The 56,517-nt window shown below is 70.2% G+C and carries 49 protein-coding genes and 4 pseudogenes (1 of these 53 only partly in view); 24 read left to right on the top strand and 29 right to left on the bottom strand.

The window, feature by feature from the left end:
- Together ACX6XY_RS19660 and ACX6XY_RS19655 are read left to right on the top strand one after the other, a co-directional pair.
- Positions 1 to 246, top strand: partial view of a helix-turn-helix domain-containing protein gene (locus tag ACX6XY_RS19660; protein WP_460332309.1) — the 3' portion only. The gene continues 561 nt to the left of window position 1, outside the view; only the last 246 of its 807 coding nucleotides appear in the window; the start codon falls outside the window, past its left edge; the stop codon is at positions 244 to 246.
- 22 nt (positions 247 to 268) lie between these two features.
- On the top strand, positions 269 to 475 hold the full coding sequence (locus tag ACX6XY_RS19655; protein ID WP_460332307.1) for a DUF397 domain-containing protein: 207 nt from the start codon (positions 269 to 271) through the stop codon (positions 473 to 475).
- Positions 476 to 550: 75 nt separating this feature from the next.
- Here ACX6XY_RS19655 and ACX6XY_RS19650 read toward each other — a convergent pair whose 3' ends face one another.
- Complete coding sequence (locus ACX6XY_RS19650) at positions 551 to 2,224, bottom strand: fumarate hydratase (RefSeq protein WP_460332305.1); 1,674 nt, start codon at positions 2,222 to 2,224, stop codon at positions 551 to 553.
- A gap of 146 nt (positions 2,225 to 2,370) precedes the next feature.
- Here ACX6XY_RS19650 and ACX6XY_RS19645 point away from each other — a divergent pair, with 146 nt between their 5' ends.
- Together ACX6XY_RS19645 and ACX6XY_RS19640 are read left to right on the top strand one after the other, a co-directional pair.
- Complete coding sequence (locus ACX6XY_RS19645; RefSeq protein ID WP_460332303.1) at positions 2,371 to 3,135, top strand: DUF1707 SHOCT-like domain-containing protein; 765 nt, start codon at positions 2,371 to 2,373, stop codon at positions 3,133 to 3,135.
- A 160-nt stretch (positions 3,136 to 3,295) separates the two neighbouring features.
- Complete coding sequence (locus tag ACX6XY_RS19640) at positions 3,296 to 3,667, top strand: WhiB family transcriptional regulator (RefSeq protein ID WP_460332301.1); 372 nt, start codon at positions 3,296 to 3,298, stop codon at positions 3,665 to 3,667.
- Between the two features lie 155 nt (positions 3,668 to 3,822).
- Here the strand turns inward: ACX6XY_RS19640 and glpX are convergent, their stop codons facing one another.
- A complete protein-coding gene (gene glpX / locus ACX6XY_RS19635) occupies positions 3,823 to 4,854 on the bottom strand; it encodes a class II fructose-bisphosphatase (protein ID WP_460332299.1) in 1,032 nt (343 codons plus the stop codon).
- A gap of 169 nt (positions 4,855 to 5,023) precedes the next feature.
- Here glpX and ACX6XY_RS19630 point away from each other — a divergent pair, with 169 nt between their 5' ends.
- Positions 5,024 to 5,545: a DUF4245 domain-containing protein gene (locus tag ACX6XY_RS19630; protein WP_460332341.1), complete on the top strand. Its 522-nt coding sequence runs from the start codon at positions 5,024 to 5,026 to the stop codon at positions 5,543 to 5,545.
- A gap of 223 nt (positions 5,546 to 5,768) precedes the next feature.
- Here the strand turns inward: ACX6XY_RS19630 and ACX6XY_RS19625 are convergent, their stop codons facing one another.
- The 4 genes from ACX6XY_RS19625 to ACX6XY_RS19610 form a co-directional block, all read right to left on the bottom strand.
- Positions 5,769 to 6,359: a malonic semialdehyde reductase gene (locus ACX6XY_RS19625; protein WP_460332297.1), complete on the bottom strand. Its 591-nt coding sequence runs from the start codon at positions 6,357 to 6,359 to the stop codon at positions 5,769 to 5,771.
- Positions 6,360 to 6,458: 99 nt separating this feature from the next.
- On the bottom strand, positions 6,459 to 6,710 hold the full coding sequence (locus ACX6XY_RS19620; RefSeq protein WP_460332339.1) for an exodeoxyribonuclease VII small subunit: 252 nt from the start codon (positions 6,708 to 6,710) through the stop codon (positions 6,459 to 6,461).
- 165 nt (positions 6,711 to 6,875) lie between these two features.
- Positions 6,876 to 8,084: an exodeoxyribonuclease VII large subunit gene (gene xseA / locus ACX6XY_RS19615; protein ID WP_460332296.1), complete on the bottom strand. Its 1,209-nt coding sequence runs from the start codon at positions 8,082 to 8,084 to the stop codon at positions 6,876 to 6,878.
- Positions 8,085 to 8,259: 175 nt separating this feature from the next.
- The gene (locus tag ACX6XY_RS19610) at positions 8,260 to 9,729 is read right to left on the bottom strand and encodes an APC family permease (RefSeq protein ID WP_460332294.1); all 1,470 of its coding nucleotides are present in this window, start codon (positions 9,727 to 9,729) and stop codon (positions 8,260 to 8,262) included.
- A gap of 82 nt (positions 9,730 to 9,811) precedes the next feature.
- On the opposite strand from ACX6XY_RS19610, the gene ACX6XY_RS19605 reads away from it, so the two are divergent.
- Together ACX6XY_RS19605 and ppgK are read left to right on the top strand one after the other, a co-directional pair.
- A complete protein-coding gene (locus ACX6XY_RS19605) occupies positions 9,812 to 10,870 on the top strand; it encodes a 4-hydroxy-3-methylbut-2-enyl diphosphate reductase (protein ID WP_460332292.1) in 1,059 nt (352 codons plus the stop codon).
- A 30-nt stretch (positions 10,871 to 10,900) separates the two neighbouring features.
- Complete coding sequence (gene ppgK, locus ACX6XY_RS19600; RefSeq protein ID WP_460332290.1) at positions 10,901 to 11,659, top strand: polyphosphate--glucose phosphotransferase; 759 nt, start codon at positions 10,901 to 10,903, stop codon at positions 11,657 to 11,659.
- Here ppgK and ACX6XY_RS19595 read toward each other — a convergent pair.
- Positions 11,656 to 12,189: a DUF6542 domain-containing protein gene (locus ACX6XY_RS19595; protein ID WP_460332288.1), complete on the bottom strand. Its 534-nt coding sequence runs from the start codon at positions 12,187 to 12,189 to the stop codon at positions 11,656 to 11,658. The two genes, ppgK and ACX6XY_RS19595, sit on opposite strands and share 4 nt — an antisense overlap.
- Before the next feature lie 381 nt (positions 12,190 to 12,570).
- Here ACX6XY_RS19595 and ychF point away from each other — a divergent pair, with 381 nt between their 5' ends.
- On the top strand, positions 12,571 to 13,659 hold the full coding sequence (ychF, locus tag ACX6XY_RS19590; RefSeq protein ID WP_460332286.1) for a redox-regulated ATPase YchF: 1,089 nt from the start codon (positions 12,571 to 12,573) through the stop codon (positions 13,657 to 13,659).
- Between the two features lie 109 nt (positions 13,660 to 13,768).
- Here ychF and ACX6XY_RS19585 read toward each other — a convergent pair whose 3' ends face one another.
- The 4 genes and pseudogenes from ACX6XY_RS19585 to ACX6XY_RS19570 form a co-directional block, all read right to left on the bottom strand.
- A complete protein-coding gene (locus ACX6XY_RS19585; RefSeq protein WP_460332285.1) occupies positions 13,769 to 13,933 on the bottom strand; it encodes a hypothetical protein in 165 nt (54 codons plus the stop codon).
- A 350-nt stretch (positions 13,934 to 14,283) separates the two neighbouring features.
- Positions 14,284 to 15,003 (bottom strand): hypothetical protein, encoded by a 720-nt coding sequence (locus ACX6XY_RS19580; protein ID WP_460332283.1) that lies wholly within the window; start codon positions 15,001 to 15,003, stop codon positions 14,284 to 14,286.
- A gap of 218 nt (positions 15,004 to 15,221) precedes the next feature.
- Entirely contained in the window at positions 15,222 to 15,743 is a 522-nt protein-coding gene (locus tag ACX6XY_RS19575) for an ATP-binding protein (protein ID WP_460332281.1), read from the bottom strand.
- Between the two features lie 221 nt (positions 15,744 to 15,964).
- Positions 15,965 to 16,377, bottom strand: a pseudogene (locus tag ACX6XY_RS19570) (HAD domain-containing protein); the annotation flags it as partial.
- Positions 16,378 to 16,532: 155 nt separating this feature from the next.
- Here ACX6XY_RS19570 and ACX6XY_RS19565 point away from each other — a divergent pair.
- From ACX6XY_RS19565 to ACX6XY_RS19555, 3 genes are read left to right on the top strand one after another with little or no spacing between them, the layout of a single operon-like run.
- Entirely contained in the window at positions 16,533 to 17,123 is a 591-nt protein-coding gene (locus ACX6XY_RS19565; RefSeq protein ID WP_460332279.1) for a TetR/AcrR family transcriptional regulator, read from the top strand.
- Positions 17,120 to 17,977, top strand: a complete 858-nt coding sequence (locus ACX6XY_RS19560) for an oxidoreductase (protein WP_460332277.1) — start codon at positions 17,120 to 17,122, stop codon at positions 17,975 to 17,977. The genes ACX6XY_RS19565 and ACX6XY_RS19560 overlap by 4 nt, the downstream gene beginning before the upstream one ends.
- Positions 17,974 to 18,411: a glutaredoxin domain-containing protein gene (locus ACX6XY_RS19555; protein ID WP_460332276.1), complete on the top strand. Its 438-nt coding sequence runs from the start codon at positions 17,974 to 17,976 to the stop codon at positions 18,409 to 18,411. Before ACX6XY_RS19560 ends, ACX6XY_RS19555 begins: the two co-directional genes overlap by 4 nt.
- Positions 18,412 to 19,649: 1,238 nt before the next feature.
- On the opposite strand, the gene ACX6XY_RS19550 is transcribed toward ACX6XY_RS19555, so the two are convergent.
- From ACX6XY_RS19550 to ACX6XY_RS19540, 3 genes are all read right to left on the bottom strand, one after another.
- Positions 19,650 to 19,820, bottom strand: a complete 171-nt coding sequence (locus ACX6XY_RS19550; protein ID WP_460332274.1) for a hypothetical protein — start codon at positions 19,818 to 19,820, stop codon at positions 19,650 to 19,652.
- Positions 19,821 to 20,346: 526 nt separating this feature from the next.
- Positions 20,347 to 20,994 (bottom strand): response regulator, encoded by a 648-nt coding sequence (locus ACX6XY_RS19545; RefSeq protein WP_460332272.1) that lies wholly within the window; start codon positions 20,992 to 20,994, stop codon positions 20,347 to 20,349.
- Complete coding sequence (locus ACX6XY_RS19540; RefSeq protein WP_460332270.1) at positions 20,979 to 22,196, bottom strand: sensor histidine kinase; 1,218 nt, start codon at positions 22,194 to 22,196, stop codon at positions 20,979 to 20,981. The genes ACX6XY_RS19545 and ACX6XY_RS19540 overlap by 16 nt, the downstream gene beginning before the upstream one ends.
- Positions 22,197 to 22,343: 147 nt before the next feature.
- Here ACX6XY_RS19540 and ACX6XY_RS19535 point away from each other — a divergent pair, with 147 nt between their 5' ends.
- Together ACX6XY_RS19535 and ACX6XY_RS19530 are read left to right on the top strand one after the other, a co-directional pair.
- Positions 22,344 to 23,114 (top strand): ABC transporter ATP-binding protein, encoded by a 771-nt coding sequence (locus ACX6XY_RS19535; protein ID WP_460332268.1) that lies wholly within the window; start codon positions 22,344 to 22,346, stop codon positions 23,112 to 23,114.
- A gap of 5 nt (positions 23,115 to 23,119) precedes the next feature.
- A complete protein-coding gene (locus ACX6XY_RS19530) occupies positions 23,120 to 25,522 on the top strand; it encodes an ABC transporter permease (protein ID WP_460332266.1) in 2,403 nt (800 codons plus the stop codon).
- A 224-nt stretch (positions 25,523 to 25,746) separates the two neighbouring features.
- On the opposite strand, the pseudogene ACX6XY_RS19525 reads toward ACX6XY_RS19530, so the two are convergent.
- From ACX6XY_RS19525 to ACX6XY_RS19515, 3 genes and pseudogenes are all read right to left on the bottom strand, one after another.
- A pseudogene (locus ACX6XY_RS19525) lies at positions 25,747 to 25,938 on the bottom strand (CobW C-terminal domain-containing protein); the annotation flags it as partial.
- 56 nt (positions 25,939 to 25,994) lie between these two features.
- On the bottom strand, positions 25,995 to 26,165 hold the full coding sequence (rpmF, locus tag ACX6XY_RS19520) for a 50S ribosomal protein L32 (RefSeq protein WP_030793390.1): 171 nt from the start codon (positions 26,163 to 26,165) through the stop codon (positions 25,995 to 25,997).
- Positions 26,166 to 26,258: 93 nt separating this feature from the next.
- Positions 26,259 to 27,518: an MFS transporter gene (locus tag ACX6XY_RS19515; protein ID WP_460332264.1), complete on the bottom strand. Its 1,260-nt coding sequence runs from the start codon at positions 27,516 to 27,518 to the stop codon at positions 26,259 to 26,261.
- Between the two features lie 119 nt (positions 27,519 to 27,637).
- Between ACX6XY_RS19515 and ACX6XY_RS19510 the strand changes: the two genes are divergently transcribed.
- Positions 27,638 to 28,144, top strand: a complete 507-nt coding sequence (locus ACX6XY_RS19510; RefSeq protein WP_460332262.1) for a MarR family winged helix-turn-helix transcriptional regulator — start codon at positions 27,638 to 27,640, stop codon at positions 28,142 to 28,144.
- Between the two features lie 56 nt (positions 28,145 to 28,200).
- On the opposite strand, the gene ACX6XY_RS19505 is transcribed toward ACX6XY_RS19510, so the two are convergent.
- Positions 28,201 to 29,337, bottom strand: coding sequence for a pyridoxal-phosphate dependent enzyme (locus tag ACX6XY_RS19505; protein ID WP_460332260.1), 1,137 nt, complete (start codon positions 29,335 to 29,337; stop codon positions 28,201 to 28,203).
- A gap of 274 nt (positions 29,338 to 29,611) precedes the next feature.
- On the opposite strand from ACX6XY_RS19505, the gene ACX6XY_RS19500 reads away from it, so the two are divergent.
- On the top strand, positions 29,612 to 31,189 hold the full coding sequence (locus ACX6XY_RS19500) for a S8 family peptidase (protein ID WP_460332258.1): 1,578 nt from the start codon (positions 29,612 to 29,614) through the stop codon (positions 31,187 to 31,189).
- Positions 31,190 to 31,378: 189 nt separating this feature from the next.
- A complete protein-coding gene (locus tag ACX6XY_RS19495; RefSeq protein WP_460332256.1) occupies positions 31,379 to 32,209 on the top strand; it encodes a DUF4190 domain-containing protein in 831 nt (276 codons plus the stop codon).
- Positions 32,210 to 32,256: 47 nt separating this feature from the next.
- Here the strand turns inward: ACX6XY_RS19495 and ACX6XY_RS19490 are convergent, their stop codons facing one another.
- The 10 genes from ACX6XY_RS19490 to ACX6XY_RS19445 all read right to left on the bottom strand — a co-directional run bounded on the left by ACX6XY_RS19490 (position 32,257) and on the right by ACX6XY_RS19445 (position 42,920).
- The gene (locus ACX6XY_RS19490) at positions 32,257 to 34,791 is read right to left on the bottom strand and encodes a SpoIIE family protein phosphatase (protein ID WP_460332337.1); all 2,535 of its coding nucleotides are present in this window, start codon (positions 34,789 to 34,791) and stop codon (positions 32,257 to 32,259) included.
- 223 nt (positions 34,792 to 35,014) lie between these two features.
- Entirely contained in the window at positions 35,015 to 35,425 is a 411-nt protein-coding gene (locus tag ACX6XY_RS19485; RefSeq protein WP_460332254.1) for an ATP-binding protein, read from the bottom strand.
- A 156-nt stretch (positions 35,426 to 35,581) separates the two neighbouring features.
- Entirely contained in the window at positions 35,582 to 35,998 is a 417-nt protein-coding gene (locus tag ACX6XY_RS19480; protein ID WP_460332252.1) for a (deoxy)nucleoside triphosphate pyrophosphohydrolase, read from the bottom strand.
- 22 nt (positions 35,999 to 36,020) lie between these two features.
- Positions 36,021 to 36,200, bottom strand: coding sequence for an SPOR domain-containing protein (locus tag ACX6XY_RS19475; protein WP_460332250.1), 180 nt, complete (start codon positions 36,198 to 36,200; stop codon positions 36,021 to 36,023).
- Between the two features lie 188 nt (positions 36,201 to 36,388).
- On the bottom strand, positions 36,389 to 37,141 hold the full coding sequence (locus ACX6XY_RS19470) for a GntR family transcriptional regulator (protein WP_460332248.1): 753 nt from the start codon (positions 37,139 to 37,141) through the stop codon (positions 36,389 to 36,391).
- A 110-nt stretch (positions 37,142 to 37,251) separates the two neighbouring features.
- A complete protein-coding gene (locus ACX6XY_RS19465; protein ID WP_460332246.1) occupies positions 37,252 to 38,754 on the bottom strand; it encodes a TPM domain-containing protein in 1,503 nt (500 codons plus the stop codon).
- 92 nt (positions 38,755 to 38,846) lie between these two features.
- Positions 38,847 to 39,635 (bottom strand): succinate dehydrogenase/fumarate reductase iron-sulfur subunit, encoded by a 789-nt coding sequence (locus ACX6XY_RS19460; RefSeq protein ID WP_460332244.1) that lies wholly within the window; start codon positions 39,633 to 39,635, stop codon positions 38,847 to 38,849.
- Positions 39,632 to 41,644 carry a fumarate reductase/succinate dehydrogenase flavoprotein subunit gene (locus ACX6XY_RS19455; RefSeq protein ID WP_460332242.1) on the bottom strand — a complete coding sequence of 671 codons (2,013 nt, stop codon included), beginning with the start codon at positions 41,642 to 41,644 and terminating at the stop codon, positions 39,632 to 39,634. Before ACX6XY_RS19455 ends, ACX6XY_RS19460 begins: the two co-directional genes overlap by 4 nt.
- 73 nt (positions 41,645 to 41,717) lie before the next feature.
- Positions 41,718 to 42,530, bottom strand: coding sequence for a hypothetical protein (locus tag ACX6XY_RS19450; RefSeq protein ID WP_460332240.1), 813 nt, complete (start codon positions 42,528 to 42,530; stop codon positions 41,718 to 41,720).
- Between the two features lie 90 nt (positions 42,531 to 42,620).
- Positions 42,621 to 42,920 carry a hypothetical protein gene (locus ACX6XY_RS19445; protein ID WP_460332239.1) on the bottom strand — a complete coding sequence of 100 codons (300 nt, stop codon included), beginning with the start codon at positions 42,918 to 42,920 and terminating at the stop codon, positions 42,621 to 42,623.
- A 330-nt stretch (positions 42,921 to 43,250) separates the two neighbouring features.
- Between ACX6XY_RS19445 and ACX6XY_RS19440 the strand changes: the two genes are divergently transcribed.
- The 7 genes and pseudogenes from ACX6XY_RS19440 to ACX6XY_RS19410 all read left to right on the top strand — a co-directional run bounded on the left by ACX6XY_RS19440 (position 43,251) and on the right by ACX6XY_RS19410 (position 54,748).
- Entirely contained in the window at positions 43,251 to 45,521 is a 2,271-nt protein-coding gene (locus ACX6XY_RS19440; protein ID WP_460332237.1) for an ABC transporter family substrate-binding protein, read from the top strand.
- Between the two features lie 246 nt (positions 45,522 to 45,767).
- Complete coding sequence (typA, locus tag ACX6XY_RS19435) at positions 45,768 to 47,675, top strand: translational GTPase TypA (protein WP_460332235.1); 1,908 nt, start codon at positions 45,768 to 45,770, stop codon at positions 47,673 to 47,675.
- Positions 47,676 to 48,500: 825 nt separating this feature from the next.
- Positions 48,501 to 49,538 (top strand): annotated as a pseudogene (locus tag ACX6XY_RS19430) (ABC transporter permease).
- A gap of 97 nt (positions 49,539 to 49,635) precedes the next feature.
- Positions 49,636 to 51,441, top strand: coding sequence for an ABC transporter substrate-binding protein (locus ACX6XY_RS19425; protein ID WP_460332233.1), 1,806 nt, complete (start codon positions 49,636 to 49,638; stop codon positions 51,439 to 51,441).
- Between the two features lie 117 nt (positions 51,442 to 51,558).
- The gene (locus tag ACX6XY_RS19420) at positions 51,559 to 52,536 is read left to right on the top strand and encodes an ABC transporter permease (RefSeq protein ID WP_460332231.1); all 978 of its coding nucleotides are present in this window, start codon (positions 51,559 to 51,561) and stop codon (positions 52,534 to 52,536) included.
- Positions 52,537 to 52,546: 10 nt separating this feature from the next.
- Positions 52,547 to 53,608, top strand: a complete 1,062-nt coding sequence (locus tag ACX6XY_RS19415; protein WP_460332229.1) for an ABC transporter ATP-binding protein — start codon at positions 52,547 to 52,549, stop codon at positions 53,606 to 53,608.
- Between the two features lie 15 nt (positions 53,609 to 53,623).
- Positions 53,624 to 54,748, top strand: coding sequence for an ABC transporter ATP-binding protein (locus tag ACX6XY_RS19410; protein ID WP_460332227.1), 1,125 nt, complete (start codon positions 53,624 to 53,626; stop codon positions 54,746 to 54,748).
- 213 nt (positions 54,749 to 54,961) lie between these two features.
- Here the strand turns inward: ACX6XY_RS19410 and ACX6XY_RS19405 are convergent, their stop codons facing one another.
- Positions 54,962 to 55,414: a hypothetical protein gene (locus ACX6XY_RS19405; RefSeq protein WP_460332225.1), complete on the bottom strand. Its 453-nt coding sequence runs from the start codon at positions 55,412 to 55,414 to the stop codon at positions 54,962 to 54,964.
- Positions 55,415 to 55,927: 513 nt separating this feature from the next.
- Here ACX6XY_RS19405 and ACX6XY_RS19400 point away from each other — a divergent pair.
- Positions 55,928 to 56,446 (top strand): annotated as a pseudogene (locus ACX6XY_RS19400) (ATP-binding cassette domain-containing protein); the annotation flags it as partial.
- Positions 56,447 to 56,517 lie beyond the last annotated feature (71 nt).

Below are 56,517 nucleotides of genomic sequence, written 5' to 3'. Positions count from 1 at the left end.
GAGCTTCAGGTTCTCCCGGACCGGGCGGGGGCACACGCTGGGCTGATGGGTTCGTTCGTGCTCTTCGGGTTCCCCACCCCCGGGTTCTCGGACGTCGTGGCTGTGGAGCACCGGACGGGAACGCTGTACATGGAGACCCCGGAGGAGGCCAGTCAGTACACGCTGATCTTTGATTCCCTCCGATCAATCGCCTTGAGTCCGGGGGACAGTCTCGACATGATCACCCGTGTGCGGAAAGAGCTGTAGCGAGGCAGCGGAGGGGAACAGGATGCGTGCCCTTGAACTTGGGAACGTGGTGTGGCGCAAGAGCACGTACAGCGGACAAGGGGGTGACTGTGTGGAGATCGCAGCTCTCCCGGCCGGATTCCACGCTGTGAGGGACTCCAAGTGCCCATGCGGCTTCGCGCTGGTCTTCCGCGCGGACGCGTGGGGCGCGTTCGTACGCGAGGTCAAAGACGTCGGCCCGGCTCGGTGACCGCCGCTGAGCGGTCCTGAAGGCAGCCGGAGGGCCCCGGCCGAGCGATCCGAGGCCCTCCGGTTACAGGGAGCGTCAGGCCTGGCCGGGGGCCCGGACCGGGATGTTGAGGATGGTCGGGGGCTCGGCGGGGGCCTGGAAGAAGTCGTTGCCCTTGTCGTCCACGACGATGAAGGCCGGGAAGTCCTCGACCTCGATCCTCCAGACCGCCTCCATGCCGAGTTCCTCGTACTCGACGACCTCGACCTTCTTGATGCAGTCCTGCGCCAGCCGGGCCGCCGGGCCGCCGATCGAGCCGAGGTAGAACCCGCCGTGCGCGCCGCACGCGTCCGTGACCTGCTGGGAGCGGTTGCCCTTGGCCAGCATCACCTTGGAGCCGCCCGCGGCCTGGAACTGCTCGACGTAGGAGTCCATGCGCCCGGCCGTGGTGGGGCCGAAGGAGCCGGAGGCGTAGCCCTCGGGGGTCTTGGCGGGGCCCGCGTAGTAGACCGGGTGGTCCTTCAGGTACTGCGGCATCTCCTCGCCCGCGTCAAGGCGTTCCTTGATCTTGGCGTGCGCGATGTCGCGGGCCACGACCAGCGGGCCGGTCAGCGAGAGCCGGGTCTTGACCGGGTGCTTGGTCAGCTCGGCCAGGATGTCGTCCATCGGCTGGTTGAGGTCCACGCGTACGACGTCGCTCTCGCCCTCGGTGGCGAGGTGCTCGTCGGTGGTCTCCGGCAGGAAGCGCGCCGGGTCCGTCTCCAGCTGCTCCAGGAAGACGCCCTCGGCGGTGATCTTCGCGACGGCCTGGCGGTCGGCCGAGCAGGAGACCGCGATCGCGACCGGGCAGGATGCGCCGTGCCGGGGGAGACGGATGACCCGTACGTCGTGGCAGAAGTACTTGCCGCCGAACTGCGCGCCGATGCCGATCTTCTGCGTCAGCTCGAAGACCTTCTCCTCCAGGTCCTTGTCCCGGAAGCCGTGGCCGAGCGGCGAGCCCGCGTCGGGGATCTCGTCCAGGTAGTGCGCGGAGGCGTACTTGGCGGTCTTCAGGGCGTACTCGGCGGAGGTGCCGCCGACGACGATCGCCAGGTGGTACGGCGGGCAGGCGGCCGTGCCCAGCGAACGGATCTTCTCCTCCAGGAACTTCATCATGGCGGCCTCGTTCAGGACCGCCTTGGTCTCCTGGTAGAGGAACGACTTGTTGGCCGAGCCGCCGCCCTTGGCCATGATCAGGAACTTGTACGTGTCGCCGTCGTCCGCGTACTGCTCGATCTGGGCGGGGAGGTTGGAGCCGGTGTTCTTCTCGTCCCACATGGTCAGCGGGGCCATCTGCGAGTAGCGCAGGTTGAGGTTCTGGTACGCGTCGTAGATGCCGCGCGAGAGGGCCTCGGCGTCGCCGCCCTCGGTGAGGACGTTCTGGCCGCGCTTGGCCATCACGATGGCGGTGCCGGTGTCCTGGCACATGGGGAGGACGCCCGCGGCCGCGATGTTCGCGTTCTTGAGGAGGTCGAGCGCGACGAACTTGTCGTTGGACGAGGCCTCGGGGTCGTCGATGATGCGGCGCAGCTGCGCGAGGTGGGCCGGGCGCAGGTAGTGCTGGATGTCGTGGATGGCCTCTTCGGCGAGCCGGCGCAGCGCCTCCGGCTCGACCTTGAGGAAGGTGCGCCCGGCGGCCTCGAAGGTGGAGACGCCCTCGGCGGTCACCAGTCGGTAGGGCGTGGCGTCCTCTCCCAGGGGGAGCAGATCGGAGTACGCAAACTCTGGCATTACGGCCATTCCTCACTCGGCAGACAGCGGCGCGACCTCCGTTGGCAGCGCGTCCTCAAGCCTAGAGCGCTGCCGGAGCGTCGAGTCTGTGAGGTAAGGCTCAGTAGCCCTAGTCGCGATCTATCGCGTCTGGGTAGGGTGGGGGCGTGGACCTCGAAAAGCACTCGCAGCAGGCACCACCCTCGTCATCACCGGCAGCGCCGGGGCAGCCGGATGCGTCGGAGCGGCCGGATGCGCCGGAGCAGGCAGAGGCGTCGGAGACGGCGGGGACGCCGACGCCAGCCGCCGGGCTTCGCGCGTCGGACGCGGACCGCGACCGCACCGCGGACATCCTCCGCGAGGCGCTCGCGGAGGGCCGCCTGACCGCCGAGGAGCACGCCGAGCGCGTGGACGGGGTGTACCGCGCCAAGACCGTCGAGGAACTGGCCCCGCTCGTCCAGGACCTGCCCGCGCCGCGCGAACGGCATCAGGCGGGCGCACAGCCGTACGTGCACGCCCCCGAGCGCACCGGTGAACCGGCCGCCCCGGCGGAGAACCTCGTCGCGGTGCTCAGCCCCGCCACCCGCAAGGGGCGCTGGCGCGTGGCGCGCAGGACGCACGCGTACGCGGTCTTCGGCAGCGTGGAGATCGACCTCACCGAGGCGATCTTCGAGCACCAGCGGGTGGTCATCAAGGCGCTCTCGGTCTTCGGCAGTATCGAGATCACCGTCCCGGAGAACATCACGCTGCACGGCAGCGGCGGCGGCGTCCTCGGGACCTTCGAGGTCGACACGCTGGACTCCGGCGATCCCCAGGCGCCGGTGGTCTACGTCGAGGGGTACTCGGTGCTGGGCGCCATCGAGGCCAAGGCGCGGCGCGGCAAGCTGGTCCGGGACCTCAGCGACCGGTTCCGGAAGCATCTCGGCCACTGACCCGGCGGTCTCGGCCACTGCCCCCGGCCGTCCCGGCCACTGACCCGGCTGGCCGGGCTCCCCCGCGTCGGAGCGTCGGAACTCAGTGCATAGGCCCGCGCACAGTGGGTAGGCCTTGCCGCATCCTCTCCAGCTCGCGAAGCCGTCGCAAGGAGTAGCCGTGCTGCAAACGCCGCATCAGTCCCTGCAGGTCGCTGTGGTTCCTGCGCAACGGGGGCCGACGCGAGACCAGGAAACTCCATGGCACACAGAGGCCGTCTGCCGCAGGGACGAGGCCGGGCTGTTCTTCGCCCCGTCCAAGGAGCCGACGGCCGCCAGGCTGTCCCGCGAGGACGCCGCGAAGCGGGTCTGCGCGGGCTGCCCCGTGATGGTCGAATGCCGCGAGCACGCTCTGCTGCAACCCGAGCCGTACGGCGTCTGGGGCGGGCTCACCGCCGCCGAGCGCCGAGTGGTGCTGACCCGCCGTCGGCGTCGCGAGATGGAACTCCAGCAGGCGTCCCGCGCGGCAGGCCGGGTCGCCGCCGCGGGCTAGCCAGCGCGATCCGGCTGGGTCCGGCCGGTCAGGCTGTTCCGGCCGTTCCGGCCGTTCCGGCCGTTCCGGTTGGCCCGGTTGGTCTGGCCCGTACGTGAACGGGGGCGCCCTCCGCACAAAGGGCGCCCCCGTTCACGTATGCCGCCGCGTCGCGGCTACTTCGCGCGGTCGAAGTCGATGGCGCTGTACGCGCGCAGCTTCGCCAGGCGGTGGGTCGAGTCGATCTGGCGGATGGTGCCCGACTTGGAGCGCATCACCAGGGACTGCGTGGTGGCCGTCTCGGAGCTGTAGCGCACCCCGCGCAGCAGCTCGCCGTCGGTGATGCCGGTCGCCACGAAGAAGACGTTCTCGCCGGAGACCAGGTCGTCGGTGTAGAGCACCCGGTCCAGGTCGTGTCCGGCGTCGACGGCGCGCTGCTTCTCGTCCTCGTCCTTGGGCCAGAGCTTGCCCTGGATGGTGCCGCCGAGGCACTTGATCGCGCAGGCGCTGATGATGCCCTCGGGCGTGCCGCCCACGCCCATCAGCAGGTCCACGCCGGTGCCCTCGCGTACCGCCATGATCGAACCGGCCACGTCGCCGTCGGAGATGAACTGGATGCGGGCGCCGGTCTCCCGGATCTCCTTGACGATGGCCTCGTGGCGCGGGCGGTCGAGGATCATCACGGTGACGTCCTCGGGGGCGGAGTTCTTGGCCTTGGCGACCCGGCGGATGTTCACCGACGCGGGGGCGTTGATGTCCACGTAGTCGGCGGCCTCGGGCCCGGTGACCAGCTTGTCCATGTAGAAGACCGCGGACGGGTCGAACATGGTGCCGCGGTCGGCGGCCGCCAGCACGGCGATCGCGTTCGGCTGGCCCTTGGCGGTCAGGGTCGTGCCGTCGATCGGGTCGACCGCGATGTCGACCTCGGCGCCGGTGCCGTCGCCGATCCGCTCGCCGTTGTAGAGCATCGGGGCCTCGTCCTTCTCGCCTTCGCCGATGACGACGACGCCGTTCATCGAGACGGTGTGGACGAGGGTGCGCATGGCCCGGACCGCCGCGCCGTCGGCGCCGTTCTTCTCGCCGCGGCCGACCCAGCGGCCGGCCGCCATCGCGGCGGCCTCGGTGACCCGGACGAGCTCCAGGGCGAGGTTGCGGTCGGGGGCCTCGGGGGAGACCTCGAGTTCGGACGGCAGATGATGCTCGGTCATCGAGAGCACCTTTCGTGATACACGGCGACGGGCGGCGGCCGGATGAGGGTGATGTACGTGACTCTATCGGCAGGTCGACAAAATGAGCAGAGCGGGTCACGCATGAGCGGTGCGGAGGGGGCTGTCCGGGCTGGTTCGCGCACCTGCGACGATGGGGGGCGTGGCAGGTATGAGAGGCAAGCAGACGGTACGGGACATGGTGCTGTCGATGGCGGCCATCGGCGCGGTCGTCGCGTGCATCTACATCTTTATCCCCAATGACGACACCGAGGATCCGCTGAAGCCCAAGGACTACACGGTCGAGCTGGCGCAGGCGCGGCGCGCCGCCGACTATCCGGTGGTCGAGCCCGTGGGGCTGCCCGACGGCTGGAAGGCGACCACGGTCCGGTTCAAGCGCAAGGAGGATCTGGGCTGGCACCTGGGCATGCTTTCGCCGGACCGGGAGTATGTGGGGATCGAGCAGTCTGTCGCGCCGCCGGACAAGTACATCCGCGAGATCACCCATGGCGCCGAGGCGACCTCGGGCACCGAGCGGATCGGCGGCGAGGACTGGAAGCGGTACGAGGGGGCGAAGTACGACGCCCTGGTGTACGAGGGCGACGGCTACACGACGGTGGTGACGGGCACGGCCCCGTTCGAGGATCTGGCGAAGGTCGCGAAGTCGCTGAAGGGCCCGGACGCGGCGGAGTGAGGCGGTTCCTGCCCTGGCGAATCCGGTTCGTCTCCTGACGCGTACTGGCGAATCCCTGACGCGTACTGGCGAATCCCTGACGCGTACTGGCGAATCCCGGCGAAACGACGAAGGGCCCGTGAACGACGAAGGGCCCGCGAACGACGAAGGGCCCGCGAACGACGAAGGGCCCCGCGGTCGGGGCCCTTCGTCGTGTCAGGTGCTGCCGTGTCTGGCGCGGCGGTCAGACGGTGGTGACGACCTCGTCGTAGTCCAGGCGCGGCAGGCGCGGGAACCAGGCGTCCGGCCCCGGCTTGCCGATGTTGACGACCATCAGCGGGGTGTGGTCGCCGTCCAGGAACTCCTTCTGGAGGCCCACGTGGTCGAACCCGGTCATCGGGCCCGCGGCGAGGCCCGCGGCGCGCACGCCGACGATGAAGTACGCGGCCTGCAGCGCGCCGTTCAGCGCGGCGGCCCGCTCACGGACCGGGCGCTCGGCGAAGACCGTGTCCTTGAGGTCGGGCACCGGGGGGAGCAGCCGGGGGAGCTCCTCGTGGAACTCGTTGTCGGTCGAGAGGATCGCGACCAGCGGGGCGCTCGAGGTCTTCGCACGGTTGCCTTCGGACATGTGGCTGACCAGCCGTGCACGGGCCTCGGGGGAGCGGACCAGGGTGACGCGCAGCGGGGTCTGGTTGAAGGCGGTGGGGCCGAACTTCACCAGGTCGTAGATCGCCTGCACCTGCTCGTCGGTGACGGGCTCGTCGGTGAAGGCGTTGGCGGTGCGGGCCTCACGGAAGAGCAGGTCCTGGGTGGCCGGGTCAATTACGAGGGACATGTCGGGGAACCTTTGTGCGAACGGGCGGTGGATCAAGCGCGCTGACACCACCGTACGCCGAGTACGTTGAACTTTCAACAAAGGTGCCCGCGGGGTGACCTACGCCTCGTCGCCGTCGCCGTCGCCGTCGTCGTCACCGCCCGCCGTGGACTCCGACGCGGATGCGGACGCGGACGCCGACTCCGCCCCGGCTGCCGCTTCCGGCTTCGCCAGGGCCGCGTCCAGCCGCTCGCGCGCGCCGTCCAGCCAGTGGCGGCACACCCTGGCCAGCTCCTCGCCGCGCTCCCAGAGGGCGAGGGACTCCTCGAGCGTGGTGCCGCCCGTCTCCAGACGGCGCACCACATCGATCAGCTCGTCCCGCGCCTGTTCGTACCCGAGCGCGCCCGCGGCGGCGCTGGCCGGGGTGTCCGCCGCGGTGCCCGGAGGGGCGTCCGGAGAGGCGTCCGGCGAGGTCGAGGGGCCCTGCGTCGTGGTCATGAGCTCCACCCTAAATCCGGGGTACGACAAAGCCGACGGTCACTCGGCGACCCGTACCGTGAACTCGCCTCCGGCGACCCGCGCGCGCAGCGCCTCGTCCCCGGTGACCTCATCCGGCGCCCGCACCACATGGCCGTCCTCCTTCTGCAGCACCGCGTAACCGCGCCGCAGGGTCGCCGCGGGCGACAGCGCCACCACGCGCGCGTGGGTGTGGACCAGCTCCGATTCGGCGCGGTCCAGCAGATGGCCGAGGGCGCGGCGGCCGCGGTCGAGCAGGGCGGCGACCCGCTCATCGCGCTCGTCGACCATCCGGTGCGGGTGCTCCATCGACGGCCGGGACATCGCCACCGCGAGCCCCCGCTCCTCGCGGTCGACGAGGTGGTGCACGGCGCGGCGCGCCCGGTCCCGCAGCAGGCGTACCCGCTCGTACTCCTCGCCCACGTCCGGCACGATCTTCTTGGCCGCGTCGGTCGGTGTGGAGGCGCGCAGGTCGGCCACCAGGTCCAGGAGCGGTGAGTCGGGCTCGTGGCCGATGGCCGAGACGACCGGCGTGCGGCAGGACGCGACCGTACGCAGCAACTGTTCGTCCGAGAACGGCAGCAGGTCCTCCACGCTGCCGCCGCCGCGCGCCACCACGATCACATCGACGGCGTCCAGCGCGTCGAGCTCCTTGACGGCCTGGGTCACCCGCGGGACCGCCTGGACGCCCTGTACGGGGACGTTACGGACCTCGAAGCGGACCGCGGGCCACCGGTGCCGGGCGTTCTCCAGTACGTCGCGCTCGGCCGCCGACGCCCGGCCGCAGACCAGGCCGATCAGCTGCGGCAGGAACGGCAGCGGCTTCTTGCGCTCGGCCGCGAACAGGCCTTCCCTGGTCAGCGCCTTCTTCAGCTGCTCAAGGCGGGCGAGCAGCTCGCCGACCCCGACCGGCTTTATCTCGGTGGCGCGCAGCGACAGCTGCCCGCGCGGCGCGTACCACTCGGGTTTCGCGTGGACGACGACGCGGGCGCCTTCGGAGACGACGTCGGCGACCGCGTCGAACACCTTGCGGTAGCAGGTGACGCTGACCGAGATGTCGTGCGACGGGTCGCGCAGCGTCAGAAAGACCACCCCGGCGCCGGGCCGCCGGGACAGCTGGGTGATCTGCCCCTCGACCCACACGGCGCCCAGCCGGTCGATCCAGCCCCCGATGAGCCGCGAGATCTCGCCGACGGGGAGCGGCGCGTCCGCGGACGTATGCACAGCCATGCCACGGAGCGTATCGGCCCGGACTGACAGCCCGACCCCGCCAGGCGGTCGCCCCCGATCGGAGGCCCCGGCCCCGACCGGAAGGTCCGGCTCCGATCGGACGGCCCGGCCTGCCCGGAGGGCCCGGCCGGTGAGGTCAGTCCCCTGCCGGGCGGGTCAGTCCCGGCCGTACGGGTCAGTCCCGGCCGTACGGGGCGGGGCCGTCAGGGCCGGTAGCCCCAGTGGTGCCGGAAGTCGCCCCCTCCGGTGTCAGCGGCGTCGACGGCCGGTCGCGTTGTGCGAAGAGGACCGCCAGTCCCACCGCCAGCCAGACGACCCCGACCACCTGCGCCGAGCCCGACGCCTCCACGATCACCGCGACCGTCACCGCCGCGCCGAGCACCGGCACCAGCCAGTGCCGCCACCAGCTCACCGGGCCGCCACGCCCGCGTACGCCGAACCAGGCCACCACCGAGACGTGCAGCAGGGTGAACGCGGTCAGCGCACCGATGTCCACCACCGACACCAGGTGGTCCATCCCGTCGTCCCTGCGCGCCGCCCACACCGCGGCCACCAGGGTCACCGCCGCAGCGGACAACAGCGCGGGCCGCGGCACCCCGGACTCGGTCTTCGCCAGCATCCGCGGCAGCCGCCGGTCACGGGCCATCGCGAACAGCAGCCGCCCGGCCGCCGCCTGCCCCGCCAGCGCCGCGAACGCCGCCCCGATCGCCTTGCTGACGGCCACCAGGTCATGCAGCCACCCGCCGACGGACGCGTCCACCGCGTCGTAGAACGCCGAACCCTGCCGGGCGGGCTCGGCCGCGAGCTCCGCCGACGAGACGGGTTCGAGCAGCGCCACCAGATAGGTCTGCGCCACGAACAGCGTGCCCGCCAGGGCCAGGCAGAACAGCACCGCGCGCGCCACCTTCGCCGACCCCCCGGTCACCTCCTCCGCGAACGTCGCGATCGCGTCGAAGCCCAGATACGACAGCACCGCGATCGACACCGCGCCCAGCACCGCGGACACCGCGAAGGTCCCGTCACCCGTCAGCGGCGTGAGCCAGCCGCGCTGCGCCCCGTCCCGTACGAGCACCACGATCGCGGCCACGACGAAGACCAGCAGCACCACGATCTCCATCGCCAGCACCGCGAAGCCGACCCGCGCGGCCGCCCGTACGCCCCACAGGTTCAACGCGGTGGTGATCACCACCGCCAGCGCCGTCCACACCCACTGGGAGACCGACGGCACCAGCGCGTGCATCGCGATCCCGGAGAACAGATACGCGACGGCCGGGATCAGCAGGTAGTCGAGCATCGCCATCCACCCGGCGATGAACCCAGGGCCCTTGCCGAGCGCCACGCGCGCGTAGGCGAACACCGAACCGGCCTGCGGGACGACCCGCACCATCTGCGCGTAGCTGAAAGCGGTGAACGCCATCGCGACCGTCGCCACCACGTAGACCAGGGCCACCGCGCCGTGCGACTTGGCGTCCAGAGTGCCGAACACCCCGACGGGCGCCATCGGGGCGATGAACAGCAGCCCGTAGACCACCAGATCGCGGAACCCGAGACTGCGCCGCAGCCCGCCGTCCCCGCCCTTGCCACGCTCGCCGCCGCTGTCGCCGCCGCTGTCGCCGCCGCCGTCGCTGTCACCGGAACCGGCCATCGCCCTCCTTCCGCCCCTCGCCGCTCAGACACACCAGTCTCCCCAAGGAGCGGATCCCCGGCCTCCGGGACACGGCCTTACGATGGGAGGCATGACTGCACCCGCCGCCGCCCGCCGCGTCCTGCTCGCCGCCCCCCGCGGGTACTGCGCGGGCGTGGACCGTGCCGTGATCGCCGTCGAGAAAGCCCTGGAGCAGTACGGCGCCCCGGTTTACGTACGCCACGAGATCGTCCACAACAAATACGTCGTACAGACCCTGGAGAAGAAGGGCGCGATCTTCGTCGAGGAGACGGCGGAAGTCCCCGAGGGGTCGATCGTGATGTTCTCGGCGCACGGCGTGGCGCCGGTCGTCCACGAGGAGGCGGCCGGGCGGAAGCTGGCCACCATCGACGCCACCTGCCCGCTGGTCACCAAGGTCCACAAGGAGGCCGTGCGCTTCGCCGACGAGGACTACGACATCCTCCTCATCGGCCACGAGGGCCACGAGGAGGTCATCGGCACCTCGGGTGAGGCCCCGGACCACATCACCCTGGTCGACGGCCCCGACGACGTCGCGAAGGTCGAGGTCCGCGACCCCTCCAAGGTCGTCTGGCTCTCCCAGACCACGCTCTCCGTCGACGAGACCATGGAGACGGTGGACGCGCTCAAGGACAAGTTCCCGCAGCTCATCTCCCCGCCCAGCGACGACATCTGCTACGCCACGCAGAACCGCCAGCTGGCCGTCAAGCAGATGGGCGCCGAGGCCGAGCTGGTCATCGTGGTCGGCTCCCGGAACTCCTCGAACTCCAAGCGGCTGGTCGAGGTCGCCGTCGGCGCGGGCTCCAAGGCCGCCTACCTGGTGGACTTCGCCGACGAGATCGACGAGGCCTGGCTGGAGGGCGTCTCCACGGTCGGCGTCACGTCCGGCGCGTCGGTCCCCGAGGTCCTGGTCGACGGCGTACTGGAGTGGCTCGCCCAGCGCGGGTTCGAGGACGTCGAGACGGTCAAGGCGGCCGACGAGTCGATCACCTTCTCGCTGCCGAAGGAGCTCCGCCGCGACCTGCGGGCCGAGGCCGCGGCACTGGTCGAGGAGCGCGGCGGCAAGCTGCCCGACGCCCCGGCGACGGCGTCGTCCGCCCCGTCCACCCCGTCCAAGAAGTGACTGTCAGTCCTTGGCCGTAACGTAGTGTCCATGCAGATCTTCGGCGTGGACATCGGCGGATCAGGGATCAAGGGCGCCCCGGTCGACCTGGACCGGGGCGACCTCTCCGACCCCCGGCACAAGGTGCTCACCCCGCACCCGGCCACACCAGACGACGTGGTCGACCGCGTGCGCGAGGTGGTCGACCACTTCGGCTGGTCGGGGCCGGTCGGCGTCACCTTCCCCGGCGTGGTCGACGACGGCACGATCCGCACGGCGGCCAATGTCGACAAAACCTGGATCGGTGTGGACGCCCGCGCCCTGATCGGCGACCGACTGGGCGGCATGCCGGTCACGGTGCTGAACGACGCGGACGCGGCCGGTGTCGCCGAGATGCGGTTCGGCGCGGGCCGCGGCCGCGAGGGCACGGTCATCGTGCTCACGCTCGGCACGGGCATCGGCAGCGCGGTGTTCACCGACGGCAGCCTCGTACCGAACACCGAACTCGGCCATCTGGAGCTGCACGGCCACGAGGCGGAGAAGCGGGCGTCCACGAAGGCCAGGGACGACGAGCAGCTGACCTGGGAACACTGGGCGCACCGCGTGCGGAAGTACCTCGCCCACCTGGAGATGCTGTTCTCACCCGAGCTGTTCGTCATCGGCGGCGGAGTCAGCCGCAAGGCGCACAAGTTCCTGCCCCTGATCGAGGGGATACGCGCCGAGCTCGCCCCGGCCGAGCTGCTGAACAACGCGGGGATCGTCGGCGCCGCGATGGCGGCCTCCCGCGCGACCGCGCCGCAAGGATCCTAGGAGTCGGGCGCCCGGCGCTGCACCGGGCGCGCGCCCCCGGCCTGCCGGGCCTGCCGGGGCCCGGCGACCTGCCGGGAGTCCCGTACCCGCCCGGACTCCCGGACCCGCCGCTTCCGCCTGCCCATGATCCGGACCTTGCGTACGGTCACCACGAGCCCGGCGATCAGGGTGGCGCCGTACAGCCACCCCGCGCTCACGGCCAGCGCGGTCAGCAGCCCCATGACCTGCCCGCCCACCCCATCGGAACCTCCGGCGATCGGCAGCAGCCCGATGGCGAACGCGAGCGGCACCGCGACCGGCGCCGTCACCAGGTCAGCGGGCCGCACCCACAGCGCGGTCACCGCACTGACCAGGAGCGACAGCACCCCGTACACCGCGATCGAGCCCCCGAGCAGCAGCCGGTCGAGCAGGGCGAACACCAGCATCGAAGCACCGGCGAACAGCCCGCCCCCCAGCCCCGTCAGCCGTGGGTTCGGCATCCGGCGCACCGCGAGCACCCCGCGCCCGACGGTCCGCACGGCCCTGCCCACGGCCCGCGCCGCCGGCGGCGCCCCGCCCGAACGCCCCGCGGACCTGTACACACCGACGGATTCCGCGACGGCTTCCGGCGCGGCGGATCCCGATGACTGCGGCGGCAGGGACGGGGTTCGCCGCGCTCGGGCCTGCGGGGGACGCGTCCTGTGTTGCTCCACCGCACCAACGTAGGTCGGCACACGCCGGAAATCCCGACCAGGACACGCCTTTTGGACGACCTTGGCCCCACGTTCGACCCGGTCGCTCCCCCGTGGGCCCCGCGCACACCCAGGCCCGCGCCCCGCGGCCGGGCCGTCGGCACGCGCTACGCCGTAGACTGGTGGATCGGGTCCGTGGCCCCTCCACCCAGCCCCCTCACGTACGGGAAGTCGATAAGCGTGTCGCTCACGATCGGAATCGTCGGTCTGCCGAATGTCGGCAAGTCGACCCTGTTCAACGCCCTGACCAAGAACGACGTGCTGGCGGCCAACTACCCGTTCGCCACCATCGAGCCGAACGTCGGCGTAGTCGGCGTCCCGGACGCCCGCCTCGACACGCTCGCCGGGATCTTCAGCTCTCAGCGCATCCTCCCGGCCACTGTCGACTTCGTCGACATCGCGGGGATCGTGCGCGGCGCGTCCGAAGGCGAGGGCCTCGGCAACAAGTTCCTCGCGAACATCCGCGAGTCCGACGCGATCTGCCAGGTCATCCGCGCCTTCGAGGACGAGAACGTCGTCCATGTCGACGGCAAGGTCTCGCCCAAGAGTGACATCGAGACGATCAACACCGAGCTGATCCTCGCCGACCTCCAGACCATCGAGAAGGTCCTCCCGCGCCTGGCGAAGGAGGCCCGGATCAAGAAGGACATCGCCCCCAAGGTCAAGGCGGTCGAAGAGGCCAAGGCCATCCTGGAACGCGGCGAGACCCTCTTCTCGGCCGGGATCGTCCAGGGCAGCGGCAACGAGGAGCTCCTGCACGACCTCCACCTGCTCACCACCAAGCCGTTCCTCTACGTCTTCAACGTCGACGAGGACGAGCTGACGGACGACACCTTCAAGAACGAACAGCGCGCCCTGGTCGCCCCCGCCGAGGCGATCTTCCTGAACGCCAAGCTGGAAGCCGACCTCGCCGAACTCGACGACGAGGACGCCATGGAACTCCTCCAGTCGGTCGGCGCCGAAGAGCCGGGCCTGACCACCCTCGCCCGCGTCGGCTTCGACACCCTCGGCCTGCAGACCTACCTCACGGCAGGCCCGAAGGAAGCCCGCGCCTGGACCATCAAGAAGGGCGCCACGGCCCCCGAGGCGGCCGGCGTGATCCACACCGACTTCCAGAAGGGCTTCATCAAGGCCGAGGTCATCTCCTTCGACGACCTGATCGAAACCGGCTCAGTAGCCGAGGCCCGCGCCAAGGGCAAGGCCCGCATGGAGGGCAAGGACTACGTGATGCAGGACGGCGACGTCGTCGAGTTCCGATTCAACGTCTAATACGTTCGGCGAAAGGCCGTCTGACCTGCGACGGAGCGGGTTGGGCGGTCTTTTGCGGTCCGCAGGGAGTCCGCAGCGTGCTGACTTCGGTCAGCGCGCGGGGAAGCGGCTACGCCGCTTCGTCGACCAGTGGCTGGGCGTCGGCGGACCGATCCGCGTACGCCTTGTCGACGGCGGCCCGGGTCCGCTCCTCGGAGTCGGGCCACAGGTAGGGGTAGATGTTCAGCGTCATGGCCGCGTTGGTGTGGCCGAGGCGCTCGGAGGCCGTCTTCACGGACTCGCCGTGCTTGATCAGCAGGCTGGCGTAGGACGCTCGCGCGGCCCTTCCCGACCACGCCGACCGGATCCTCGCCGACCCCACTCAGATGCCCTCGCCACGCCGCGGGACGAGGGCATCGGCTCTTCTGCCCTTCGCGTCAGGCCGCTTCGGTTTCGCTCGGACCAGTGGGTGCAGCAGTCCACATGGTGAGTAGCCGCTCGCTCGCTCCCAGCCAGATCCCGACGAAGGGGCCGGTGACGCGGAGACCGACGCAACCACGCCCGTGCGATGTTCCCTGAGGGAACATCGGAAGTGTTCCCTCAGGGAACGCCCGACTCGTTCCCTGAGGAAACGGGGCCTTCCGTTCAGTCTGAATGGCGGACCCGATCAGCTGGGTGCTGAGCAGCTGCCCGAAGGTGTTCATAGAGGAAGGGGTCGTCGAGACGTGCGTCGGCGACACGGTCGCGCACATCGGTGAGAAGCCAACCCAGCAGCTCGGCAGTGGCGTCGTACTCACCGTAGAAGCCCATGCGCAAGTCGGTGATCTCGAACTCGAACATCACGTCGTCAACGAGGTCTGCCAAGTGTGCGTCGGCGGCCGGGGTATGGGTCGCGGTCCATGTGTTCAGCCAAGGACGCAGGCTGTTGGTGGCCACGGTGATGAGGCTGAGGGATTCCCTGACGGGCACGGGGCTGGGGTGGGTATGCAGTGTGCTCTGCCACCAGGCGGACCAGACGTCGCGGAGGGCCTCGGTCAAGGGCACGTCCCAGGTAGTCCAGCCCGCCTGAACCAGGCGCGAGGCGATGAGCTCCTCGTCGACGTGGAGCTGGCCGGTGACAAGGGGGCGGATGATGCGCGGGACGAGGCGGCGGTAGAGACGCGGGAAGTCGCCCCAATGATCAGGTACCTCGGCGGCGACCGAGGACACCAGATCGTCGGCTATGAGGTGCGGTGGCCCGGAGAGTTCGGCGAAGTCTTGCTCGCCGTAGCAGTGCGTGCACCCTGTGACGAGGAAGGGCTCTTCCGAGGCGAAGGCATGATCCAGGGCATCGAGAGCTGTCATGAGCTGCTCGGAGCAAGACATGAAGACCTGCCGGGGGACTCCGTCCGGGCAACCGGCGAAGACCGCAGGCTATCAGGCAGTGCCCCGCCTCACGCTCAGTGCCCTGATGCGACTTTTCGATATAGATGACACTGCGATGATGGACTGGCCTGGGGTCTCTGGCCGCTCTGATCGCTCCACTCGGCACCGGAAGGTCGTTCTGTTGCCGCCTGCGGCTGTTTTCGCGTGGCGGGCGGACCTCAACTCTTGACGGCCTCTGCGATCTGCAGGGCGGCCTGGGCGGGCGTGAGGTGCGTGGTGTCGACGACCTCGGCCTCGCCGTGCAGCCACGTGCGGGCTGCCTCGGCGTAGGGCTCGAGGTACTTGAGGCGGAACGGGGAGGGGCCAAGAGCAGTGTCCCTCTCGATGCGCCCGCGGAGAGTGTCCTGGTCAGCGTGGAGAACAAAGTGCCGTACCGGAATGGCATGTTGGGCGAGGCCCGTGCTGATCTCGCGCCAGTACTGCTCGACCAGGACAGTCATGGGCATCACCAGAGTGCCGCCGGTGTAGTCGAGTACGCGGCGGGCGGTCTCGACGACGAGCGGTCGCCACGGCGGCCAGTGCTGGAAGTTGTCCGTCTCGGGCAGCCCCGGCGTGATGTCCATGAGTGTCTCGCCGACCTTCTCAGCGTCGAACACCCGTGAATCCGGAATCAGCTGCTGCACGAGTGCACTGGTTGTCGTCTTGCCTGCGCCGTGGGTGCCATTGAGCCATACGATCACGGGACCCAACGCTAGGCCCTGTCGTCAAACTCCCGCCTGCCTCGCGACGCCACGCACGCACCTCGGTGACATCAGCTGCTGGTGCAGCGGGCGCCCGGCCCGCCCTCCGGGGTCACACCTAATGATCCGATCTGAGCATCCGAGTGGCAATTGCCCAGACAGTCAGGACCCACAGCGCGCCCTGATGCCCTCGCCGCTCGTGGCAGCGAGGGCATCAGTCGTCACGCGGCACGGGCCGTGGGCAACTGTGAGACCCACGTCGTGACCTCGGTCAGGTGCTCGGGCTGCAGCCCGAGGTGTGGGTCGGGCTGAACGAGGAGGCTCGCCGTTCCCTTGGGGTGCGCTCCGCCGCCCAGGCGTGGTCGAGACCGGTGAAGTCGTCGTCGATCCAGACGGCGGGGGCGTCTGCCAGCCAGGCGTCGACGTGGTCGCGCTTCCAGAGGTAGCCGTTGGGGTGGCTGATGGTGATCTGGGGGCGCGGCAGGTCGACGTGCGGCAGGTTCGGGAGGCCGAGGAGCGGCCCGATGAGGGTGGTGGCGTCCTGCCGCCAGCTGGTGCACCAGACGGGGGTGACCAGGCCGGTACGGATCACGTCCATGAGCAGGCGACCATGGTCGGGATCGAGCCAGACGGACGCGAGTCGGCCCTGGCGCCGTCCTACGGGGGGAGGGCGGCGCCAGGGCCGATCAAGAACACCGTAACGGGGACCTGCTCGGCCACCGCGATCCGCAGCCGCCGCGACGCGTGGGGAGCTTGACAATCGAGGGCGACGGAATGAATATTCATTCTGTGATTGATGATCGTACGGACAAGCGCACCGCGGTCCTCGACGCCGCCCTCGCGCTGTTCACCGAGCGCACATTCGCCGCTACCCCGATGCCCCTGGTGGCCGAGCGCGCCAGGGTCGGAATGGGCACGGTCTACCGGTACTTCCCGAACAAGGAGGCGTTGGGTAACGCGGTCCACCAGCGCGCGAAGGTCACCATGCTCGCCTACCTGACGGTGGACGGCGGATACGAGTCGATCCGGGCCGAGTTCGGCGCGGTATGGCGGGGCCTGGCGCACTTCGCCCGCGACCATCCGGACGCGTTCGTGTTCCTGGAGCACCAGCAGCATGAGCACTACCTCGACGCCGACAGCCGGGCGTTGTCGGCGCGCATAGAGGAACTCGCCCTCGACCTGACCCGCCGGGGCCAAGCCGTCGGCGAGATCCGCCCCGCCGCCCCGCACCTGCTCGTCGCGCTGGTCTTCGGCGCGTTCGTCGGGCTGGTCAAGACCGTCCGGTCCGCCGGGGCGGCGCTGTCGGACGAAGACATCGCCGTCACCGAGACGGCCACCTGGGACCTGCTCCACTCATCCGCCGAAGGGAATCAACCATGACCGACCCTCGCACAGTCCTGATCACCGGTTGCTCGTCCGGGATGGGCCGCCACGCCGCGCTGCACCTGCACCGGGCCGGCTACCGGGTGTTCGCCACCGCCCGCCGCCCGGAGGCGATCGCCGGACTCGCGGCCGAGGGCCTGACGGTCCTGCCCCTGGACGTCACCGACGAGGACTCGATGGCCGCCGCGGTCGGCCGGATCGAGCGCGCCCACGGCACGGTCTCCACCCTGATCAACAACGCCGGGTATGGGCTGCACGGGCCAGTGGAGGAGGTGACCGCCGAAGAACTCCGGCGTCAGTTCGACACCAACGTCTTCGGCCTGATCCGGCTGACCCAGCTCGTACTTCCCGGAATGCGCCGCGCTGGGCGCGGCCGAATCGTCAACGTCTCCTCGATGGGGGGCCGGTTCTCACCCCCAGGCGGGGGCCCGTACCACGCCACCAAGCACGCCGTCGAGGCGATCAGCGACTCGCTGCGGCTGGAGGTCAAGCCGTTCGGCATCGGCGTGGTCGTCGTCCAGCCCGGACCCACCACCACAGGATTCGGTGACACGGCCGTCGCCACCCTGCGCGCCGCCACCGACACCGGCCCATACGCCGGCTTCCGCGAAGCGCTCGCCGCGATGTACGCCACCGCCTACGACCCCGGCCCCCGCACCACACCGGCCGAGAGCGCCGGCAAGGTGATCGCCCGGGCCGCCACCCGCCCCCGCCCGCGGGCCCGATACACCATCGGCGCCATGGCCCGAATCACGCTCATGAGCCGACGACTCCTGCCCGACGCGGTCTTCGACGCGGCAATCCGCAGCCAGTTCCCATTGCCCGCCGCACCCAATGGAGCCTCACTATGACGCGCGCTTGGATCTCGCCAGCGCTGTTCGCGCTCGGCGGCTCAGCCGCTGCGACCGGGCTGATCTTCAGGGGGAGCCCCGGCGCAGCCGCAGCACTCCTGCTGGTGTTCGTGCTGCTCGCAGCTGTGAACTCGCCTCTGATGTTCCCGAGGTCGATCGGTGCGCTGGAGGCGCAGCGCCGCAGCGCGGTCGACGGCTGGCCGGTCGTCTTCTGGAGGCCGGGCTGCACGTACTGTCTGCGACTGCGCATCCGGTTGGGCCGTAGCGCCCGCCAGTTGCATTGGGTCGACATCTGGCGTGACCCGGCTGGAGCGGCAGCGGTGAGGGCAGCCAACAACGGCAATGAGGCCGTGCCGACTGTCGTCGTCGCGGGCCGGCCGCACACCAACCCCGACCCTGAATGGGTGCGCGAACAGCTCTCCTCTTCCCTGTGATGGGGACCTCGCGGCCGTGCGCCGTCAGCTCGACCAGGACGTCGGCGGCTACATGTCGCCGGGCCACACCCGGCTCGCCGAGGCGGTCGCCCTGGTCCTGGACGCGGCGCCCCGGTCGGGGAACTGGTCGCCATGCGCCTGTCCGATCTGCGGCCGGGGGCGGTGTACGTCGACCGGCGCCCCAGCGCGGCATCGGCGAGGCGGACGGGACTGGTTCGAGCTGTCGACGCTAGGCGAAGCGGCGCTCGCCCGGTGGCTGCCGCTGCGCAAGCAGCTCGTCGAACGCACCCACGGAACCACGAAGTCGTGGGTGAGCCTGCACCCCAACCACGACGGCGTCCTCGACGCGGACGGGCAGGCCACCCTCCGGCCCGCCGGCGTGCCGCTGAAGGACAAAGGGGCTGACGGACAGCTATGCGACCGGGCGCGTCCGGTATGGCCTGGACAAGCTCCCGCGCAAGCTGGAGCAGCTGCGCCGGGCGGTCCTCTCCGAGACCCCGCCGGTCGCCCTCGACCCCGGCGCCGTGCCGGTCCCGGCCGAGTAGTTCCTCCTCTTCCTTTGTTGCTGCTGACCTGGTCGTTTGGCCCTGAAGGCGTCGGCCATGGCGGCGTCGACCACCCACACCGGGGCCGTATTGGTGTCCGTACGCACGGGGGCCTGGGCCATGGCGCTCACTCCCCTGGGTTTGGACGGGCCAGGGGCTCGGGCCGTCGCGGTGCCGCGTTGGTTCAGCGCCTTGGTGATGGTGGAGCGGGCGTATCCGGTGCGCTCGGCGATCTCCCCGGGCCCCATCCTGGCTGCTTCGGCTGCCGGCAGTGCCTCGCGCAGCGACTTCTCCGCCTTCGCAGCCGCCAGCCGTGCCGCGACGCGGTCCACTCCCGCGGCGGTCAGGGCCCGCTGCGCGGCCGCACGCCCAGCGGATGCCGACAGACTCGGTCCAGTCCGGTGGGGTCGCCCGGTCCAGGCAGGCGCGGTAGGCGCGGCGCAGGGGCTCGATGGCGCCGTCGATCTCCAGTTCCGCCAGGGTCATGGCCGCCCATTCGCGGCCGGTCGGGTTGTCGCTGTCCAGCAGGCCGATGAGGGCGGGGCCGCAGCGGGGGTCGCCCACCTCCTCGAAGACCTCGATGACGGTCAGCTGACCGCCATGCGACGCCAGAAGGTGGGCAGCCACCGGCAGAGCACCGAGCGGTCGTCGGGCCCCAGGGTGCGTTCGTCCGCGTCCCAGTCCTCGAAGGAGTCACGCCGTCAGGTCGATGGGGTGCCGGGCGGGGTCGAGCGGCTCGCCCTCGGCCAGCGGAACTGGACCCTGTCGTCCTCCCAGAAGCAGACGGGGCAGATCTCGTACGAGCCGGGCATCGCGTCCAGCACGCGGTGCCCGCAGCAGGGACAGGGGGTAGGAGTCGCTCACCTGCGCAGTCTCCTTGCAGGCCCCGCCGGCGCGCCAGGGGTTTCGCCGCCTCGGAGCCCCCGCCCAGTCCGCAGGCAGTCCGCAGGACACCCGTAAACGGCCGTCGGGAGCCAACGGATGCCAACGAGGAATCTCAGGTCAGACCCCTGAATGGAGCTCCGCCGCAGGTCATGATCAGCCCGCAGACATTCCACTTCAACGTGTAGCGGGCGGCTTAGCGTGGCGTGACTGATCTGGCAAACGTGTAGGTCAGGGGGGTTTGGCTCCTCGGGGGCAGGCCCCCTTTTCGCGCCCGCTGGGTCGACCGAGACGACTGCCGGGTAACCGAGACCCGTCTCCTCCGTGATGTGCACGTCCGTGGGAGAAGTCCACGACGACCTCCAGCGGGCTAAGGGCAACCTGCTGATCGCCGGGGACAGCGGTGACGCGCTCAGAGCCCTCACGCGGCTTCCGGAGGCCGCGTGCCCGCACGGCGCGGGTCCTTCACGCGCGGGCGCGGGCTCTCACGCCCGCGGACGCGGGGCTCTCACGCCCGCAGATACGCCAGCACCGCGAGCACCCGTCGGTGCCCATCGGTGTCCACCGGCAGGTCCAGCTTGCTGAAGATGTTGCCGATGTGCTTGTTCACGGCGGCCTCGCTGATGAACAGGTGTTTGGCCAGGCTCGCGTTGGTACGGCCCTCCGCGATCAGCGAGAGCACCTCGCGCTCGCGGGAGCTGAGCCGCTCCAGGGGGTCCTGGCGCAGCCGGACCAGTTGCTGGATGACCTCCGGGTCCACCACCGTGCCGCCGGCGGCGACCCGCTCGATCGCGGAGGTGAAGTCCGCGACCGCGCTGACCCGTTCCTTGAGCAGATAGCCCACCCCGGCGCCGCCGCCCGAGTCCAGCAGGCGCAGTGCGTACGAGCGTTCCACGTACTGGCTGAGCACGAGCACGGGCAGCTCGGGGCACTCCGCGCGTAGTCCGACCGAGGCGCGCAGTCCGTCGTCGCCGAGCGACGGCGGCATCCGGACGTCCGTGACGATGAGGTCCGGCCGGTCGGAGCGGACCGCCTCGACCAGGCTGTCGGCGTCGCCGACGGCCGCGACCACCTCATGACCGACCCGTTCGAGGAGGCCGACCAGGCCTTCCCGCAACAGCACGGCGTCCTCGGCCACGATCAGGCGAAGCGACACGGCACCTCCACGTGCACCAGGGTGGGACCACCTACCGGACTCGACACCCGTATCCGGCCGTCGAGAGCGCTGACGCGGTCCGCGAGACCGGTCACGCCGCTGCCCGCGGGGTCGAGTCCGCCCCGGCCGTCGTCCAGGATGTCGAGGACGAACAGGTCGGAATGGTAACGGCCGTGGACTTCGGCGCTCTTGGCGCCGCTGTGTTTGGCGATGTTCGTCATGGCCTCGTTGATCAGGTAGTACATCGTGGTCTCCAGCTTCCTGGGCAGCCGCTCGGGCAGCTTCAGGTCCACGGTCACCGGGATCGGGAAGCGGCCCGCGTAGTCCTCGATGGCCGCGACGAGGCCGTGGTCGGCGAGGACCGGCGGGTTCAGGCCGCGGACCAGGGCCCGCAACTCGGCGTGTGCGGTGGAGAGCTGGCTCTCCGCCTGGGTGAGGAGCTCATCCTGTGCCGAGCCCTCCTCGACGTCCAGGCGCATCATGGCGAGGGTCATGCCCAGGGATACGAGGCGCTGTTGGGCGCCGTCGTGCAGATCGCGTTCGATACGGACCCGCTCGGCGTCGAAGGAGTCGAGCAGCCGCGCCTGCGAGGCGCGCACCTCCCGCAGCTCCTCGCCCAGTTCCCTGTCCCGCGGCGCGAGGAACGTGCGGGCCATGGCCGCGCGTGCCCCCGCCCACGAGGTCACCGTGTAGGGCGAGGAGAGCAGCACGATCACGCCGAACACCGTCCACGGCCAGGTGCCGGCGGAGGTCGCGGCGATCATCGTGGCCGGCAGCCCGAAGGAGAAGCCGAGCACCAGGAGGTCGAGCCACCACAGCGCCGCGGCCGACAGCAGCGTGAACACCAGCTCCCGCCAGGTCGCCTGTTCCTTGAGCCGGGTGGCGACCCAGCCGCGCAGCCCCGGCGCGTCCGGTCTGCGGTGCGGGTCGGTCAGCCGGTCGAGGTCCACCAGCGCCAGCCGTCGGCGCTCCACCGTGGCCACCACCGTGGACGCGAGGACCAGACCGACCAGCGGTGCCACACCGACGAGTACGACGAGCAGGAGCACGCCCGCCGCCAGACCGAGCGCGAAGACGAGGGCAGCCGCCGCGCCGACCAGGACACCGCCGCTCAGATACGCGAGGGACCGCCAGGGCCAGCTGGAGGTCAGAAAGCTCAGGGGACGCTGAGCCATGGCCTGCCAGGCCGTTGTGGGTTGCATGCGATCAACGTACCGACGCGGCCTCTTCGGGATCTCCGGGAGCGTACGGGGGACACTCCTGGGCGCCGCGAGGGTAGAGCTGGCTCTACCCCTGGAGTAGAGAGCGGGTCAGTGCCCCGGCCGCCCCCCGCACGGTGAGATCGACGCATGACGACGACGAGCCACATCATCCCCACACAGGACGCGGTCGAACTCCACGGCCTCCGCAAGGTGCACGGCACCGGCGGACGTCAGGTCACCGCTCTGGACGGCGTCTCCCTCGGCTTCCCGCGCGGCACCTTCACCGCGATCATGGGTCCTTCCGGTTCCGGCAAGTCGACCCTGCTGCAGTGTGCGGCCGGTCTTGAGCAGCCCTCCGAAGGCGAGATCATCCTGGCCGGCGTGGACATCGGCCGGCAGAACGAGAAGGAGCGCACCGAACTGCGCCGCAAGCACATCGGGTTCGTGTTCCAGGCCTTCAACCTGGTCGAGTCCCTGACGGCCGCGCAGAACGTGGAGCTCCCGTCCCGCTTCGCCGGCGCCAAGGTCAGCCGCGCGCGGGTCGAGCAGGCGCTCGCCTCCGTCGGGCTCGCCGAGCGCGCCGGACACCGTCCCAGTGAGCTCTCCGGCGGCCAGCAGCAGCGCGTGGCCCTCGCCCGCGCCCTCGTCACCCGCCCCGACGTCCTCTTCGCGGACGAGCCGACCGGCGCCCTGGACACCGTCACCTCGCGCGAGGTGCTGCGGATGATGCGGACGCTGGTCGACCAGGAGGGCCAGACCACCCTGATGGTCACCCACGACCCGGTGGCCGCGGCCCACGCCGACGTCGTCATCTTCCTCAAGGACGGCCGTATCGCCGACCGCATCCCGCTCGACCGCCAGGCCGGTGTGAACAACGCCGCCTCGATCGCCACCCGCATGGCCCGGCTGGAGGCCTGACAGACATGCTGATCCTCGCGAACGTCCGTGAACGCTGGTCGGGATTCCTCGGCGCCTTCGTCGCCGTCCTGGTCGGCGTCGCCCTGATCACCACCACGCTGGTCATCTACGACTCGGCCAAGGCCAAGGTCCAGCCCCGCTACGAGGCCGCCGTGGCCCTCGCCCTGCCGCCGCAGGCCGTCGACGCCGACGGCAGCCCCGAGGACCGGATGCCGTGGAGCGAGTCCGAGGCGGAGCCGCTGGTATCCGGACTCGCGAAGGTTCCGGGCGTCTCGGACGCCGTCGTGGACCGCTCCTTCTACGCCCAGGCGATCAAGAACGGCAAGCCCGTCACCGACGAGGGCGCCCTGGAGTCCGGACACGGCTTCTCCAGCGCGCGGATGGCGCCGTACAAGCTCGTCTCCGGCCGCGCCCCCGCCGCCGCGGACGAGGTCGTGGTCGACCGCGCCATCGGAGCGGCCCTGGGCGGCGAGCTGACCGTCAACATCACGCAGGGGCGCGAGCGGTTCAAGGTCGTCGGCGCCGTGGACGGTCCCGGCTACTACTTCAGCGAAGAGTTCGCCGCCGGGCAGCAGCCCGGTGTCGCCGCCATCGCCCTGATCCCCGACAAGGGCGCCGACACCGGCGCGATCGTGGCCGCGGCGAAGAAGGTGCTCGGCGGCAACGGCAACGTGGTCACCGGTGACGGACGGTCCGAGCTGCAGCCCGCGCACATCGAGCACAAGCGCTTCCTCGGCGTCCAGCTGATCAGCGCCATGGCCATCCTCGGCCTGTTCACCACGGTGTTCGTCGTGGCCTCCATGCTGGTCCTGGCCACCGGGATGCGCCGCCGCGAGATCGGTCTCCTGCGCACCGTCGGCGCCTCGCCGAAGCAGATCCGGCGCATGATCCTCGGTGAGGCCGCCGTGGTCGGCCTGGCCGGCTCGATCGTGGGCTGCGTGGCCGGTGTCGCCGCCTCCCCGATGCTGCTCTCGATCCTCAAGGACCTGGACGTCACCCCGCCCGGCATGGGGATCACCGTCGCCGCCTGGCCGCTGCTCGTGGCCTCCGTGATCGGTATCGGCGTCAGCGTGACCGGCGCCTGGACCGCGGGCCGCAAGGCCGCCAAGGTCGCCCCGATCGAGGCGCTGCTCGACAGCCGCTCGGCCGACAAGGGCATGGGGCACGGCCGTTGGATCGCCGGCCTGTCCGTTCTCGGCCTCGGTGCCCTGCTCGCCATCGGCACCGCCACCTCCACCGCCGACAACCGCGTCAACATGGCGATCTTCGCTACCATGACTCTGATCGTCGCGGCGGCCCTGCTGGCTCCCGTCTTCGTCGCACCCGTCGGCCGGCTCCTGACCGCCCCGTTCCAGCGCGGCGGCAAGGCCGCCCCGGTCCTGGTCCGGGCCGAGATGGTCGCCAACCCGCGCCGTGCCGCCTCCCTGGTGGCCCCGGTGATCGCCGCTGTCGGCTTCGCCGTGCTGCTCAGCGGCATGGTCGAGACGATGCGGGTGGCCTACCCGGCCGGTGAGGCACTCAAGGTCGCGGGCCAGACGATCGTCACGCCGGACGGCACTCCGGGCAACACCGACGAGGTCGTCGCCGCCAACCCGGTCGGCAAGGCAGCCCTGCCGACCCGCGCGTTCGTCGAGACCAAGCAGGCGCAGGACGCCGAGACCGCCGGTGCGGCCCGTGTCCTGGACGTCCTGGGCAGCCGGAACCCGAAGTGGGACAGGGAGGGACAGGCCGTCCTCGGTGAGAAGACGGCCGGCGAGCTGGGCCTGAAGCAGGGCCAGGAGGTACCGGTGCGGTTCGCGGACGGCGCCACCGTCACGCTCACCGTCGCCCAGGTGCTGCCCGACGACCCGGCCCGCGGTGACTTCGTGGTCGCCCGTGGCCTGGTCCGCGCCCACGACCCGGCCGCGCTCACCGACGACATCTTCGTCCCGGCCGACGCCAAGGCCTCGGACGCGGTACCCGGAGTGGCGCTGCACGACGCGCTGGAGTTCGCCCTGGCCGACTACAACACCGACGCCAAGCTGACCGAGTCCCTCGCCATGATGCTGATCGTCATCGCTGTCGGCTACAGCGTGATCGCCGTCGCCAACAGCATGGCCATGGCCGCCCACGGCCGACGCAGGGACTTCGGCGTGATGAAGTCGGCGGGCGGCACCGTCCGCCAGCTCCTGTTCACCTCGGCCGGCGAGACCGCTCTGGTCGTCGTGATCGGCGCCGCCCTCGGTGTCCTGGTCACGCTGCCCCCGCTGGCCGGGATGGCGGCCGGACTCTCCGAGGCCACCTCATCGGACGTGGGCCTGCACCTGAATTCCGGCGCGATCGTCACGGCCGTCATCGGCACCCTGGCGGCGGCGGTCCTCGCGGGGATCGCGGTCACGTCGAAGACGCTCAAGCGGCAGGCGGCGTAAGGCTCAGGGGAGAGCGAGAGGCAGCAGGAAGGCGCATGACGAACACCCGCTGGCGGGCCTGCGCGGGCGGCGCCTTCCCCGGCGCCGATCGCGTCGCGAAGACCCCACGACCACAGGAGTACGCGCGGCATGGCTGACCTGTCCGGCGCCGCTGCGCCCGACCCGGCGTTCTCACACCTCCCGGATGGGCGTGGGGTGTTGTCCGTGTGCGCAGGTGTCGTCGAAACCAGTTTCTGGGTGTACGGGGCGTCGGCGTCGCGGGCGGCGGAGGGCTCGAAGCGGGCGACGGAGCCGGCCTGGGACCACAGGCCCGTCACGTGCGGGCGGCTGGCCAGGGTGAAGAATCCCTTGGACCGCAGGATCCGCCCGTAGGCTCCGCTGTCCAGCTCGTCGGTCATGAACGTCCACAACCGCGGCGTCGACGACCGTGACCATGGTGTCCAGGCGGGCAGTCGGTCGTGCGGCATGAGTGTCAGCCTTCGGGGCGCAGCAGCCCGCGTTCGTACGCCTTCGCCAGCCTTTGCGGCACCAGGTGCGAGACGCCGTCGACCGTGACCGGCACGAGCTGCGGGGTGGTGGCCTTCCACTGAGCGCGACGGTGACGGGTGTTGCTGCGGGACATCTTGCGCTTGGGAACGGCCATGGGGTCCTCCTCTGTACGTGGGTGACACGGGAAGCTACATGAAAATGGATCCCATTACTAATTATGTGCCGGGCGGGTTCGCCCGGACGGCGTTCACCCGAGTACGAGTGCGGCCGCGATCGCCGGGCCGAAGGCGCCGCCGAGCTGGTAGCAGAGGACGAACAGGCCGATGGCGGAGGGGCGTTGGGCCGCCGGCGCGGTGCCGCCCGCGTAGACGGCGAGTACCGCGTTGGCGCCGGTCGCGGCGAACACCGCGGCCGTGGGCGTCAGCAGCAGTACGGGCGCCGAGGTCGCGAAGGCGGCGAGTGCGAGGGCCCCGGCGCCCGCCGCGAGCAGGGTCGCGAAGACCGTACGCCGCCCCAGCCTGGCCGCGTTCGCGGCGAACAGCAGGGACAGTCCCGAGCCCGCCAGCAGGGCGATCAGCTGGCCGGCGCCGATGGCCGAAGTGGCCCAGCCCGTACGGTCGGCGATCAGCCGAGGCAGGGCGAACAGCAGGATGAAGTACGAGGTCGACAGGGTGACGGCGGTCCCCGCGGAGGCCAGGAAGAGCGGCGAGCGCAGCACCGCGGCGGGGACGAAGCCGTCGGGCCGCCGCCGCATATGACGGGCCAGGAGCGCGGCCGCGAACAGCGCCGCGGCCAGGGCCGGGAGCGGGGTGTGCGGCAGCAGGACCAGCGCCGAGGCGAGGGCGACCAGGAGCGCCGCGCCCCGGCCGTCGAAGTGCTGCGGGAGCGGCGCGGCGTCCCGCGTGCGCCGCGCGACCACCGGCACGGCGAGCAGCGACACCGCGGAGAGGGCGAGGGCGGCCCGCCAGGAGGCCGCGCCGCCGAGCAGCGAGCCGAGCAGCGGCCCCGATGCGCCCAGTACGCCGAACCCGGAGGCGATCACGCCGGTCCGGCGGGCCGACCCGGCGAGGTTCATCGCCACCGCCACCAGACCGGCCCCGCCGAGCGCCTGCCCGGCCCGCCCGACGAGGGCCAGCGGCAGCCACGACGCCACGGCGACCAGCACGGTACCGGCTGCCACCAGGGCCGAACTGGCCCGCAGGGCGGTCCGTACGCCGCGCTGCCTGAGCAGTCCGGCCAGCAGTGGCGTGCCCACCGCCATCGCCCAGGCGAACGCGGTGACGAGCCAGGTCGCGGCGCCCGTCGAGACGCCGAGCGAGTGCGCCATGTCCGGCAGGATCAGCACCGGCGCGTTGGCTCCGGCGGCGATCGGCGTGGCCAGCAACGCCAGCCAGAGCGCGGGGACTTGGCGGGGCGCGGGGCTCGGCGCTTCGGCGCTGGCGCTGGTTCCGGCTTCGGCTCCGGTTCGGGCTCCGGTTCGGGTGATGCGTAGAGGTGCGGCGGACATGGCAGGGGTCCCCTCATTACTTCAGCCTTGACAATCTCAACGTTGAAATAAAAGCAGGGAGGGTGGTTCAGCGTCAAGTGTCTTAATGTTGAGAAGGTTTCTTCGAGCGGGAGCGTGTGATGAGTGATGCGGTGGACCAGATCATCGGCCAGTGGGTCAGGGAGCGCCCTGACCTGGCCGACGATCTGTGGCCGGTCGAACTGCTGGGCCGGATTCAGCGGCTGGCGCTGACCCTTGACAAGGAGATCAAGGCCTTCTGTGCCGAACATGGCCTGGAGTCAGGTGAGTTCGACGTCATCACCACGCTCCGGCGGAGCGGGGCGCCGTACAGCATGACGGCCGGAGCCCTGGTCACGGCGTCCTTCGTCACCTCCGGAGCGATCACCAACCGCATCGACCGGATGGAGGTCAAGGGGCTCGTCGAGCGGGTGCGCGACGACGTCGACCGGCGCTCGGTGCGGATCCGGCTCACCGACCACGGCTATCAGATGATCGAGGCCATCATGGGCGAGCATCTGCGCAACTACGCGCGCCTCGCCGGGATGCTGGACCGTGCGGAGGTCGACCAGGCCTCCGGAGTGCTGCGCAGAATGCTGGAGGCGTACGGCGACACCTCGCTGAGCTGAGCTGAGCTGAGGTGAGCTGAGGGCCTGCCTTTGAGCCCGGCGCTCACCCCGGACGCTCAGCCCGTCCCCTCCGCCGTCAGCCCCGTCTTCGCGCCGGCCCCGCACAGCGGAACGACCGCGCTCCGCGAGCCGAGCGCCCCCTCGCGCACCGCCGCCCAGCAGGCCACCCCCGTCGACTCGACATAGAGCCCACGGGACGCCAGATCCCGCTGGGCCGCCGCGATCGCGGGCTCCGGCACGGTCAGGAAACCGCCGCCGAACTCCCGTACCGCGGCCAGCACCTGCCGGGCCCGCGGCGGCCGGGCGATGGCGATCCCCTCGGCGTACGTCGGCCGCACCGGCGCGGGCGTCGCGAGCAGTCCGGCGGCGCCCGCCCGCCACGCGTCCGCCAGCGGGGCGACCGCCGCCGCCTGCACCGCGTACAGCGCGGGCGCCCGGTCGACGAGCCCCGCCGAGCGCAGCTCCCGCAGCGCGAGCGCGGCGCCGAGCAGCAGCGTGCCGTTGCCGACCGGGACGACCAGCGCGTCGGGCAGCCGCCCGCCCAGGTCCTCCCACAGCTCGTAGACGTAGGTCTTGGTGCCGTGCGGGAAGTACGGGTTGTACACATGCGAGGCGTAGAACGTGCCCGGCGTGTCGGCCGCCGCCCTGGCCGCCGCCGCGGCGGCCTCGCGGTCGCCCGCCACCACCTCGAGCCGCGCCCCGTGCGCCCGGATCTGCTCCAGCTTCTTCGGCGACGTGCCGTCCGGTACGTACACCGTGCAGTCCAGCCCGGCGCGAGCGCAGTACGCGGCGATGGCCGTCCCCGCGTTCCCGCTGCTGTCCGCGATCACCCGCTCCGGCCCGAGCCGCAGCGCCAGTTCCGCGAGCAGCACCGCGCCGCGGTCCTTGAAGGACAGCGTCGGCAGCAGGAAGTCCAGTTTGGCCGAGATGTGTTCGGTCAGGTCGATCAGCGGCGTACGCCCCTCGCCGAGGCTGGCCGACGGGGGCCCCAGTGGTAGTGACTCGGCGTACCGCCAGAGCGAGTTGACCCGGCCCGTCAGGGCCTCCAGCGGGGCGGGCGTGGGGTGGAAGTCCAGGTCGAGCGGCCCGCCGCAGTCGGGGCAGCGCCAGACGAGGGACCGGGCGGCGACCCGGCCGCCGTCGACGGGGCAGACGTAATCGGGCAAGAGGGGCGGTGTGGACGGTGTTGTCATGGGCGCAGACTAGGCCAGCGGTCATCGCGCGCCTTCCGTGTCATTTGGTGACGAAGTGTCATGTCGACTTTGTGGACCCTGTGTTACATCCGTGCACGACCCTTGTGCGATTCCTATGGGTGGGCCAATCTTTCGCTGACGGCCAGGGCGTGGACATGCCATTTGTCATGCACCTGTCGTTGCACCGCGTTGCGCCCGCGCGATCCGAGTGATCCGAACTCGCGCGGACCCGCAATCCCCCACCAGTGCACCATCACCGAGGAGGACCCCTCAGATGGCAGTCAAGCGTCCCGTTGGACGAAGATTCGCTCGCCTAGGTGCGACCGCCGTCGCGGCCTTCGCGATCGGAGCCGCCACCGCACTCCCCGCGTACGCGGCGGGTCAGGACGCGGAAGGCGTGATCGCCAACGCCGGAGCCCCCGACCGGATCGCCGGTAGCTACATCATCACCCTGGACGACGGCGTCGACGCCTCGTCGAAGCAGGCCAAGGCGCTCGCCAAGAGGTACGGCGCCGAGATCGAGGACGTCTACGACGCCGCGCTGAACGGCTACGCCGTGGAGCTCAGCGAGAAGCAGGCGAAGAAGTTCGCCGCGGACGCCGCGGTCGAGTCCGTCGTACAGAACCAGAAGGTCTCGATCGACGGCACCCAGCCCAACCCGCCGTCCTGGGGCCTGGACCGGATCGACCAGCCGGATCTGCCGCTCGACGACAGTTACACCTACCCGGACTCGGCGGGTGAGGGCGTCACCGCCTACATCATCGACACCGGCATCCGGCACAGCCACAACGACTTCGGCGGTCGCGCCAGCTTCGGCTACGACTACTGGAACCAGGGCGGCAACGACGGCAACGGCCACGGCACCCACGTCGCGGGCACGGTCGCGGGCAGCTCCTACGGCGTCGCCAAGAAGGCCGACCTGGTCTCGGTGCGGGTACTCGACAACAACGGCTCGGGCACCATCGCCAGCGTCGTCGGCGGCATCGACTGGGTGACCCAGAACGCCAAGAAGCCCGCGGTGGCCAACATGAGCCTCGGCGGCGGCGCCAACTCCACGCTGGACGACGCGGTCCGCAACTCCATCGCCTCTGGCGTCACCTACGCGGTGGCCGCCGGTAATTCCAACGCCGACGCCTCCGGCTACTCCCCGGCCCGTGTGGCCGAGGCGCTCACCGTCGGCTCCACCACCAGCAGCGACTCCCGCTCCTCGTTCTCCAACTACGGTTCCGTCCTCGACATCTTCGCGCCCGGCTCGTCCATCACCTCGGCGTGGAACTCCAGCGACTCGGCGAGCAACACCATCTCCGGTACGTCGATGGCGGCCCCGCACGTCGCGGGCGCCGCGGCCCTGATACTCGCCGACAACCCGGCCTACTCGCCCGCGCAGGTCGGCTCGGCGATCGACTCCGCCGCGGCGACCGGCAAGGTCGGCAACCCCGGCTCCGGCTCGCCGAACAAGCTGCTCCAGATCGGCGAGGGCGATCCGGGCGACCCCGGTGACCCGGGCGAGGGCCGGTTCGAGAACACCACCGACTACGCGATCAACGACCACCAGACCACCGAGTCCCCGATCTCCGTCAGCGGCATCTCGGGCAACGCGCCGTCGGACCTGAAGGTCGAGGTCGACATCAAGCACACCTACATCGGTGACCTGCGCGTCGAGCTGGTCGCGCCGGACGGCGGGACCTTCCTGCTGAAGGACTTCGGCACCGGCGGCAGCAGCAACGACATCAACACCACCTACACGGTCGACGCCTCGTCGAAGACCGCCGACGGTGGCTGGAAGCTGCGGGTCCACGACAACTACTGGTGGGACACCGGCAAGATCGACGCCTGGGCGCTGCAGTTCTAGCGCTGGCTCCCACCTCCGGATAGCGCTCGGACAGCACTCGGGCAGCATCGCAGCACCGCAGCACCGCACAACCCCTCGTCCCCGCTGGCGGCTCCGGCCACCGCGGGGACGAGGCCGTGTCGGCCTCGGCGTACGATTCGCGCAGCCGTTCGCACCGTCGCACCACCCCGCCGAGGAGTCCGGAAACCCATGGCCACACCGCCGCCCGAGGGGACGCCGCCCCCGCCGCCGTACGGGCAGCAGCCGTACGGCCAGCCCCCGCAGGGTCCACCGCCGTACCCGCAGGGTCCGCAGCCGTACCCGCAGTCCCCGTACGGCGGCTGGCCGGGCCCCTATCCGCCGCCGCAGCGGCCGCCGGTCAACGGCCTGGCCATCACGTCACTGGTGTTCGGACTGCTGTGCTGTCTGCCGGTCATCGGGCTGGTCTTCGGCGTCATCGCGCTCACGCAGATCAAGAAGAGGGGGGAGCGCGGCAAGGGCATGGCCATCGCGGGCGTCACGCTCTCCTCGATCGGCACCCTGCTGTTCGCCCTCACGCTCGCGACGGGCGGGTTCGGCTCGTTCATGGACGAGTTCCGGGACGCCGTCAAGTACAGCGACACCCAGCTCAGCACGGGTGACTGTCTCAACACCCGCGACGGCCGTCTGGAAGGCGAGACGAGCGGCGTGCAGATCGTCTCGTGCGACACGCCGCACCACGCCGAGGTGTACGGGACCGCGACCCTGACCGGAAGCAGCTATCCGGGCGAGGACCAGGCCCTGGACTTCGCCGACGCCAGGTGCGGTGCCCTGCTGCGGGGATATTTCGGCGGCGGCCCCGACGCGCTGCCGTCCGGCGTGGACGTCTACGTCTACGCCCCGACCGCGCAGAGCTGGCGGCAGGGCGACCGGGACGTCTCCTGCCTCCTCGGCCGGGTGGACGGCAGCAAGGCGACCGGATCCCTGCGGGGCACGGGACCCGGCGGACGGGAGTCGGGAGACGACGGGCCGGGCGGCTCGGACCTGGACGCCCAGGCCTGACGCCCAGCGGCGGAGTCCAGCACCGAATCAGAGCAGAGCCCCGTACCTCAGTACATGCTCAGCAGGGCGTCGACCGACGGCTCCGCCGTGCCGCCCTCGTCCGGCAGCCCCAGCTCGAACCAGACCGTCTTGCCGCGTGGTGTGCGGCGTGAGCCCCAGGCCGCGCTGAGCAGGCCGACGAGTTGCAGGCCCCGGCCGCCCTCGTCGGTGTCGCGGGCACGGCGGCGGCGCGGCTGTACCAGGCCCGCGTCCCACACCTCGCACACCAGGGTGCGGTCGAGCAGCAGCCTCAGCCGGATATCGCCTTCGCCGTACCGCAGCGCGTTCGTGACCAGCTCGCTGACCAGCAGCTCCGTGGTGTCCACCAGGGGCTGAAGGCCCCAGGAGACCAGGCGCGTACGGGTGTACTCGCGGGCCCGGCCCACCGAGCGCGGCTCGCGCGGCAGCGTCCAGTCGCCGACGGCGTTCGCGGGCAGTCCCCGTACGCGGGCCATGAGCAGGGCGATGTCGTCCTCGCCGTGCCGGGTGTCGAGGGTGCTCAGCACGTGGTCGCAGACGTCCTCCAGCGGGCGCGCGGGGCTGGCGAGCGCGGCGCGGAAGGCGTCCAGGCCCTCGTCGAGCGGGTGGTCGCGGGACTCCACCAGGCCGTCCGTGTAGAGCGCGAGCAGGGCCTCTTCGGGGAGTTCGACCTCGACCTCCTCGAAGGGCTCGCCGCCCACGCCGAGCGGCATGCCGGGCGGCACGTCGAGCAGCAGCGCGGACTCGCCGGGTTCGACCAGGACGGGCGGCAGATGGCCCGCGTTGGCGAAGGTGCAGCGCCGGGTGACCGGGTCGTAGACCGCGTACACGCAGGTCGCGAGGTACACCTCGGAAGGGTCGGCGGTGTCGGCGGGGTCGGCCTCATGGCTCGCGGCGTCGGCCGCCCGCCGCGAGCCGGTACCGGCCGGAGCGCCGCGCTGGGCCCCGGCGCCCCAGGGTGTGCCGAGGCCGCGCGCGACCTCGTCCAGCGCGTGCAGCACCTCGGCGGGCTCCAGGTCGAGCAGCGCCAGGGTGCGCACCGCGGTGCGGAGTTCGCCCATGGCGACGGCGGCCCGCAGCCCGCGCCCCATGACGTCGCCGACCACCAGGGCCGTACGGTGGCCCGGCAGCTCGATGACGTCGAACCAGTCGCCGCCGACCTCGGTGGCGGCGTTGCCCGGCAGATAGCGGCAGGCGATGTCCAGGCCCGCGGCCTCCGGGTCGCCCGGCGGCAGCAGGGAGCGCTGGAGGATCAGCGCCCGCTCGTGCTCGCGGCGGTAGAGGCGGGCGTTGTCGATGCAGACGGCGGCGCGCGCGGCGAGCTCGACGGCGAGCGAGCGGTCCCGTTCCCCGAACGGCTCGCTGCCCTTGGTGCGGGAGAAGCGGACCAGGCCGACGACGGTGTCGTGCGCGACCATCGGCACCGCGAGCGTCGAGCGGACCAGGTCGCTGTCGTCGCCGGGGACGGCGACCGGGCGGTTGGTGCGCAGCGCCCTGGCGCAGGGCGAGTGGAAGGCGTACCGGTGTACGGCGCCGACCGCTACCGGGCTCGCCTCGCTCTCCTCGTCGAGCGGCGCGTCCGACACGGCGCTGGAGAAGGCCACCCGGCGCAGCTCCGCGCTGCCGTCGACCACGCCCGGCGGGGCCTCGTCGCCGTCGATGAGCCCCTGGTAGAGGTCGACCGACGCCAGGTCGCAGAAGACCGGGACGGTCACGTCGAGGAGTTCGCGCGCGGTGGTCTCCAGGTCGAGTGAGTTGCTGATTCTGGATCCGGCCTCGTTGAGCAGGGCGAGGTTGCGGCGGGCGTGGGCGGCCTCGCGGGCGGCGGCGTGCCGCCGGGTGACGTCGATGCCGAGTCCGGCGACGCCCACGGGGCGTCCGCTGCCGCTGTGTACGCGGTAGAGGTTGATCGACCAGTGGCGGCGGTCGGACGAGCCGGGCGCGGGGCCGACGAGCTGCAGCTCGGTGACCGCCTCACCGGTGGTGAGGACCCGCTCCAGGGCCGCGGCCATCCGGTCGGCCTCCTGGCGGGGCAGATAGTCGTGGACGGTGCGGCCCCGGTGGTCTTCGGCGGCGCCGCCGAACACGGCGGCGAACCGCCGGTTGGCACGCTGCACCCTCAGGTCCGTACCGAACAGCAGGAACCCGAACGGAGATTGGCCGAATATCGCCTGAGACGCGGCGAGGTCGGTCTCGATACGGCGCAGGGCCCGGACGTCGACCACGACGCAGACGGCCGCCCGCTCGCCGCCTTCGGTCGCGGTCGGCATCACATAGACCTCGGCGACCCCGTCCAGGCTGCCGTCGGCGGCCAGCCGGAAGGGGACGACGCCGGTCCACTCCCTGCCGTCGAGGATCTCGGCGACCTTGCGGTGTCCGAGGTCGCGCAGGTCGGCGGGGACGAACGCCTCGATCGGGTCCTTGCCCACCGCGTCCTTCGCGGGCACCCCGAACAGCTGCTCCGCGCGCGTCGACCACTGGTCGATCAGCCCGTCGGCGCCGAGCGAGAAGGAAGCGACCTTGATGTAGTCGTAGATCGAGCCGGGCGGACTGCTCTGCCACATGATGTCGCCCGGCGCCTGTCCGGGTGCCCATGCCCCGGCCGGTATCTCGCTCACGCGCCCGCCTTCCGCTTCCGCCACGGACCAGGTACCACCGGCGGCTCGACCGCAGTATCCAGTACTACGGCCGCATGCGACACCGCGCTCGCACCACCCGTCACATCCCTCTATTTTGAGCCAGGTGGCCGATGGCCGGTCAAGACCGCGGCCCCCGCCCTCTCCCTCATTACTCACCGGGGAGCGGCAGCTCGAACCACACCGCCTTGCCGCTCTTGCCCCGCCGGGTCCCCCAGCGGCCCGCGGCGCAGGCCACCAGCTGGAGGCCGCGGCCCCCCTCGTCCTCCAGGGCGGCGGCGCGCTCCAGGGGCGGGTCGGGCAGCGGATCGGACACCTCGACCAGGAGCGATCCGGAGCTGCCCGGCGGCCGCTGGAGGCGTACGCCGATCGGGCCCGACGCGTGCTGCAACGAGTTGGTGACCAGCTCACTCACCAGCAGTACGGTCACGTCGGCGAGCGCGTCGAGCCGCCAGGCGACCAGCTGGTTACGGACCCGGTGGCGAGCGGTGCGCACCGCGCCGGGGTCGGCAGGGAAGGTCCACTCGGCGCGGTCGCCATCGGTGTCGAGCACGCCGATCACTTCCCAAGATCAGCAAAGCCTGTCCGGTTTCATGGGGTTAATCAGCACATACCCGATATCAAGTGGCGTCTACCGCACCCGTGGGCGCACTGTGGCACGAACGGCGTACGGGGAGCACGCTGGCGGCCTGCTGGGCTGCTGGTCTGCCGCGCGGGCTCAGCCCCGGCCGAGCCCGCGGGCGGCCTCGGCCACCGCCGGGCGGTCCTGCGGCAGCCAGTCCACCTCCCAGATCTGGTCCGGGGTCAGCCAGCGCAGCGCGTCGTGGTCCTGGAGCGGCCGCGCCTCGCCGGACACCAGCTTGGCGGTCCACGCCCACAGGACGTATCCGGGCCGACCTGGGACGACAGGACCCAGCGGCCACTCGCCCGGAATCCGCTCCAGGGGCTCCGCCTCGACCCCCAGCTCCTCGCGCAGTTCGCGCACCAGCGCCTGCTCGGGCCGCTCGCCCGGCTCGACCTTGCCGCCGGGCAGCTCCCAGCGCCCGGCCAGTTCGGCGGGGGCGCTGCGCCGGGCGGCGAGCATGCGCCCCGCGTCGTACAGGGCGGCGCCGACCACCACGATCCGTTCGGTCATGCGCCGGAGCTTAGAGCCTGGCTCAGCTGGTCCGCTGACCGATGTGCTCGACCCAGTAGAGCTGCTTGTGGCGCCGGTCCGCGAAGCCGTCGGCGATGCGCTGGGCCTCGTCCTTGGTGGCGTACCTGCCGACGCGGTAGCGGTTGCCGCCGTCGTCCTGCCTGATGACCTGCCAGGGGAGCGTGACCCCGCCGTCATTCATCGTGCCCCTCCCGCCGCTGAGTGCCCGCGCTTGTCCCCGTCCGTTAAGGAAACCCCATGACGCATATGCCCGAGCGTACGCCTGGCCTTCACTCAGCGGATACGGGTTTGCACGAAGAGGTACGCATCGAGCCAACCGGAGGGGCGCACGCAGAGGAACGCGCCCCCGGACGGCGGGACTTGGCGCGGCTACTTCACCGGCAGGCGGTAGGCGACGCGGTAGCGGTCCGCGGGCACCACGATGTCGGCCGTCTCGACCGGCTGCCCGGACGCGTAGTACGTACGCGAGATGACCAGCACCACATGGCCCGGCACCCCGCCGAGCGCGAGCAGCTCGTGGGCCAGGCCGGGGCGCGCGCCGACCTCTTCGGCGACGTTGTCCACGATCACGTCGATCGCGGCCATCCGGTCGGCCACGCCGCAGCCGCCCAGCGGGCCGTCCTCGGGAAGCATCACCGGCGTACGCCCCGTGATGGCGAGGGGCTCCCAGGAGGTCGAGAGCATCATCGGCTCGCCCGCGTCCCGGAAGACGTACCGCGTGCACATCACGCGGTCGCCCGGCTTGACGGCGAGCCGCTCGGCGACCTCCGCGCTGGCGTCCACCTGCTCGCTGCGGGACTCCCAGGTGCCGCGCGCGCCGCTCTCGGCCTGCTCCTGCCGGAACGGCGACGAGGGGCCCGTCGGGCGGTAGCCGGAGCGGGAGAGCCTGCGCGGCACCGGGCGCTCGCGCACATAGGTGCCCGAGCCCGAGCGCCCCTCGACCAGACCCTCGGCCATCAGCACCTTCCGCGCCTCCAGGGCGACGGTGTCCGATACGCCGTAGTCCGCGCGGATGCGGGCCTGCGAGGGGAGTCGGGTGTGCGGCGGCAGCGAACCGCTGACGATCTTCTTGCGGAGATCGTCCGCGACGCGCAGATACGCAGGCTGCTCACCGAAGGCCACTATCCACTCCCATCAGGTTGACAGACAGCAACAGCCTGGCAACCGACGGTTGCCGCCCGCAAGCTAGGGCCAATGAATCACCCGAAGTGATGACTTACGTTTAGCCCTGCTTACTCCGGCTTCTCCGGCTTACCCCGCCCCGGCGCGCGGCGCGCGCGGGTCTCGCTCCCGCCGAAGCTGCCCGGCGCGCCCCCCGCGAGGACGACCCCGCCGAGCAGCGCGCCGCCGAGGCCCCCGTCAGCCGGTTCGCCCTCCCCGTGCGTCTCCCCGCGCGCCTCCTCGTACGCGCTCACATCGCGGGTCGCGAGCTGTTGTGCCTGCCGAGCCAGGTCCCCCGCCCGCTGGGCCTCCGCCAGAGCGCCCGGCGCGTCCGTCGCCGCCAGGGCCGCGGCCCGGTCGAGGCGCCGCTGGGCCTCGCTGAGCCGGGTCCTGGCCTGGCTGCCGACCGCCCCGCGGTGCGTGGTCACGCAGTCCGCCGCCGCCCCGACCGCGCTGCGGGCCGTGAGCGTCGCCTGATCGAGCAGGGTGACCGCGCGCCAGGCGGCGTCCGGTTTCTCGCGGACCCCGGCGAGCACCTCGTCGAGCGCCGCGTCGGCCTCCTCGACCCGCCGCAGCCCGTCGACCGGGTCGTGCCGCCCCCCGGCCAGCGCCTCGCGCACCGCGCCGACGGCCGCCTCGGCGCGGGTGATCCGCGCCCGTACGTCAGCCGCCGGGGTCCCGCTGGCCGCGCCCCGCGCCGACCCGAGCAGCCCGCGCGCGTCGGCGATGTCCTCCTCGGTCGTGGCCAGCGCGCCGGGCAGGCGGCCGGTCGCCGCCGCGAGCTCCTGGGCCAGCCGGTCCACCGAGTCGACCAGCGTGCCCGCCTGGTCCACCGCGCCCTCGGCCGCGCGCAGCCGCGCCGCCGCCGTCTCCCCGTCGCCCGAGTCGAGCGCCCGCCGCGCCTCGCCCAGCTGCCCGGCGGCGAACCGCAGCCGTCCGTCGGCCGCGTCGACCCGCCCCGCCACGGGCGCGACCGCCGAGTCCGAGTACCGTGCGGCCAGCGCGTCGAACGTGGCCCGCGCCGTGCTCGTACGGCCCGTCACCTCGCGCACCAGCCGCCCGACGTGGTCCAGCGCGTCCGGCGCGTGCTCCGCCAGGGCCCGCAGCCGGTCGAAGTCCGCCGCGTCGGCGTCCAGCCGGGCGCTGGCCTGGGCGCAGCGCGTGACGATCTCGCCCAGCATGCGCCGATGCGTCGCCTCCTCGGCCGGAACGGCGCCGTCCAGCTGCTGCCGTACCCGGAAGGCCACGGTCAGCTCCGCCCTGGCGTACTCCAGCGCGTCCGTGAACGGCCGCACGGCGGCGTCTCCGAACTGGGCTGCGGCGAACCCGAGTTCCTCGGCGCTGGTGCGCACCGCGTCATCGGCTGCCACCAGCAGGCGCCGGGACTCCTCGTCCAGCTCCGGCAGCGCGGGACCGGACGGCGCCGGACGCGGGCCGCCGCCTCCCGGTGTGGTGCGCGTGGCGGCCCTCCTCCGGCGCTTGGCGTACGCGTACACCGCCAGCGCGACCGCGCAGCCCACCGCGACCACGGGCAACACGACATCGCCCCCGAGCCCCTCGCCCTGTGCCAGCATATTCGTGAGCGTATGGCCGGATATGCCCGCCCGCGACCGGGACGGAACCTCGGAAGGAACTTGGAAGGGACTCGGAAGGGACTCGGAAGGGACTACGCGCCAGGCCGCCGCCGGATCTTGTTCCCCAGCCACACCAGCGGGTCGTACTTCCGGTCCACCGCCCGCTCCTTCAACGGAATCAGCGCGTTGTCGGTGATCCGGATCCCCTCCGGGCACACCTCGGTACAGCACTTGGTGATGTTGCAGTACCCGAGGCCGTGCTCGTCCTGCGCGGCGGTCTTCCGGTCCAGGCCGGCGGACTCGGCCGCGTCCAGCGGATGCATATCAAGCTCCGCCACCCGCATCAGGAACCGCGGCCCGGCGAACGCCGCCTTGTTCTCCTCGTGGTCGCGCACCACATGACAGGTGTCCTGACACAGGAAACACTCGATGCACTTGCGGAACTCCTGCGACCGGTCCACGTCCTCCTGCCGCATCCGGTACGCGCCGGGCGCCACCCCCTCGGGCGGCACGAACGACGGCACCTCGCGCGCCTTCGCGTAGTTGAACGACACATCCGTCACCAGGTCGCGCAGCACCGGAAACGCCCGCAGCGGGGTCACCGTGATCGTCTCGTCCCGCGCGAAGACCGACATCCGGGTCATGCACAGCAGCCGCGGCCGCCCGTTGATCTCCGCGCTGCACGAACCGCACTTGCCCGCCTTGCAGTTCCAGCGCACCGCGAGATCGGGCGCCTGGGTCGCCTGGAGCCGGTGGACGATGTCGAGCACCACCTCGCCCTCATGGGCCTCGACCGTGAAGTCCTCCAGGCCGCCTCCCTGGGCGTCACCGCGCCAGACCCTCAGTGTCGCCTCGTACGCCGTCGACTCGGCTGTGCTCATTCGTAGAGCTCCTCTTCGGCGAGGTACTTGACCAGCTCCTCCTTCTCGAAGAGGGCGAGCAGGTCGGGACGGATGGGCTCGGTCTGCTCCCGCGTCAGCCTGATCTGACCGCGCGCCGGATCGACGGCCGCGACACCGCGCACCGGATCGGCGGCCGCGAGGCCGTCGCCGGGTTCGGCCAGGCGGCACAGCAGGTTGGTGCGGCGCCAGCCGCGGTCCATCGCCGGGAAGTCGTCGCGGGTGTGCCCGCCGCGGCTCTCGGTGCGCTCCAGGGCGGCCCGCGCCACGCACTCGCTGACCAGCAGCATGTTCCGCAGGTCGAGCGCGAGATGCCAGCCGGGGTTGAACTGGCGGTGCCCCTCGACCCCGGCCCGGCGGGCCCGCGCCCTGAGGTCGCCGAGCTTCTGTAGCGCCTGGACCATCTCGGACTCGTGGCGGATGATGCCGACCAGGTCGTTCATGGTCTGCTGCAGCTCCTGGTGCAGGGTGTACGGGTTCTCCGGCGGCCCACTGGCGGCCGCGGCGCCGGGCGCGGTCGGCCCCTCCGCCGAGAACGGCCCCTCCGCCGAGAACGGACGCAGCGCCTCGGCCGCCGCCGCGTCGACCTGTGCCTCGTCGACCTGTGCCTCGTCCACCGCCGGGCGGCCCTCCTGTCGCGCGGCCGCGTACTCGGCGGCGTGCAGCCCGGCCCGCCGCCCGAACACGAGCAGGTCGGACAGCGAGTTGCCGCCCAGCCGGTTGGAGCCGTGCATTCCGCCCGCCACCTCGCCCGCCGCGTACAGGCCCGGAACGCCGACGGCGGCCGCCGTGTCGGACTCGACCGCGATGCCGCCCATCACGTAATGGCAGGTCGGCCCGACCTCCATCGCCTCGGCCGTGATGTCGACGTCCGCCAGCTCCTTGAACTGGTGGTACATGGACGGCAGCCGCCGCCGGATCACGTCGGCGGGCATCCGGGTCGACACATCCAGGTACACCCCGCCGTGCGGGGAGCCGCGGCCCGCCTTGACCTCGGAGTTGATGGCGCGGGCCACCTCGTCGCGCGGGAGCAGCTCGGGCGGACGCCGGTTGTGGTCCGGGTCCTCGTACCAGCGGTCGCCCTCGTCCTCGGACTGGGCGTACTTCTCCTTGAAGACGTCCGGCACGTAGTCGAACATGAACCGCTTGCCCTCGGAGTTGCGCAGCACCCCGCCGTCGCCGCGCACCGACTCGGTGACCAGCAGCCCCTTCACGGACGGCGGCCAGATCATGCCGGTCGGATGGAACTGCACGAACTCCATGTTCACCAGCGATGCCCCGGCGAGCAGCCCCAGCGCGTGCCCGTCGCCCGTGTACTCCCAGGAGTTGGACGTCACCTTGAACGACTTGCCGATGCCGCCGGTGGCGATGACCACCGACGACGCCTCGATGACGAAGAACCGTCCCGACTCCCGCTCGTAGCAGAAGACACCGCCGACCGAGCCGTCCTCCCGCTTCAGCACGCGGGTGACCGTGCACTCCTGGAAGACCTTCAACCGGGCTTCGTGGTCGCCGAGCAGCCGGTGGTCCTCCTGCTGGAGCGCCACGGTCTTCTGCTGGAGCGTGCGGATCAGCTCAAGTCCGGTGCGGTCCCCGACATGCGCCAGGCGCGGATACTCGTGCCCGCCGAAGTTCCGCTGCGAGATCTTCCCGGAGCGGGTCCGGTCGAAGAGCGCGCCCCAGGTCTCCAGCTCCCACACCCGGTCCGGCGCCTCGCGCGCGTGCAGTTCGGCCATCCGCCACTGGTTGAGGAACTTGCCGCCGCGCATCGTGTCGCGGAAGTGCGTCTGCCAGTCGTCGCCCTCGTTGACATTGGCCATGGCCGCCGCGATGCCGCCCTCGGCCATCACCGTATGGGCCTTGCCGAACAGCGACTTGCAGATCACCGCCGTACGAGCGCCCCGCTCCCGCGCCTCGATCGCGGCCCGCAGCCCGGCGCCGCCCGCGCCCACCACGACCACGTCCCACTGCTGACGCTCGACTTGAGCCATCTTCGGCGTACCATCCCTCGGGTCTGCTGGATCGGGCTAGGTCGGGCTAGGTCGGGCCAGGTCGGCAGGTCGGCTAGAAGAGTGTCGGGTCGGCGAAGGCGCCGTTGGCCAGCAGGTACACATAGAAGTCGGCGAACCCGACGCTGACGAGCGAGGCCCAGGCCAGCAGCATGTGGTGGTCGTTCAGCCTGCCGACCCACCCCCACAGCCGGTAACGCACGGGGTGTTTCGAGAAGTGCTTCAGACGGCCGCCGATGATGTGCCGACAGGAGTGGCAGGACAGCGTGTAGAGCCAGATCAGCACGATGTTGACCAGGAACACGAGAGTGCCCAGGCCCATATGGCCCCACTCGTAGTCCTCGTCACGGAAGGCGAGCACGGTGTCGTAGGTGAGGATCGCGGCCACCGGGACCGCCGCGTAGAAGAAATACCGGTGGAGGTTCTGGAGCAGCAGCGGGAAGCGGGTCTCGCCGGAGTACTTCCGGTGCGGCTCGGCGACCGCGCAGGCCGGGGGAGAGGCCCAGAAGCCCCGGTAGTAGGCCTTGCGGTAGTAGTAGCAGGTCAGCCGGAAGCCGAGCGGCAGCACCAGGATGATCAGCGCGGGCGACAGGCCCCACCAGCTGCCGAACAGCGCCCAGTTGGGCCCGCCGCGCATCGGTTCGCAGTTCTCCGCCAGGCACGGCGAGTAGAACGGCGAGACATAGGGCGCCGCGTAGTAGTCGGCGTTCGCGAAGGCCCGCCAGGTCGAGTAGACGACGAAGGCGAGCAGCCCGGCGGCGGTCACGGCGGGCGCCAGCCACCAGCGGTCGGTACGCAGATGGGGCGCGGCGATGGCGGCGCGCGCGGCGCCGCGTACCCCGCCTCTGGGGTCGGTACTGGTAGCCAACGAAGTCTCCCGTACGGAAGCCGGTTCTCCAGTAGGTCAGGTCAGATCAGGCCTGGCTCAGTCCTGGCTCAGTCCTGGCTCAGTCCTGGCTCAGGGGGCGTGGCGGTCGCGGGCGCCGGTGCCCTCGTCGTCGAGATCGTCGAGGCCCGTCCACATCGAGCGGTCGTACGGATCGTCGGAGATCGTGACCATCTCGTCGGGCTTCGACGGCTTCTGGGCCCCGTGGGCGGCCGCGCGCAGCAGCGCCACGCTCTCGCGCAGATGGTCGGTGTCGGTGCGCACGCGACGGATGTCCAGGCCCGGTTCGACCTGCTGCTCCAGTCTCCCGACCGAGCGCACCAGGTCGTCCAGGCAACGCTGGACCGCCGTCAGATCATCTTGCAGGGACATGGCTAGCCCTACCTTCCGCGGTTGCGGTGGCGACGACATGCGCCTGCGAGTGTTGCGCGCCACATCCGCCGTTGTGAAGGGATCTGCGCGGATTACCGACTCAGGGGCTACATGTGCGCTCTTGTGTACGGGTCGGGACTGTGATTGGGCCGCACGAGTGGCGTTCTCTTTCTCCGCCGACGTGTCGCCGCCCCGTACGGGCCCGCATCACCTTCAGTTGGACGATAGGTGTGATCAACCCCTTATACCGCCACACATACCGCCATACGTGAACCAACCCGGCCCATACCGGCAGTGGGTGGCCGGGCCCCAGCCCCGGAGGTGCCAGCCATGTCCCACGACGGCGTCAGAGCCCGTCCCGCCCGCAGAGCGGCCGCCCTCCTCACGGCGGGCGTGCTCACCCTGCCCGCACTCGCCGGGTGCAGTTCGGGCGAGGAGCCGGACGCCACGCTGGCGCCCCAGGACATCGCGCCCGCGTCGCGTGACCTGGTGGCCGACGGGGGCAAGGTCGCCTGGGCGGTCGACGCGATGCCCGAGACGCTCAACGTCTTCCAGGCGGACGCGGGCGAGGCCACCACACGCGTCGCGGGCGCCGTACTGCCCTCCATGTACACGATCGACGCCAAGGGCCAGCCGCAGCGTAACGCCGACTACCTGGAGAACGCCGAGATCATCGAGCAGGAGCCCAAGCAGGTCGTGCTCTACCAGCTCAACCAGCAGGCGGTCTGGAGCGACGGCCGGGAGATCGGCGCCGCCGACTTCGCCGCCCAGTGGCGCGCCCTGTCCGGCAAGGACAGCGCGTACTGGACCGCGCGCAACGCCGGGTACGACAGGATCGAGAAGATCGAGCGCGGCGCGAACGACCTGGAGGTCCGGGTCACCTTCGCGAAGCCGTACGCGGACTGGCGCGCGCTGTTCTCGCCGCTGTACCCCAAGGACGTGATGGGGACGCCGGACTCGTTCAACGACGGCGCCCGCCGCGAGCTGAAGAACACCGCGGGCCCCTTCAAGATCAAGAAACTGGACCGCAAGAAGGGCGAGACCACACTCGTCCGCAACCCGCGCTGGTGGGGCAGCCCCGCCAAGCTGGAGAAGCTCGTCTTCCGGGCCGTACCGCCCCAGAAGCGCGCCGCCGCGCTCGCCGCGGGCAAGCTGGACCTGGCCGACATCGGCACGGGCGTCAACGAGCGGATCGCGCTGGCCGTACGGGACGCGGGCCGCAAGGGCCCGCTCACCCACGGCCCCGGCTCCGGCATCACCCCCGCCCAGGCCCTGCGCTCCTGGGCGATCGCGAACGGCGCGGGCGGCGAGGACGACGACGAGGCCGATGAGAAGGCCGAGGCCGAGCGGGAGGCCCGCGAGAAGAACCAGGCCGCGATCAAGAAGTACGCCGCCGAACAGCGTGCCCTCAGCGGCTTCAAGGTCCGCAAGTCCCTGGAACCGGCCTACACACAGCTGGCGCTGAACGGCGCCGACGGCCCGCTCGCCGACGAGCGGGTACGCCGCGCGGTGGCCCGCGCGATCGACCGCGCCGAGCTCGCCGAGACCGTACTGGGGCCGCTCGACCTGCCCGCCGAGCCGGTCGGCAGCCACCTGGCCCTGGCGGGCCAGGACGCGTACGCCGACAACAGCGGGGCGCTCGGCGAGCAGGACACCGCGGAGGCCCGCGCCCTGCTGGCCGACGCGGGCTGGTCACCGGGCGGCGGCGAGACGAAGGACGGCACGGCGGGCAGCAAGAAGGAGGGAGACAAGGAGAAGGACAAGGAGGAAGAGAAGGAGAAGCAGGAGAAGCAGGAGGAGAAGGGGGAGAAGGGGGAGAAGGGGGAAAAGGAAAAGCAGGAAAAGCAGGACGATGACGGCACTTACATCGTCGGCCAGGAAGACGGCAAGCCCCGCACCGGCGAGCAGCCCGAGAGCGCCCAGGAGAAGCAGCAGGCCCAGCCCGGCGGCGCCCCCGGCGCGTACGCGCCCAAGGGCACCGCGGCCCCCAGCCCGGTCGGCGGCCCGGTCGCCAAGGACGGCAGACCGCTGACGCTGCGCTTCGTCCTGCCCTCCGGGCCCGGCTCCGAGACGCTGCGCGCGGTCGGCGAGAAGGTGTCGAAGATGCTCAAGCGCATCGGCATCCGCACCGAGACGGCCAAGGTCAAGGACGCCAGCTACTTCAAGGACCACATCGCCTCCGGCGAGTACGACCTGGCCCTGTACTCCTGGCCCGCCTCCGCCTTCCCGGCCACCGACGCCCGTCCGATCTTCGCCAAGCCGCAGCCCGCGGCCGACGGCTCCCTGAACGTCGAGCAGAACTACACCCGAGTCGGCACCGACCACATCGACCAGCTCTTCGAGCAGGCGATCAGCGAACTGGACGAGAGCGCGGCCCGTGACCTGGTCAAGCAGGCCGACGCCCGGATCTGGGCCGCCGCCGGATCGATCCCGCTCTACCAGCGCCCCGAGCTCGTCGCGGCGAAGCCCCGGCTGGCCAACGCGGGCGCGTTCGGCTTCGAGTCGCCGCGCTACGAGGACATCGGCTTCCTGAAGCCGGGGGTCAGGCCCGCCCAGGGCGCGGAGCCCGCCCGGCAGCCCGAGAAGTCCGGTAAGGACTGATCGCGCGGTTCCCTTACCTCAGAGTTCACTCAAGGACCTTGCCCGCCGGTTCATCCGGCGGGCAAGGTGGTGTCCGCCCCTATTTGATCTGTTGACCTGTGCTTTCCCCCACGTCAGGGGCCCCGCGGAGGCCGCCTCCGCGAGGTCGACGTACGATGGGGTACGGCCGTGGCATGTCTGCCCGGCGAGGCCCGCGTACCGGACCGTACGCGCGGCATCCACGATTCCGGGAGTAGCGCCGCAAGTATGCCCACCCGCCACGACATCCGAAACGTCGCCATCGTCGCCCACGTCGACCACGGCAAGACCACCCTCGTAGACGGCATGCTCAAGCAGGCCGGAGCCTTCGCCGCCCACGCCGCCGAGAACCTCGACGAGCGGATGATGGACTCGAACGACCTGGAGCGTGAGAAGGGCATCACGATCCTCGCCAAGAACACGGCGGTGAAGTATCACCCCAAGGACGGCGGGGACCCGATCACGATCAACATCATCGACACCCCCGGCCACGCCGACTTCGGCGGCGAGGTCGAGCGCGGTCTGTCGATGGTGGACGCCGTCGTGCTGCTGGTCGACGCCTCCGAGGGCCCGCTGCCGCAGACCCGCTTCGTGCTCCGCAAGGCGTTGCAGGCCAAGATGCCGGTCATCCTCTGCATCAACAAGACGGACCGCCCGGACTCCCGGATCGCCGAGGTCATCGACGAGACCTACGACCTCTTCCTCGACCTGGACGCGACCGAGGAGCAGATCGAGTTCCCGATCGTCTACGCCTGCGCCCGTGACGGCGTGGCCTCGCTGACCAAGCCCGAGGACGGCACCGTACCGGCCGACAGCGACAACCTGGAGCCGTTCTTCACGACCCTCCTGGAGACGGTCCCGGCCCCCGAGTACGACGAGTCGGCCCCCCTCCAGGCGCACGTCACCAACCTTGACGCGGACAACTTCCTCGGCCGTATCGCGCTGCTCCGCGTGGAGCAGGGTGAGCTGAAGAAGGGCCAGACCGTCGCCTGGATCAAGCGGGACGGCACCATCGCCAACGTCCGCATCACCGAGCTGATGATGACCGAGGCGCTCACCCGCAAGCCCGCCGAGAAGGCGGGTCCGGGCGACATCTGCGCGGTCGCCGGCATCCCGGACATCATGATCGGCGAGACCCTGGCCGACCCGGAGAACCCGATCGCGCTGCCGCTGATCACGGTCGACGAGCCCGCGATCTCGATGACCATCGGCACGAACACCTCGCCGCTGGTCGGCCGGGGCGGCACCGGCAAGGGCGCGGACGCCAAGGCCGCGGTCAAGGACCGCAAGGTCACCGCCCGCCAGGTCAAGGACCGCCTGGACAAGGAGCTGATCGGCAACGTCTCGCTCCGCGTCCTGGACACCGAGCGCCCCGACGCCTGGGAGGTGCAGGGCCGCGGCGAGCTGGCGCTGGCGATCCTGGTCGAGCAGATGCGCCGCGAGGGCTACGAGCTGACCATCGGCAAGCCGCAGGTGGTCACCCGCGAGATCGACGGTAAGACGCACGAGCCGGTCGAGCGGATGACGATCGACGTGCCCGAGGAGCACATGGGCGCGGTCACCCAGCTGATGGGCGTCCGCAAGGGCCGGATGGACAACATGTCCAACCACGGCTCCGGCTGGGTCCGCATGGAGTTCGTCGTGCCGTCCCGCGGCCTGATCGGCTTCCGTACGGAGTTCCTGACCCACACCCGCGGCACGGGCATCGCGCACTCCATCCACGAGGGGCACGAGCCCTGGTTCGGCACGCTGACGACCCGTAACAACGGCTCGCTGGTCGCCGACCGTGCGGGCGCGGTCACCGCCTTCGCGATGACCAACCTCCAGGAGCGCGGCGTGCTGTTCACCGAGCCGGGCACCGAGGTGTACGAGGGCATGATCGTCGGCGAGAACTCGCGCGCCGACGACATGGACGTGAACATCACCAAGGAGAAGAAGCTCACCAACATGCGGTCGTCCACGGCCGATGTCACCGAGTCGATCGTGCCGCCGCGCAAGCTGTCCCTTGAGCAGTCCCTGGAGTTCTGCCGCGACGACGAGTGCGTCGAGGTGACCCCGGAGGCGGTGCGCATCCGCAAGGTCGTACTCGACCAGCGCAACCGCGCCCGCGCGGCCTCCAAGGCCAAGCACGGCTGACCCAGCCTGGCCCAGGTCGGAAGACCGGGCTACGGATTTCGCAGGACTTGGCCCGACTCCACGCCGGCACGGCGTAGAGTCGGGCCAGTTTGCGTGTGGGGGAGATACCTCACAGCCGGTCGCCGACCACGACCGAAGCCGACCGGGGTGATGATCTCCCTTTTGGCTTGATCCGCAACGGATTTTTCTGAGCCAGACGTCCGGTAGTCGGTGTGACCTGACCGATAGATGTATAACGAGTCCGTTTCGCGGTCATCTATCTCGGATCCGTTTGTCCGGATTTCGGAAGAAGTAACCATCAGGTGTGATCGAACCGAGACCAAAAGACTGTGGTCGCACGGATGGCCGATGGCTAATAGTTGAGCGCGTAGAGCTCGGGTCAATGGGTCGCGCGCCGTGGGGGAGCGTCGACTCGCGAGCACTAGGGGTGCCTGCCTCGACCGTCAGGGGTGTCGGTCGGGTCAACGGCGCCCTCTCTCGTAATGAACGAGTGGACTCAAGAGGAGGAAAGCCCATGTCCAGTGCCACAAGCGCTCAGTGGGCCGCGAAGTCCCCTGTGGTGCGCGGCGCGGTCGGTCTCATTCAGCGTGTCTCGGTGAACGGCGCTGCCGCCGCGCGTGGCGGACGGCTCTGACGGTCCGGTTTCCGGCCTATCGGCCGATCTGTGACCTCAGGGCGCTTCACCTCTCTCCAGGCGGCGGACCAGAATGCCCTTCCGGGGGTTGGTCCCGCTCTGCCTGACGGGTGGTGTCGCAGCTCTTGATCCTCCAACTGCCAGTCGGCGCGGGGTCGTTGGCAGCTGAACACCTGTGAAATGGACAAATGATGACGAGTCCAGTTGAGGCCGAGGACGTTCAGGCGTCCGGAGCCTTGGACTAAGAGACCGAGTCGAAGGCCGACGGCAAGGAGAGCAAGGGCCAGGACGGCCGCTCGCCCGGCCAGCTGATGTGGGCGCGCTTCAAGCGCGACCGCACGGGCGTGATCTGCGCCGTTGTCGTGATCGCTTACTTCGCGATCGCTGCACTGGCGCCAGTGATCGCGAAGCTCTACGGCAAGGACCCCTACACGCTCTACGCGCAGGAGCCCGAGCATCCGTTCCTGCTCGACGACTTCGCGATGCCCAGCGGGAGCTTCGGCGGAGTGTCCGGCGACTTCTGGTTCGGAGTCGAGCCCTACCTGGGGCGCGACGTGTTCACCATGCTGATCTACGGCATGCGCACCTCGCTGTACACGGCGCTTGCGCTGACCTTCCTGAGCGTGGCCACCGGAGTCATCATCGGCATGGTCGGCGGCTTCTTCGGCGGCAAGGTCGACTACTGGCTGGGCCGGACGACCGACTTCTTCCTGTCGTTCCCGAACCAGCTCTTCTTCATCGCCTTCATGCCCATCGTGACGGCGCTGTTCGTATCCCCCACGGACGAGACCCCGACCTATCTGCGGGCCGTCACGATCATCCTCGTGATGTGGTTCCTCGGCTGGATGGGTATGGCCCGTCTGGTGCGCAGTTCGGTACTGTCCCTGCGCGAACGCGAGTTCGTCGAGGCCGCCAAGGTCTCGGGCGCGTCCCGGTGGCGGATCGTCCGCAAGGAGATCCTGCCGAACATCGTCAGCCCGATCCTGGTGCAGGGCACCTACATGCTGCCCAGTGCCATTCTGTCCATCGCGTTCCTGTCGTTCGTCGGTGTGGGTTTCAACGAGCCGACGCCTGACTGGGGCCGGATGTTCGTCACTGGCGTCAGGGTCTATGAGACCGACCCCGCGTACATGCTCTTCCCGGGCATCGCCCTGTTCGTGTTCGTACTGGCCTTCAACCTTCTCGGTGACTCGGTCCGTGACGCGTTTGACCCCAAGACCGGACGGTGACGTCCATCAGCGGGCGGTGGCTGCCACCGCTCGCGCCGGGCAACCGGATCAGGCAGCAGTTCTCGTAAACAACTGACAGGTAGGTGCAACGAGCATCATGAAGCTCACCCGATCGCGCTCCGCGCGTGCCATAGTCGTCGCCCTCGCGGCCGGTTCGCTGGCTCTGACCGGCTGCTCCAACGACGACAGCGGCAAGAAGACCCAGGGCAAGTCCAAGTCCAAGGAAGACGCCGCGGAGCAGTCAAAGCCGGTTGCCTACGCCGACGCGGCCGGCTCGACCGGTCCCGCGAAGGAGGTGTCCGGCGCCGTCTCCGGCGGTGTGATCAACGTCTTCTCGCAGTCGGACATCACGCACATGGACCCGGGCCAGATCTACGTCAGTGACGCGGGCCAGCTCGCCAACCTGATCCACCGCGGCCTCACGGACTTCCAGGAAGACGACAAGGGCAACCTCACGGTCGTCGGCGACATCGCCACCGACTCGGGCCAGGCCTCCGACGACAACAAGACCTGGACGTACAAGCTCAAGGACGGCATCAAGGACGACCAGGGCAACGAGATCACCTCGGCCGACGTCCGCCACACCGTCGAGCGCCTGTACTCGAAGGTCATCTTCGACGGCCCGAGCTTCCTCCAGAACTGGCTCTCCGGACCCGACTACCGTGACGCGCTGCCGGACGGCCCGTACAAGGGCAAGCACCTGCCGGACTCCGTCCTGGAGACGCCGGACGACAAGACGGTGATCTTCAAGTTCGACAAGCCGCGCCCCGACCTGCCGCAGGCGCTCGCCATGGCCGGTTACGCGATCGTGCCGGAGAAGCGGGACACCAAGGAGAAGTACGACAAGGCCCCCGCCTCGCTCGGCCCGTACAAGATCGCCGAGTACAAGCCCGGCAAGTCCCTGAAGCTGGACAAGAACACCAACTGGGACCCGAAGACCGACGCGGTGCGCCACCAGTACGTCGACGGGTACAACTTCAACCTGACCGTCAGCCAGAGCAGCCAGACCAAGCGTCTGATCGCTGACCAGGGCGAAGCCAAGAACGCGATCCAGTTCACGGACGCGGTCGACAACCCGCAGATCCGCGACGTCGTCACGGACCCCGAGGTCAACAAGCGCACGATCAAGGGCTACCAGCCCTACGTCTGGCAGATGTCCTTCAACATGAGCAAGGACATCATGAAGGACAAGAAGATCCGCGACGCGATCACCTACGCGCTGCCGAACAAGTCCATGATCGACGCGGACGGCGGCAAGTACGGCGGCGAGCTGGCCGGTGGCCTGTTCGCCCCGACCCTGCCGGGCTACGACCCGAACTACGACCCGTTCGGCAAGCAGAAGAAGCCCAACGGTGACCCGGCAAAGGCCAAGGCGCTCCTCAAGGAGGCGGGCTTCAAGGAGGGCACCAAGCTCACCTACGCCTACTCCAACACCCCGCGTAGCCAGGCCCAGCAGGTGCTCGTCGTGGACGCGCTGGAGAAGATCGGCTTCGACGTCCAGGCCAAGCAGATCGAGCGGAAGAGCTTCTACGAGCAGATCGGCAAGCTCGACAACCCGTACGACCTCTACATGACCGGCTGGGGCCAGGACTGGCCGTCGCCGTCCACCGTGGTCACCCCCGTCTACGACGGCAACCTCATCGCCGACGGCGCCTCGAACTACTCGCACATCAACGACGAGAAGGTCAACGCCCTCATCGAGAAGGCCCTGGGCCAGCAGCCCGAGGAGGCGGCCAAGACCTGGGAAGAGGCTCACCACCGCATCGTGGAGGAGATCAACCCGGCTGCTCCGGTCTACTACTCCAAGCAGCTCCAGCTCTTCGGCTCCAACATCGGCGGCGCTTCGTACAGCACGAACTCCAGCTACATCAACATCAACAACCTGTACCTGAAGAAGCCGTGACGCCTGATCACTCCTGATCACGGCTGATCCGTGGGGGTGCGCGCCAGGCGGAGCGCGCCCCCACGGACCCACGTCACCCCTCACCACCGCCGCTTCCGAAGAGAGCAGCCGCCCGCCATGCTTCAGTTCCTCATCCGCAGGTTGACCGGCGCCGTCGCGATCATGTTCCTGATCGGCGCGTTCACGTTCTTCCTGTTCTACACAATCCCCCAGGACTTCGCCGCGCTCTCCTGTGGCAAGAACTGCACACCGGAGAACCTCGCGGTCATCCGCGAGAACCTCGGCCTCGACAAACCCATCACCACGCAGTTCTGGGACTTCATGGCCGGTATCGTGACCGGTCGGGACCTCTCCATCGGGCACTGCGAAGCCCCGTGCCTGGGGCAGTCCTTCAGCTCGGGCGAGTTCGTCTGGGAATCGATCATGGACCGCTTCCCGCTCACCCTGTCGCTCACGATCGGCGGCCTGGTGATCTTCCTGGTGCTTGGTCTCGCCTCGGGCATGCTCGCCGCCTGGAAGCGCGGCACCATGGCCGACAAGGCGGTCAGCGGCACCGCTATGGTGCTCAGCTCGTTCCAGATCTACTTCCTCGGTCCGATCGTCCTGGGTCTCCTCGTCTACAGCACCGGCTGGATGGAGAACCCCAAGTACGTCCCCTTCACCGAGGACCCGGCCGGATGGGCCGTCGGCCTGCTGATCCCCTGGGTCGTGATGTCGACCATCTTCGTCGCCCAGTACACGCGTATGTCCCGCTCCGCGATGATCGAGCAGCTCCAGGAAGAGCACGTCCGCACCGCGCGCGCCAAGGGCATGGGACGGAAGTACGTGTTCTTCCGCTACGCCTGGCGAGGCTCGCTCACGCCGATTGTCACTATCATCGGTATCGACCTGAGCTCCCTGCTCGCCGGTGGCGTGGTCACCGAGTTCACCTTCGACCTGGCGGGCATCGGCCGTCTCGCGGTGGAGTCGTCGCTGAACAAGGACCTGCCGCTGACCATGGGCGTGATGCTGTTCGGAGCGTTCTTCATTCTGCTCCTGAACATCCTCGTGGACATCTGCTACGCCTTCATCGACCCGCGCGTGCGCCTCGCCTAGGAGAACGACCGTGACCACACTGACCAAGACCGAAGACACTCCGTCCCCGACCGGGTCGGACGCCTTCCTCTCGGTTCGCGACCTGCGGGTGTCGTTCTCCACCGAGGATGGCGTCGTCAAAGCGGTGGACGGCCTCTCCTTCGACGTCGAGCGCGGCAAGACGCTGGGCATCGTGGGCGAGTCGGGCTCTGGCAAGTCCGTCACCAACCTGACCGTCCTCGGGCTGCACAACCCCAAGACCTCCAAGGTCGAGGGCGAGATCAACCTGGACGGCCAGGAGCTGACCACCGCGTCCGAGAACGAGATGGAGAAGATCCGCGGCAACAAGGCCGCGATGATCTTCCAGGACCCGCTCACCGCGTTCTCGCCGTACTACACCATCGGACGGCAGATCGCCGAGCCGTTCATGAAGCACACCGGCGCCTCCAAGAAGGAGGCGAAGGCCCGCGTCATCGAGATGCTCGACAAGGTCGGCATCCCGCAGCCCGCGACACGCTTCGACGACTTCCCGCACCAGTACTCCGGCGGTATGCGCCAGCGCGCGATGATCGCCATGGCGCTGATCTGCGACCCGGACCTGCTGATCGCCGACGAGCCGACCACCGCGCTCGATGTGACGGTCCAGGCCCAGATCCTGGACCTGCTCAAGGACCTCCAGCAGGAGTTCGGCTCGGCGATCGTGTTCATCACCCACGACCTGGGCGTCATCTCGCACATGGCCGACGACCTGCTGGTGATGTACGCGGGCCGGGCGGTGGAGCGCGGCAGCGTCCGCGAGGTGCTGCGGGAGCCCCAGCACCCCTACACCTGGGGGCTGTTGAGCTCGATGCCGCGCCTCGGCGGCGACATCAACGAGGCGCTCATGCCGATCCCCGGCACCCCGCCCAGCCTGCTCAACCCGCCCAGCGGATGCCGCTTCAACCCGCGCTGTACCTACGTCGACACGGTCGGCGGCGACCTGTGTGTGACCGAGCGCCCGCCGCTGGCCGAGGGCCGCGCGGCGGCCTGCCACCTGTCGGCGGCGCAGAAGCAGGACATCTTCATCGATCAGATCAAGCCCCGGCTTGGTTAGGGAGACGCAGCAGACATGAGCGACAACGTCACTCTGCCCAAGCAGGGCCAGTCGGATTCGGCCGCCAGCGACCGTGAGGCACTCCTCTCCGTCGAGGGCATGACCAAGCACTTCCCGATCTACGGCGGCTTCCCGTTCAAGCGCCAGGTCGGTGCGGTCAAGGCCGTGGACGGCGTGGACCTGACCGTCTACGAGGGCGAGGCCCTCGGCGTGGTCGGCGAGTCCGGCTGCGGCAAGTCCACCACCGGACGCCTGATCACCCGCCTCCTGGAGCCCACCGGTGGCAAGATCACCTACCGGGGCCAGGACATCACGCATGCCAAGCGCAAGCAGCTCGCGCCGATCCGGTCCGAGATCCAGATGATCTTCCAGGACCCGTACTCGTCGCTGAACCCGCGGCAGACCGTCGGCTCCATCATCAAGAGCCCGATGGAGGTCAACGGCATCGACCCGCCGGGCGGCCGCGAGAAGCGGGTGCGCGAGCTCCTGGAGACGGTCGGCCTCAACCCCGAGCACTACAACCGCTTCCCGCACGAGTTCTCCGGCGGTCAGCGGCAGCGCATCGGTGTGGCCCGCGCGCTCGCCCTGGAACCGAAGCTGATCATCGCCGACGAGCCGGTCTCGGCGCTCGACGTGTCCATCCAGGCCCAGGTCGTCAACCTTCTCAAGAAGGTCCAGGAAGAGATGGGCATCGCCTTCCTCTTCATCGCCCACGACCTGGCCGTCGTCCGGCACTTCTCCCAGCGCGTGGCGGTCATGTACCTCGGCAAGGTGGTGGAGGTGGGCGACCGTGAGTCGATCTACACCCGCCCCCGCCACCCGTACACTCACGCCCTGCTCTCGGCCGTGCCCGAGGTGGAGGTCGAGGGCGACGGCCCGCCGCGCGAGCGCATCCGGCTGGCCGGTGACGTCCCGTCGCCGATCAACCCGCCGTCCGGCTGCCACTTCCGCACCCGCTGCTGGAAGGCGCAGGACAAGTGCGCCACGGACGACCCGCCGCTGGTCCAGATCTCCGGCAACACGGACGGCCACCTGACGGCCTGCCACTTCCCGGAGGACCCGATCACCGAGGCGCACGGCAAGGACGTCGTCATGGACCCGGCGCTGACGGCGCTGGAGGAGTCCCGCGAAGTCGATTAGGGGTTCGCTTTCAGCTTGGCCGTATCCCCGGCCTGGCTGGCCCGAGGGCTGGGGCAGCGGAAAACGGAACGCCCTTGCTCAGACAGGGAAAATCCTGTGTGATCAAGGGCGTTCGCGTTCGGTGGCTCCGGTTCCCCGCAGTCGGCTTTGAAAGGACAGAAATCTGCCTACGCGGCTCAGCGAATTGACCGAGCCAGCACAGCAGTCGTGACCTTACGCCTTCCCTTTACAGACGGCAGTGCTCCCGCCGTACGTCCCGACAGAGACCCACACGGTCCGCCCCTCGGGGATGTTGAAGTCCTGGGTCCTGTCCCCACCGGAGCCCATGGTGAATCGCCAGTCCCTCTCGATGCGCTTACCGTCCGCGGTTGCCCACTGGACCTCGTAACTCATCGCGGCACCCGACCAGTTACGCATGTGCAGCTTCTCGCCGTAACCCTTGAAGGAAGCGATAGCGGCCTTACCGGGGTCAGCGGACCTCCAAATGGTGGCGACCATGTCGTTGGAGCCAGGGTCGTTGTTGGCAGCGAACTTGTCGCAGTCAACTCTCCAGTAGGCATCCGGTGCTGCCTGCGCCGTCCCTGGCACAGCAAGTACGAGCGCCGCAACGGCCGTGGTCGTCAACCCGACCGCGCTCCTGAGGGTGTTCTTCTTGAAGATGCGCACGGTTTCGCTCTCCAGTCTCTCGCAGATGTGAATTGCGCGAGGGTGTGGCAATTCACGATCCTTTTTCGGACGGGTCGAAGTTCCTGCGCGTCGAAGGCTTTTGCCCTCCCCGCACTCACAAGCGTTCCATGATCTGCGGCTCGTGATCAATGGGGTTTTTCTGGTATGGCTTGGATTGATCGCTTTTTTCAGCGGGCCACTCCAGGTCAAGTCGCCACGGCCAGGGACTGCCCGCTGCGGGGTGATTCGCGGCGGATGCAGATCTTCCGGAATGGTTGCTGAGGTGGCATCGTGGCTGGTTGTGTTAGTTGAAGGGCTGAACCTGGGGCGAATGTGGCTGTCGGTGCAGGTGGGTGTCAACCTGCTGAAGAGATGTCGGACCTTGTACCGCTGAGGCGGCGATACGCCAACACTGGGGCACCTCAAGCGAAGTCGCGAGCGGTAGGCGTTCTGGCGTGAAGATGCCTACCCCCTGCATCGCTCATGCAGGGTCCGCCTTGGCGGTCACGGTGAACCGTCTACGAGGGCGAGGCCCTCGGCGTGGTCGGCGAGTCCGGCTGCGGCAAGTCCACCACCGGACGCCTGATCACCCGCCTCCTGGAGCCCACCGGTGGCAAGATCACCTACCGGGGCCAGGACATCACGCACGCCAAGCGCAAGCAGCTCGCGCCGATCCGGTCCGAGATCCAGATGATCTTCCAGGACCCGTACTCGTCGCTGAACCCGCGGCAGACCGTCGGCTCCATCATCAAGAGCCCGATGGAGGTCAACGGCATCAACCCGCCGGGCGGCCGCGAGAAGCGGGTGCGCGAGCTCCTGGAGACGGTCGGCCTCAACCCCGAGCACTACACCCGCTGCTGGAAGGCGCAGGACAAGTGCGCCATGGACGACCCGCCGCTGGTCCAGATCTCCGGCAACACGGACGGCCACCTGACGGCCTGCCACTTCCCGGAGGACCCGACCGTCCAGGCCCACGGCAAGGACGTCGTCATGGACCCGGCGCTGACGGCCCTGGAGGAGGCGGACTACTGAGGTTGAACTTGTGGTGTCGTAGGGGCTGACGGCTGGTTGCCCGCTGCGATATCACCGGGGCATGCGGTATC

The organism is Streptomyces sp. O3, assembly GCF_054788135.1.
Note: the sequence above shows the minus strand (reverse complement) of the source record. Positions and strands in the feature narration are given on the sequence as shown.

What these genes read in the sequence shown, in the direction of transcription:
- typA (WP_460332235.1), top strand. Translation starts at nt 45,768, where the DNA reads ATGCCCACCCGCCACGACATCCGAAACGTCGCCATCGTCGCCCACGTC.
- ACX6XY_RS19495 (WP_460332256.1), top strand. Translation starts at nt 31,379, where the DNA reads ATGGCCACACCGCCGCCCGAGGGGACGCCGCCCCCGCCGCCGTACGGG.
- ACX6XY_RS19455 (WP_460332242.1), bottom strand. Translation starts at nt 41,644, where the DNA reads ATGGCTCAAGTCGAGCGTCAGCAGTGGGACGTGGTCGTGGTGGGCGCG.
- ACX6XY_RS19420 (WP_460332231.1), top strand. Translation starts at nt 51,559, where the DNA reads ATGCTTCAGTTCCTCATCCGCAGGTTGACCGGCGCCGTCGCGATCATG.
- ACX6XY_RS19440 (WP_460332237.1), top strand. Translation starts at nt 43,251, where the DNA reads ATGTCCCACGACGGCGTCAGAGCCCGTCCCGCCCGCAGAGCGGCCGCC.
- rpmF (WP_030793390.1), bottom strand. Translation starts at nt 26,165, where the DNA reads ATGGCCGTTCCCAAGCGCAAGATGTCCCGCAGCAACACCCGTCACCGT.
- ACX6XY_RS19490 (WP_460332337.1), bottom strand. Translation starts at nt 34,791, where the DNA reads ATGTGGCAGAGCAGTCCGCCCGGCTCGATCTACGACTACATCAAGGTC.
- ACX6XY_RS19500 (WP_460332258.1), top strand. Translation starts at nt 29,612, where the DNA reads ATGGCAGTCAAGCGTCCCGTTGGACGAAGATTCGCTCGCCTAGGTGCG.
- ACX6XY_RS19460 (WP_460332244.1), bottom strand. Translation starts at nt 39,635, where the DNA reads ATGAGCACAGCCGAGTCGACGGCGTACGAGGCGACACTGAGGGTCTGG.
- ACX6XY_RS19530 (WP_460332266.1), top strand. Translation starts at nt 23,120, where the DNA reads ATGCTGATCCTCGCGAACGTCCGTGAACGCTGGTCGGGATTCCTCGGC.
- glpX (WP_460332299.1), bottom strand. Translation starts at nt 4,854, where the DNA reads ATGACCGAGCATCATCTGCCGTCCGAACTCGAGGTCTCCCCCGAGGCC.
- ACX6XY_RS19560 (WP_460332277.1), top strand. Translation starts at nt 17,120, where the DNA reads ATGACCGACCCTCGCACAGTCCTGATCACCGGTTGCTCGTCCGGGATG.
- xseA (WP_460332296.1), bottom strand. Translation starts at nt 8,084, where the DNA reads ATGGCTGTGCATACGTCCGCGGACGCGCCGCTCCCCGTCGGCGAGATC.
- ACX6XY_RS19650 (WP_460332305.1), bottom strand. Translation starts at nt 2,224, where the DNA reads ATGCCAGAGTTTGCGTACTCCGATCTGCTCCCCCTGGGAGAGGACGCC.
- ACX6XY_RS19580 (WP_460332283.1), bottom strand. Translation starts at nt 15,003, where the DNA reads ATGTCTTGCTCCGAGCAGCTCATGACAGCTCTCGATGCCCTGGATCAT.
- ACX6XY_RS19425 (WP_460332233.1), top strand. Translation starts at nt 49,636, where the DNA reads ATGAAGCTCACCCGATCGCGCTCCGCGCGTGCCATAGTCGTCGCCCTC.
- ppgK (WP_460332290.1), top strand. Translation starts at nt 10,901, where the DNA reads ATGCAGATCTTCGGCGTGGACATCGGCGGATCAGGGATCAAGGGCGCC.
- ACX6XY_RS19505 (WP_460332260.1), bottom strand. Translation starts at nt 29,337, where the DNA reads ATGACAACACCGTCCACACCGCCCCTCTTGCCCGATTACGTCTGCCCC.
- ACX6XY_RS19480 (WP_460332252.1), bottom strand. Translation starts at nt 35,998, where the DNA reads ATGACCGAACGGATCGTGGTGGTCGGCGCCGCCCTGTACGACGCGGGG.
- ACX6XY_RS19610 (WP_460332294.1), bottom strand. Translation starts at nt 9,729, where the DNA reads ATGGCCGGTTCCGGTGACAGCGACGGCGGCGGCGACAGCGGCGGCGAC.
- ACX6XY_RS19605 (WP_460332292.1), top strand. Translation starts at nt 9,812, where the DNA reads ATGGGAGGCATGACTGCACCCGCCGCCGCCCGCCGCGTCCTGCTCGCC.
- ACX6XY_RS19445 (WP_460332239.1), bottom strand. Translation starts at nt 42,920, where the DNA reads ATGTCCCTGCAAGATGATCTGACGGCGGTCCAGCGTTGCCTGGACGAC.
- ACX6XY_RS19535 (WP_460332268.1), top strand. Translation starts at nt 22,344, where the DNA reads ATGACGACGACGAGCCACATCATCCCCACACAGGACGCGGTCGAACTC.
- ACX6XY_RS19465 (WP_460332246.1), bottom strand. Translation starts at nt 38,754, where the DNA reads ATGCTGGCACAGGGCGAGGGGCTCGGGGGCGATGTCGTGTTGCCCGTG.
- ACX6XY_RS19515 (WP_460332264.1), bottom strand. Translation starts at nt 27,518, where the DNA reads ATGTCCGCCGCACCTCTACGCATCACCCGAACCGGAGCCCGAACCGGA.
- ACX6XY_RS19630 (WP_460332341.1), top strand. Translation starts at nt 5,024, where the DNA reads ATGAGAGGCAAGCAGACGGTACGGGACATGGTGCTGTCGATGGCGGCC.
- ACX6XY_RS19540 (WP_460332270.1), bottom strand. Translation starts at nt 22,196, where the DNA reads ATGCAACCCACAACGGCCTGGCAGGCCATGGCTCAGCGTCCCCTGAGC.
- ACX6XY_RS19510 (WP_460332262.1), top strand. Translation starts at nt 27,638, where the DNA reads ATGAGTGATGCGGTGGACCAGATCATCGGCCAGTGGGTCAGGGAGCGC.
- ACX6XY_RS19475 (WP_460332250.1), bottom strand. Translation starts at nt 36,200, where the DNA reads ATGAATGACGGCGGGGTCACGCTCCCCTGGCAGGTCATCAGGCAGGAC.
- ACX6XY_RS19625 (WP_460332297.1), bottom strand. Translation starts at nt 6,359, where the DNA reads ATGTCCCTCGTAATTGACCCGGCCACCCAGGACCTGCTCTTCCGTGAG.
- ACX6XY_RS19555 (WP_460332276.1), top strand. Translation starts at nt 17,974, where the DNA reads ATGACGCGCGCTTGGATCTCGCCAGCGCTGTTCGCGCTCGGCGGCTCA.
- ACX6XY_RS19410 (WP_460332227.1), top strand. Translation starts at nt 53,624, where the DNA reads ATGAGCGACAACGTCACTCTGCCCAAGCAGGGCCAGTCGGATTCGGCC.
- ACX6XY_RS19655 (WP_460332307.1), top strand. Translation starts at nt 269, where the DNA reads ATGCGTGCCCTTGAACTTGGGAACGTGGTGTGGCGCAAGAGCACGTAC.